Origin of the sequence: Megasphaera sp. An286 (genome assembly GCF_002163455.1) — a bacterium.
GTDB lineage: Bacteria > Bacillota > Negativicutes > Veillonellales > Megasphaeraceae > Megasphaera > Megasphaera stantonii.
In genome coordinates this window covers 1-55,140 of sequence record NZ_NFIY01000017.1, presented here as the reverse complement: position 1 = coordinate 55,140, position 55,140 = coordinate 1, and the positions used below count along the sequence as shown (strand labels likewise).

Here is a 55,140-nt window from a genome sequence, read left to right as displayed (position 1 = left end):
TGGGCTACCATACGCCGTCAGAGCTATTTGATGCATTCCTCGATGAAGTTTATGCTAGTGAGTGTGTTTCCTGATTATGGTTGTTCAAATTCAACTTGCAATTTACCATCAAAAAAGAACGGGACATTTCTATGATACCATAGGAACGTCCCGTTCTTTTTATATTTCTATATTATATAACCAGTCTTATTTCTGTTTCGTAATGACGTCGCAGTGCATGTACGGACGGAGGACTTCCGGTACGACGACGGAGCCGTCGGCCTGCTGGTAGTTTTCCAGGATGGCGGCGACGGTACGGCCTACGGCAAGGCCGGAGCCGTTGAGGGTATGGACGTATTCCGGTTTGTCCTTCGGCGTGCGGCGGAAGCGGATGTTGGCGCGGCGAGCCTGGAAATCTTCCGTATTGGAGCACGACGAGATTTCGCGGTATTTGCCCTGGGCCGGGAACCATACTTCGACGTCGAAGGTCTTCGCGGCGGAGAAGCCGATATCGCCGGTGCAGAGGCAGACGACGTGGTACGGCAGGCCGAGGGCTTTCAGGATGTCTTCGGCGTTGTTCGTCATCTTGTCCAGTTCTTCATAGCTCGTTTCAGGAGCGGAGAATTTGACCATTTCTACCTTGTGGAACTGGTGCTGGCGGATGAGACCGCGCGTGTCTCGGCCGGCCGAGCCTGCTTCGGCGCGGAAGCACGGCGTCATGGCCGTCAGGTAGATGGGCAGCTTGGAGCCGTCGATGATTTCGCCGCGGTAGTAGTTGGTCAGCGGTACTTCGGCCGTCGGAATCATGTACATTTCTTCGCCTTCGACGTTCAGGCGGTACATGTCTTCGTAGAATTTCGGCAGCTGGCCCGTACCGATCATGGTGTCGCGGTTGACGATGTACGGCGGGATGACTTCGGTGTAGCCGTCTTTATAAACGTGCTGGTCGAGCATGAAGTTGTATACGGCTCGTTCGAGGCGCGCGCCGAGGCCGATGTAGTAGTAGAACCGTGCGCCCGTAGCCTTCGCCGCCCGTTCGGAGTCGAGGATGCCGAGGTTTTCGCCTACGTCCCAGTGATTGAGGGGTTCAAAGTCGAATTTCGGCAGTTCGCCCCATTTGCGGACTTCCGGGTTGTCGCTGTCGTCTTCGCCGACGGGAACGGAGGGATTGCACATGTTCGGAATCATGAGCTGGATGTCGAGCATGTCTTTTTCTACGGCTTTAACTTCTTTATCGAGGACGTCGATGTCGTCGCCGAGCTTCTTCATTGCGGCGATCTGGGCGTCGGCGTTTTCTTTATTCCGTTTCAGCTTGCTGATTTCCTGCGTCACCGTGTTGCGTTCGCTCTTCATGGCTTCTACCTTCTGCAGGAGCTCGCGGCGCTTGGCGTCGAGTTCGACGAATTTGTCTACGTCGGCGCTGGCGTGACGCTTGGCAAGGTTGTCTTTGACTTCTTCAACGTGTTCACGGATAAATTTCGTATCTAACATTGGTATTCTTCCTTTCGTTATGCAAAACAGCGTAAATTTGTACTGTTATATTATACTCGTTACAGCCCTTTTTGTTCAATACCGCTGAACAAATACCCCATGTGATTTGTTGAATTCAGCAGGACGAGACGCCAGCGGCCATCCTGGCATTCGAGGACGTTGATGCAGGTGTTGTCCTGCTTGATCTGCCAGAAATGGCTCATGTCGAGGCCGAGGACGTCGCAGATAATCGCCTTGTTTACGGCGTCGTGGGCGGCGACGAGGACCGTCTTGCCGTCGTAGGCCGCAGCGTATTCGTCGAAGGCGGCGCGGACGCGGCGGCGCACGTCTTCCAGGGACTCGCCGCCCGGGCCGGGCATGGTGACCAGATGGGGCTCCGTGTGCCACTGGTGAAATTCCGTCGGGTACTGGGCTTCGATGTCGTCAGCCAGGCGGCCTTCCCAGTCGCCGTGGTTGATTTCCAGGAGCCGGTCGTCCTTCAGCACGTCGAGGCCGTGGAGCTTGGCGCAGAAGGCGCAGGTCATGTACGACCGTTCCAAGGGGCTGGAAATGGCTGCGTCGATGGGCGTATCCTTCAGGCCCTTGGCAACCATATGGCCCTGCCTGAGGCCCCGTTCGCTCAGGTGCGTGTCTTCCTGGCCCTGATAGCGGCCTTCTATATTCCATTGCGTTTCGCCGTGGCGAATCAGTATGATGCGTACCATAGTGTCCTCCTAGTGCTGCACGTCGCAGTGAATGAGCTTCATATCGAGAATGCCGTCGATGGAGCGGAGCTTGAGCATGATGTCGTTGGGAATGTCGTCCTGCACGGCAATGGCCATGATGTTGTTGCCGGCCTGGGTCATGCGGCCGACCTGCATGCCTGTGATGTTGATGCGGGCCTGGCCGAGGATCGTCGAAATCTGGCCGATCATGTTCGGCTGGTCGACGTGCGGCGCCAGGAGCAGGTAACCTTCGGGCGTAAAGTCGACGCGGTATTCGTCGATCTGGACGATTTTCGCTTCGTTTTTATTGAACAGCATGCCGACGACGGAGTGTTCGCCCTTGGCCGTCTTGATGCGCACCGTCACGGCGTCGAGGAAATAGCCGTTGTCGTGGGACTTGATTTCCTTGACGGCAATGTGGCGCATCTTGGCCACTTCCGGCGCGTTGACGAAATTGACCGAATCCTGCAATATGGGGTTCAGGGCTCCCTTGAGGACGGCCGTCGTGAGGAGCCGCGTTTCCGTGTCGGCCAGTTCGCCCGTGTATTCGACCTGGATTTCCTTCATCGGCCCTTCCGTGAGGTATACGCCGATAACGCCCATCCGTTCCATGAGATCGAAATAGGGGTGAATGACGTTGTACACGTTCATCGGTACGGGAGCCATGTTGACCGCCGTCGGCACGGGCTCGCCGTTGAGAGCAGCCATGACGCCTTCGGCGACGTCGACGGACACGCCGATCTGCGCTTCCACAGTCGATGCGCCCAGATGGGGCGTAATGACGACGTTGTCCAAGCCTTCAAAGGGATTGATATCCTGTCCCAGCGGTTCTTCCGGGAAGACGTCGACAGCCGCGCCAGCTACGTGGCCGCTCCGCAGGGCGTCTGCCAGGGCGTTGATATCCAGCACAGCGCCGCGCGATACGTTGATCACCCGCACGCCGTCTTTCATCTTGGCGATTTCTTCCGCGCCGATCATGCCCGTCGTCTCCTTCGTCAGAGGCGTGTGCATCGTAATGTAGTCGGATGTGCGCAGGAGCGTATCCAAGTCGACCGATTCGACGCCGAGCTGCTTAAAGCGGTCTTCGGGAATGTACGGGTCGTAGCCGATGGTCTTCATTTCCATGGCCTGCATGCGCTTGGCGATGCCCGAGCCAATGCGGCCGAGGCCGATGATGCCGATGGTCTTGTCCTTGAGCTGGATGCCCGTAAACCGTTCCCGGTCCCATTCGCCGGCCATCAGGGAATCGTGAGCCTGGGGGATGTGGCGGGTCATGGCCATGATCATGGCGCAGGTATGTTCCGTCGCGGCTACCGTATTGGACGTCGGCGCATTGACGACGATAATCCCCCGTTCCGTCGCCGTCTTGATATCGATGCTGTCGACGCCGACGCCGGCCCGGCCGATGACCTTCAATTTCGTGGCCGCGTCGATGACCTTTTCCGTTACGTGGGTCATGGAGCGGGTAATCAGGCCGTCGTACTCGCCGATGCACTCGATAAGTCCCGCTTCGTCTAAATTCGTTTTGACGTCTACCTCATAGCCGTGCTCCCTCAGCAGCTCTACCCCTTTGATAGAAACGTCGTCGCTGACTAATATTTTCATGTTCGTATCCTCCTGATCATCTACTGTACTGTGCGGGCTTCGCGCCCGCCGTAGGTTAATGGTTCTTTCTGAATTCTTCCATAAATTCGGCCAGAGCCCGACAGCCTTCCTCCGTCACGGCGTTGTAAATAGACGCCCGGCAACCGCCGAGGGACCGATGGCCCTTGAGGCCTACGAGGCCCCGTTCCGCCGCCTGGGCGACGAATGCCGCTTCCAGCTCCGCCGTCGGCAGGTTGAACGTCACGTTCATGAGGCTGCGCGAATCGGCAGCCGCATGGCCCCGGTAAAATCCGTCGCTGCCGTCGATGGCCGCGTATACGATGCCGGCCTTCTGCACATTGCGCCGGTACGCCCCTTCCAAGCCGCCGTTGTCTTCCAGCCAATGCATGACCTTGTTGATAAAATAAATGCCGAAGACCGGCGGCGTATTATACGTCGAGTCGTGTTCCACATAGGTCTTGTACTGGAGTACGACCGGCACGTCTTCCTTCGCCTGCGCCAGGAGAGAATCCTTGATGATGGCTACGACGACGCCGGCCGGGCCGATGTTTTTCTGGGCGCCGGCATAGATGAAATCGAACTTCGACACGTCTACAGGCTGGCTCATGAAGTCGCTGGACATGTCGCAGAACAAGGGCACGTCGAAGGACGGATAGCCGTGCCATTCCGTGCCGTGAATCGTGTTGTTCGACGTCATGTACACGTAGTCCGTATCGGGCTGGACGACAAAGGTATCGGCCTTGGGAATATAGGAAAACCCGTCGGCCTTGCTGGACGACACTTCATAGACATCGCCGAAGAAGGACGCCGCCTTCATGGCCTTGTCAGACCATACGCCCGTATTCAGATAGCCGCCGCGGCGCTTGAGAAAATTCATGGCGTGCATGGCGAACTGCAGGCTGCCGCCGCCTTGCATAAAGACGATATGATAGTCGTCCGGCACCTGAAGCAGACGGCGCATGAGCCCTACCGTTTCATCCTGCATGTCCTGATAGGCCGCGCTGCGGTGGCTGATTTCTACGATGCTCATCCCCGTATGATTAAAATCGAGAAATTCAGCCTGTACCGCTTTCAATACGTCCAGCGGCATCGCCGACGGTCCGGCGTTAAAATTATACACTCGTTTCATACCTCTCATGTCCCCTCGTGCAGAGAGCCGCAGGGAAACTCTCTCGCTTGTAATAATAAAAAAACTCCCGTCCCTAAAAAGGGACGAGAGTATACTCCCGCGTTGCCACCCAGCTTGCCTTTCGGCCATCTCGTCGCGCTGTATCGGGCGTACCCGTCAAATTCGTCATTTGATGCTCCGGAGCGGAATGCTTTGCTGCCCTGCTGCCTCGCACCGTTCCGGCAGCTCTCTGTAACAGACACGCCAAGCTTTTTTCTCTTTCATCGCGTTGGTTTCGTAAAATTAGGTCTATTATAAACACAAATGTATTATCTGTCAAGACACAGAAAGGTAAAAATCACGTATAGCGAACTATATGCCTGCCGCGCTATGGCGACGGGGCGCGTTCGTATGCTGTTTACGCAATAAAACATATATTCTATTTATCTGTGTCCTATGCTATACTAAACGTGTTGCTCTTTCTCCTATCCAGCAACGGAAAGGAGATGCGCCGTGGAAACCACATTACTTTCTTTTTTACTATCTGTTGCGGCAGGTATACTCGCTAATTATATCTGTCAGTGGCTGAACAGATATCGATAAGAGCAATCAGCCCATAGCAAGACACCCCGGAAAGTCGCTACCTTTCCGGGGTGTTCGTGCGCTGTGGCACATTACTTTCTTTTCTACAATTAGTATAACGATAGTTACAGGTTCTGTCAATGAAAACTGCCCGTATATTAGTTCACGCCCCGTTGGCTTAGCGTAATGCGGACGGGCTGATTTTCGATGTGATTCTGCATGACGATCATGTCCTGCGTATCGCGGCAGAAGGCCTGGTATGCCGGCGAAGCGACATACGCTTCATAGCCTTCTTCATCGGTAAAGATACCCATCGTATGGATTCGGGCCGGATTGTCCTTTTCAGCCGTCGCATAGAGTCCGACGACGTGCTCATCATCAGCGGCGGCCCGGCGGATTTCCTCGACCAATCGCTGCTCATAGGCTTCCAGGCATTCCGGCTTGACTTGGATCAAATCCATCTGTACGCTCGTCCCCACGCCGTTGTCTTTTTGTTCCAGGGCGATACCTGTGGCCTCCAAAATCTTCACGCCCTTCAAATAGGGACGACGTGCTTCGTCATAGGCGCGGAAGCCGTCGCTCGCCGCGTGGATGCGGTAGGCGTCGTCGTCTTTATAGAATTCCAATACGCGCATGATATTGGGATTCTTGACATCTACGGCTCCATACAAGGCGTAGGTGCCATCTTCCTTCGCAACTTCCGGAGCGACGTGCTTCGCCCCTAACTGCTGCAGGACGCTCATCTGTCCGTCAGCCGATTCGACGACAGCCCAGTGAATCAAGGGCATATTCCCGTCCGGCGTCTGCACGCTCGCCCCTTGGACAGATGCGGCGGCAAACAACGTACTCAGCGCGGCGGCAATACAAAGCAATTTTCTTTTCATCGATTTTTCACCTCCACAATCATACTGTTTGATATATACTCTTTTATGTTCCAAAAGGCCGCCTGATGCCGATAGCCTTCGTCGGGCAGGCGGACATACAAGCGCCGCAGCCGATGCATTCCCTGTCGCCTACGGAGCGGATATCCATCGGGCACGTCTGCACACAGGCGGAGCAATGAATGCACGCCTTGACGTCTACGGTCATTCCCACGGCGGAAAACCGGTTGAACAGGCCGTAAAACGCACCGAGGGGGCAGAGAAAGCGGCAGAACGGGCGGTATATCCACAGCATCGCCACGAGCAGTGCCATGACCCAGAAAAACTTGGCATTCTGCACGGCAATGACTAAATTGTCGACACTGCCCTGAAACAGCGTCGGCAGAAACAGGGCTTCCAGGAAATTCCCCGGGCAAATCCAGGCGCAGAAGGCCGTAATCCCACGCCCCGTCACCAGCCCCGTATACAAGGGAATGGCTAATACAAACAAAGCATTCACTGCATATTTTACATAGGACAAATAATAGGTCATTCGGTTCTTTTTCAGCTTCGGAAAGGGAACCTTGTGCAGCAGCTCCTGCAGCCAGCCCATGGGGCAGGCCCAGCCGCAAATCATACGGCCGAATAAGAGGCCAAACAATACCAGCATCCCCCAAAACTGCCAGGCCACGGCAGAAAAGGAGCCGCTCAGCGCCTGCTGGGTCACGCCTAGGGGACACCCGGCAATGGTATAGCGGCAATACTGGCAGTTCAACCCGGGCACGCAGGTCTTGTCATAGGGAAAATCGACGGCCCGGCCCGTCAGGGGCGTAAAGGCGTTGGCGTTGTATAACACAGCCGCGCAGAGCTGCACGGCATGGCGGCGAATCTGCAGCTTCATCGGTTCCGACCTCCTTGTATGGCATTTAGTCCCAGCGAATCTATCCAAGACGCGACGGCTTCTTTGCAATGTCCAGCCTGAGATGCATGAACGGCCAATCCCTTAGCAAGGACGGCGTCCGGCGCGGCAGCCCGAATATCGTCGATGCTGCTGCCCCAGCCGCTCAGGCCGTAGGTCACGAAGGGAACGATGGTCTTTCCCTTCCAGTCCGTCTGTTTCAAAAAAGTAAACACTCCTGCCGGCGGCGCATTATACCAATTTGGGAATCCTAAAAAGACGACGTCATAGCGGCTCATATTCGGCATCGGTTCGGCCAAGGACGGCCGGAGCCCTTCGTTGTATTCCGCCTTGGCCTGGCTCTGCATGGCCGGCGCATTCTTCGGATACGCAATGTTCGTCCGTATGCGGTACAAGTCGCCGCCCGTTTCTTGCTGAATCGCCTTGGCGACGGCCTCCGTATGGCCGCTCTGGGAATAATAGGCAATCAGTATACGTTCCGGTGCAGCGGCCTGCACGGATTCTGCCGGCTGCGGGTAGGAAGCAAAGGCCCAGCCGATGGTCACGGCCAGGGCCGCGGCGATGAGTATTCCTCCAAATTTCACGACGCACCTCCTGCAATGAATAAAACGATTTATTATAACTCAATGACGAAGGAGACTAGCTGCAGCCGTCGCCGGCTAAAAAAAGAAGGCGTCTCCTCGTCGAGACACCTTCATTATAAAGTGCGGCCTTGGCTGCGTCTAATGCTTATAGCGGATGATGAAACATTCATTTCCTGTATATCTTAGCCTATCCGATACGGCGATTGCCAATCTCTCGTTTCCATCTTGATTCGCCTCACGGCATCAGAAGCGATAGGCGACGTTCACGGCGGCGCTCAGGTCACGGCTCGTATGGGACCAGGCCTGCTCTACGGCTCCGCCGATTTCCCAGCGGTCGGACAGCTTGGCCGATGCGTAGGCCGACGCTATGACGTGATCCTTGCTGCGGTTCATAGATTGTACGCCGAATCCCAAGCCCGTTCCTCTGACATAGGAATATCCCGTATGCTGGACGTCGCCGTCGAAGACGCGCCGATAGGCTACGGTTAAGCCGTAGGTCTTGCCCTTTCGCTCCCGCTTCATATCGACGCCGATTTCGCCGGCCAGATAGTCGTCGCTGAACCCGTCGCTGCTAAGGGAATAGACGCTCCCGTCTTCTCTGAAGCTGTCCTGCTTGTAATGGGCGTAATCTATGCCGACATAGGGGCTGACGTGCCAGGCGTCTTCCCGGCCGTACTGCAAGTCATAGGCATAGGTCGCGCCGACGCCGAAGACCGTGCTGTCGTAGTCGCTCGTCGCCTTGCTTGCCGCGCCGTCATAACTGAAGGAGCTTCCCAAATACCGCGTCAGCTCGTTTTCCTGTCTGCCGTAGCTCATGTAAGCCGTCACCGTGCCGGGCCGGTTCTTCGTGCCGCCGTACAGGCCGACGCTGTAGTTCTTATACGTGCCGTCGGCGTCATAGCCGCTCAGGCTGTTGTCGCTGTAGGCGACCAGCGCGCCGGCATAGACGTCGCCGTCGTCATAGAAATCATAGCCGACTGTCGTGTTCCAGCTGTGCCGTTTCAAGCCGTCGTCCATATTGCCCCAGCCCTTGCCGGTAATCGCCCAGACTGATTCGTCGCGATTCGTCCGCTCCTGCTGCCGTACGGCCTGGCGGACGTCTCGGTTCTGCATGGCGTCGTAGGCCAGTTCCAGATGCATACTTTCGCTGCGGCTCAGGCCGTCTATCGCCGCGCGGACGTTTCCGCTGTCCAAGGCGTACAGGCGGTACATATCCTTCTGCTCGTCTTTATCCAGCGCGCTGTACAAGCCGTTTACAGCGGCAAAGCGGTCGGCAGCAATGCCGGCGTTGTTGTCAGCCTTCGTCGTCAAGTTGAGGCTGTCGCCGTCTTGTCTCACTTCACTGTCGAGCAAGCCGCTGAACGAACCGTTCAGGCTATTTGCTCCAGTTATTACGCCTACGCCGCCGCTCGTCAAAATCGTGCCCGTTACACCGGGGGCGGCATACTGCCCTGCTTGCAGGGTCATTTGGGAAAGGTCGGCGTCCTGTTGAACGTGGAGACGGGCATACGTCGTACCGTCTGTATTGGCGATAATCCTTCCCTTTCCACTAAACGTCCCTTTTACGTTCAAGGTCTGCGCCGTACCGTCGTCCTTTGTCACAGCGCCCCAGCTCCCAGCGGCGACGGCTCCATTATTATACAAGTTTCCATTAATGGTACCGCTACCGGCAATGGCGCCCGCATCCTCACTGTAGGCATCGCCGGCGACGGAGCCGTCGATCTGCAGGGTTCCGCCGGCGGCTATCGTCGCGCCTTTATAGGTATTTTTACCGTTCAGGGCCAGCGTCCCGTCTCCGGTCTTTTTCAGGCCGCCTTGGAGGCCTAAAAGGCCGTTGTCATCGACATATTTGTTATAGTCTTCTACATAGCGGTCGGCAAAGCTAACTGTGTCGTCTGTGCTGTCTAGGTCAAAGTCCTCCGTATAGTATACCCAGCGGTCATGCAGATCCTTAATATCGCCGTCTGCCCCGTCAAACGCCGTATTTTCGTCGCCCAAGGGATATTCGGCAATATGTCCGGCCCGTATTTCGCCGATGTCGTTGCTCCATACCGAGTCATAGCCCTGCGTATCGACAGTGTATAAAGCTTGGTCTTTCTGCTCTCCGCCGACGGTATAGGCGCCGCTCACATCGTCTTTCGTCAGGCGGCGCACGTTTATCGCCCCTAAGCCGTTCGTCGCCTTGTCGGCGTCGACGACGCCCTGGCCGAACAAGACGTCCATAGGCACGTCGGTATAGATATTAAGTTTTAGGGTTCCCTCATCGACGAGTTTCCGAATATAGTCGGCAAACTCCTGCCCGTTACTACAATCATAGGTATACCCATAAACATCCTTCATGTGCCAATCAAACTCATCTTTAAGCAATACCTTTAGACTCCCATCATCACTCTGATACTCTTGGTTATAGGCCTTACGAATTAAAGCATACGCTGCCTCCTGTTTTTGCGTTTCGCCTTCTGCGCCGTCGACAAGATATACGGAAAGGCCTTCTAACGAAGACCGGTTTGGTCCAAAGGACAGGGTGACAAACCCATTGTCTGAGTCTGACAGCTTAATGTTTTTATTGGCCGTACTCAGCAGGACGTCGCCGATTTGCTTGCCGCTCAAATAGGGATAGGCCTGCTGCACCAAGGCGCCGACGCCGGTCGCCATCGGGGTGGCAAAGGACGTCCCGTCTCTATAGATCGTCTCCCCTATCTCCAAGGCATCTGGTCCATATATTGTTGTACCGAAAGCGCTCAGGGAATAGTCTTCCGCATACGCAGACAGATTGGTAAACAGCGAAAGGGCGCCGACAGAAGCAAGTATAGAGCCGTCGTCTTGTTCCGCCAAATAGAAATGGCTCGCCGACGTGACGTTTACGATGTGATTCCGCAAGGCCTCGTCGCTGCCGGCATGAACTTGCAGGGAATCGCTTATTACCTGGCCGTCGTTCCCAGCGCTAAAAACAAGGAGTTTGTCCTGCCGCGCCGCTTCTGCCGCCTCGCCGTACCATACGCGCTCATCATTCCGTATCCTATCATAAAGAAACTCGTACTCTGCATCTTCTGTAAACTTGCTGCTGATAAAACCGCTCCAGGAATTATTGATAATTTTTATATTTTCATCGTCCAAAAATCCCGTATACCAATGATCGTTCGTAAAATTGCCGTACGCCGCAAAGGCAAGTCCGGCGTCGAAAGCTACGCCGTGCATGCCGAAATCGTTTTTATCGGCCATGATGATTCCCGACACCATCGTCCCATGTATTCGTAGATCCATATCACCGGGCAGCGCTTCGTCGTCTGTCGGCTGCACGATCTGGACATCCTGATCGATAAAATCGGGAATATACGGATTGATATTGTCATCTATGACGCCGACGGTAACGCCCTTGCCCGTATAGCCCTTGGCGTACGTATCGGACAGGTTCATAAAATCATAGGGGCTTTGAACCCACCACCTTCCGTTCACGCCGTAATACTCGTCGGTTACAAATTCATTAGCCTCTGCAGGAAGTACGCCGGCAGGCATCGCCCAGCCCAACGCCAGCGTGGCTATCAGTGTTAATGTGGTTTGTGGTTTTTATTCATCGGTATACCTCGCTTTGATTTGTACCTTTTGCAGGGGTGAGCTTCCCGTCATAGCGCCAGGGTACGTTCTTTTTATAGTATATCATACGATTCTGATTTCTTCCTATAGGCTGCCGACGAGATGTATCTTCTTCGTATCCCATCGGATGGCAAGGGGACATCCCGCCAACGGCAGAACCCTTGTGTTGTCCTTCCTGCATGAAGCCGCATAGACGAGTTCCCATCCCGGTACGTTATTTTAAAATGCTGAAACGATGTTTGCGTCTATATGCTATACGAAGACGCTTTCGTTACAGCGCACCGTAAACTGACTCAGAGTCCTCATAGTACAGCCCATACGCGACGTCATTACCAGGAGCCGCATCGTTCCGCCTGTTCCCATAGAAAAAGCAGGCCGTCTCCGACAGACAGCCTGCTTGCAGTATTGTCGTTATCCTATTAATTGCACTTGCTCCAGCCGCAGTTTTTGCAGGTGTTGCAGCCTCCTTCAAAGACTAAGGGCTCGCCGCACTGAGGGCAGAAGATGCTTTCGGCCGTGACTTTTTTATCGGCCTTCGGTTTGACCGGCGCTTTTTTGACCGGCACGTCGCCCTGGGTCACGGCGGCGGACTGGCGCAGGTCCTCCTGCACTTCGTCGTACATGTCGAGAAGGGCGTTGCCGACGGCCATGGGGCAGCAGGAGCCCTTGCTCGTATCGCCCCGCGTAGCCCGGCGGACCGAGTAGGACGGGCAGTTCCCCGTCGAGTTGAGCTGGTCGATGATGGTGTAGATGTCGATGCCGGCGCGGGCGCTGATGGAAATCATGCGGGACAGGCCAATCATGAAGTTGTTGCAGCCGCCTGTCGAGCCCTTGCTCAGGTACGTTTCCAAGAGGGCTCCCGTTTCGGGATCGAAGAAGGCCAGGCAGTGCAGGCTGCCGCAGCCCGTGACGAGCTTGCGTTTTTTGCCGATGACGTTGTCGTCGATGCTGACGATTTCGCCCCGTTCGAGGCCTGCGCCGGCGATGGGGGCGGCCTTCTTGTCGACGTGGGTCGTCAGGATGCCGGCCCGCTTGCAGCCGTCGCGGAACAAGGTCAGGCCCTTGCAGCCTTTTTCATAGGCCAGGAGGTAGAGGTTTTCCGTGTCTTCGACGGTGAAGCTGTTGGGCACGTTGACCGTCGAGCTGATGGAGGCGTCGATGTGCCGCTGCCATATGGCCTGCATGGCGACGCGCTGGTGGTAGTCCAGGGTCAGGGCAGTGACGAAGTATTCCGGCAGCTGGGAGTCGTCTTTAATGTTGTGAGCCTTCATGTACCGTTCGACGATAGGCGTGTAGACCTTATAGTAGACGTCCGTGCCGTGGAGGGACTCGGTTTTCCGTTCGTAGAAGTTGGCGTAAATGGGCTCGATGCCGCCGGAAATGCCCAGCATAGTCGACAGGGTGCCCGTCGGGGCGATGGTCAGGAGCTGGGAATTGCGCAGGCCCTTTTCCTTGACCAGGGCCGCCGTCTTTTTCGTCGTGTTGGCCTTAAAGAAGGGCGTTTCCATGATTTCGTCGATGTGGCACATGTCGAAGGCTCCCCGTTCGCCGGCCAGGTTCGCCGAGGCGGCGATGGCTGTATCGGTCATGGCGAAGCCGATTTCATCGCACAGGGCGACAGCTTCGTCGTTGCCATAGGTGATGCCCAGCTTAATGAGCATGTCGCCGAGGCCCATGATGCCCAGGCCGATCTGCCGCCACTGGCGCACGCTGTCCTGCTGTTCCTGCAGCGGATGGAGGGGCAGGCCTTCGTCGAGGACGTCGTTCAGGGCCCGCACGGCGATGGTCACGCAGCGGCGGAATTCGTTGAAATCAAAGAGTGACTTGTCCGAAAAGGGATCGCGGACGAAGTTCGCCAGGTTCAGGCTGCCCAAGAGACACGAGCCGCCGGCCGGCAAAGGTTCTTCGGCGCAAGGATTGACGCCGGCAAATTTAAATTCTTTCGTATTGGCCAGGAGATTCCACTGGCAGATGCGGTCCCAAAACAGGGCGCCCGGCTCGGCGTAGTCCCAGTTCGTTTCGGCAACGAGTCGGAAGATGTCGGCGGCGTTGACCATACTTTCAATGACCTGGCCCGTTTCCTTCCGCGTATAGTGAAGACGGAACTGCTTATGCTCTTTTACGGCTTCCATAAATTCGTCACTCAGACGGATGGAAATATTGGCCTTTGTCACCTTATTCAAATCGGTTTTCAGCTTGATAAATTCCAGGACGTCGGGATGGGCGCAGTCGATGGAAATCATGAGGGCGCCGCGGCGGCCGTTCTGGCCGATGAGCTCCGTCACGAGGGAATAGAGGGTCATAAAGGATATGGAACCGCTCGTTTCCTTCGCCGCGTTGTTGATGCGCGCGCCTTTGGGGCTGAGGCCGGAAATGTCGATGCCGCAGCCGCCGCCGTAGCTGTACGTGCGGGCCAGCTTTCCGGCGCGGTCGAAGATGCTTTCGATATTGTCTTCCGGCGGCGTCATGACGTAGCAGTTCGACAAGGTAATTTTCTTGCCTTCGTATTCCAATCCGCGGTTGGCCAAAATGCGGCCGCCGAAGAGGAATTTCTGCTCCTTCAGCAGCTGCGCCACGTCTTCGTCATGGCCGCTGACGCGGTCAATCCACTGCTCAAAGGTTTCGCCGTTGTTGCAGTACTTGTTTTTCCAAATATCCATGCCCAGCTGATTCTGTTCGCCCAGCCATTCCTGCTCGTTCATGAAACACCCTCCTATGCATTCTCATATATTATATATGGTATTGTATTATTATTACTTATACTGTATATAGTATTTGCAATGATTCCGTTTCCTATTATAGCAGTCTTGTACGGTCTTCGCAAGGAGATTCTTGCTTGCCCAGAGGCCGTTCATAGGTCCCGGCGGAGGTATATCATGTCGACGAGGCGCACGCCGCCTTCATAGATAGGATGGTCGTAGTGGTCTATGAAAAAATTTCTGACCCAGTGTGATTTCACAAATCCGCAGGCCTCATAAAAGGGTATCGTCAAGGGGCTGTCGCCAGTGCCGACCTGCAGCGTATGAAAGGCGCCCCGATAGCGCCGCCGGATATATTCGACGAAGGCTCGTCCGTATCCGCAGCGCTGCCACGGCGGAGCGACGGCCAGATTTTTAATTTCCAGCACGCCCTCTCCCTCGTCGGTCACGACGCAGACGGCGCGGACGACGCCGTCTTCCATGACGTACAGCCGTCCGCGCTCCAAATAGGCGTCGATAGCCGACTCCTGCTCGTCTGCTATCAGCAGCAGGGGCAGGTATTTCTTTTTGTTATCCATTATTTCTTTGTATTCTATCATGCTGTGGTTTCCGCGACCTTTCGTTACTGCGTGTCCAAGAGAAATTCCGTGACGAGCTGCCGGTATTCCCTTCGGTTTGTAGAAATGCCGACGGCGTGGGGTGAGCCTTCGAAGACATGGACGTATTTCTCTGCACTGGCACAGTTTTCATAGAGGCTCCAGACCGTCTTTACCGGCACGAGGCGGTCCTCCTGCCCGTGGAGGAACAAGACGGGACAGCGTATCGACCGTACGGCGTGGGCCGGCTCGATGTCTGATAAAAACTTGCCCGTGTGATACCACATGGCCCCTTGGAAAAAGGGCATGAGAATGTCGTATTCCCAGACGAGGCGGTCGTCTTTTGCCGCCGCCATGAGCTTTTCCCGTCCCAGGGACACGATGTTGCCGTACGAGCTGTCAGCGACGACGAAGGCCGCGTCCCGTCCGGCGTCGCTGCCGGCGTACAAGAGCGCCATAGCCGCGCCCAGGGATACGCCGTGGAGGCCAACGGTCATCGATGCATCTTTTTCCTTCAGCCACTGTACCCATCGGCCAATGTCGTCGGCTTCCTGGACGCCCCATTTGGTCTGGCCGCCGCTTTCGCCGTGGCCGCGCTGGTCTACGAGGAGGACGTTGTAGCCCAGATTGCGGTACATGCCGACGTAAGGCAGGCACATAGCCCGATTGTGATACAGGCCGTGCAGCAGGATTACCGTATGATGGGAGCCGCCCTGGTCTTCAATATATGTCCCCCGCAAGGGAACGCCGTCACGGCCCGTCGTCTCCGCTTCCTGCCAGTCGAACCGTTCCTCGCCGGCGGCGATTCGCTCTACGTCGCAGGACATGTTTTCAATGCCGAATATGACGTCCCACGGCGCAGAAGCAAAGCGCTCGAAGGCCAGATTGCCGATATACAGTCCCGCGCCGAAGGCCAGCACGGCGGCAAAACAGACCAGCGTGCAGAGGAATTTAAGTAAACGCCTTATCATAGTCTCCCGTCCTTACAGCTTGCGGTCCCGTCCGCCTTCGACCTTTTCCTGCATCTCGTCTATGGCCGTGCCGCCTTCTGCTTCGACGGCAGCGATGACTGCGCCTTCGACAAAGGGGCAGTCGAGAAGGACGACGCGCTTGTCGTCCAGGGCTTCGACGACCATCTCGGCCGTCATGACGGCGCTACCCATGTCCATGATGACGACGACGCCGTCTTCCGAATACACCGACTCGACGGCGGCGCAGATTTTTTCAAAACTCGTGCCCAGGCCGCCGTCCTCCATGCCGCCGGCTGCGGCGACGGGAGCCGCCGGAGCCATCATCTTCGCCAGCTCGGCTGCGCCTTCCGCCGCCTTTTGGCTGTGCGATACCAATACGATGCCTACCATATTTTTTCCTCCTTCACAGGTAAGGCCGGCAATACGCCGGCCCGTTTTTCTATCCTTATTCGTCTATGTGCTCCGCCATGGTCCGCAGCATGTACCACGACGACGTCGCTCCCGGGTCCTGATGGCCTAAGCTGCGTTCGCCGAGGTAGCTGGCCCGGCCCTTGGTGGCGATGATCGTCTTCGTATAAGCCACGCCCTGTTCGGCTGCCGCCGCGCCGTCCTGCAGGGCTTCCTTCAACGATTTGCCGTTTTCTACGGCTGCTTTCACTGCCCGCAGTGCCGGGCATAAGGCGTCGAGCATCGTCTTTTCGCCTTCCGTCGCCTTGCCACGCATCTTAATGCCTTCGACGGCTGCTTCCATGGCCGCGGCGAAGGCCGGCCCGTCCAGCTCGGTCATCCCCTTGCAGGCCATGCCGGCCTTCATGAACGCCGTGCCGTACAGGGGGCCCGACGCGCCGCCGACCGTCGATACGAGCTGCATGCCCACGCCTTTAAGAAGGGTGCCGATGTCCGTATTGGCCCAAGTCGGCAGCTTTTGTTCTACGGCGGCAAAGCCGCGGGCCAGGTTGATGCCGTGGTCGCCGTCGCCGATTTCATTATCGAGCTGCGTCAGGAATTCTTTATTTTCTTCTATGGTTTTTGCAATGGCCGCTATGACTTCGGCTAATTTCTGCGTATTCAATCGCCTGTCCCTCCTTATTTCTTCCAAGCCAGCGTATCGGCTTTGGCGTCGTAGAGCTTCTTCATTTCATCATCCAGCCGCAGCAGCGTCAGGGAGAAGCCGGCCATTTCGATGGACGTCATGTAGTTGCCGACCATCGTATCGTAGACGCGGATGCCTTTTTCCTTCAGGTAGTCCTGCACGAAGTTGTTGACGATGTACAGCTCCATGAGAGGCGTGCCGCCCATGCCGTTGACCAGGACGACGACGTCGCTGCCGGTATAATCCAAATCGGCGAGGATATTGTCGAGAAGCGTTTTCGCAATGGAATCAGCCGTGCCCAGGGCTTCGCGGTGCGTGCCCGGCTCGCCGTGGATGCCGATGCCGATTTCCATTTCCGTATCGGACAGCTCAAAGCCCGGCTTGCCTGCCGCCGGCACCGTGCAGGGCTCGATAGCCATGCCCATGGAGCGGACGTTGGCGATGACCTTTTCCGCCGTGGCCTTGACTTCTTCCAGGCTCGCGCCTTCGGCGGCCTTGGCCCCGGCGATTTTATGCACGAAAATCGTGCCGGCTACGCCGCGCCGTCCCGTCGTGTACAGGCTGTCCTTGACGGCTACGTCGTCGTTGACGACGACGTAATCGGCCTTAATGCCTTCGTCGGCAGCCATTTCGATGGCCATTTCAAAATTCATGACGTCGCCGGTATAGTTTTTGACGACGCACAGCACGCCTTTATCCGTCGCGACGGCCTTGATGCCTTCCAGCACCTGGTCCGGCGTCGGCGACGTAAAGACCGTACCGGCTACGGCGCAGTCCAGCATGCCTTCGCCGACGTAGCCGCCGTGAGCCGGTTCATGGCCGCTGCCGCCGCCGCTGACCAGGGCGACCTTGTCTTCCTGCTTCGGCTCCCGCACGACAATCGTCCCGTAGTCGAGCTTGCGCAGCTTCTGCGGCGCCGCCTTGACCAATCCCAGGATCATTTCCTCTTCAACGTTCGCCACGTCGTTTATAATTTTTTTCATTGCCTCTTCCTCTCCTTTTCCATAAAAAATAAATAGTGCCTGTCATTTGACTTTAGTATAGCAACATTTCAGAGAAATCACAATATATGCCTTCATCCCCGCTGTTTCTTCCGGCCTGCGACGTAATACTCCAAGTTCATGGCGATGAACCGCTTCATATTATCCTGAAAATCGACGGGCTCGACGGCGATGCCGGCCCTCTCCAAGGCCTGCTGCAGCAGGGGATTATCGCAGCACATACTGCATATGCCGACGGCGTGGAAATACACGGCCAAGATGCACTCATAGGCTTCTTCCCGCCGGATTTCCAAATTCTGCGCCAGCACGGCGGACAGCGCTCCGGCTTTCTCGAAATACAAGGCTTTAAACTCTGCCAGCCTGTCGACGGATACGTTCGTCTCGATAATGGACGACAAAATGTCGCCGTAGCGCAGGTAGTCCCGATGAGCCGACAGGATGCCGGCCCACACCTCGGCGTATACGCCTACGGCATAGCCGCAGCCAGGGGGAAAGGCCGCCAGCAGGGCGTCCATGTAGGCGCTCATCTTTTCGCCGCACAAGGCCAAAAAAATATCTTCCTTGCTGGTTACGTATTTATATAAATTAGCCCGGGTCCACGACAGCTCGGCGGCGATGGTCGTCAGCGTGATATCGTGATAGGGCTTGGCGGAAAACAGCCTGTCTGCCGCCCGTTTCACTTCTTCCATGCGCGCTTCCTTCTGTTCGGCGCTCCGCGCCCTGACAAATTCCGACATATAGCCCTCCTCGTACGCAATCCTTCATGATATAACTCCATTATAGCCCATGAGGCTATACATTGACAAGAATCATCGCGTATGCTATTATTTTATTAAGTTACGTTATGTTATTTATTTATTAATTACTATACAGTGCGTTTTTACAGGAGGAATCATATGAAAAAGAATATCGGCGCCTTTCCCGCTTTGTACCCGACGCCCCTCACCCTGGTCGGCGCGATGGTCGATGGCAAGACGAGCTGGATGACCGTCGCCCACGTCGGCGTTATCGGCCACGACCGCATCCTCATCAGCTGCGCGAAGATTCACTATACCAACAAAGGTATCCGCCAGCACGGCGTCGTCTCGGTCAGCCTCGTCGACGAAGCCATGCTGCCTAAAGCTGACTGCGCCGGCAGCGTCAGCGGCCACCGGGACGACAAATCGAGGCTGTTCGAGTGGACGGCCGGCGAAACGGGCGCGCCGATACCGACGGAATCGCCGCTGGTCATGGAATGCCGCGTCGTTGACAATTACGAAACGGAAACGTTTGATAATTTCATTTTGGAAATCAAGGCCGTATGGGCCGAAGAAGGCGTCCTGACAGCCGACGGCAAGCCGGACTACGAAAAAATCGCGCCGGTCCTGTTTGAATTTCCGACGTACACCTATCTCCGCACGGGCAAGCGCCTCGGAAAATGCCTTTCCTTCGCCGGAACGAAAAGATAAGATTCTATATATTTCATGACAAGGAGGATTTTATGATGAACAAACCCTTAGTAGCGTATTTTTCCGCCAGCGGCACGACGGCCAAAGCAGCGGCCGTATTAGCCCAGGCAACCAAAGCCGATATCTATGAAATCGTGCCGGAAACGCCGTACACCCCGGCCGACTTAGACTGGACCGACCGCAGCAGCCGCACGACAGAAGAAAAGAACGATCCCTCCTTCCGCCCGGCCATAGGCGGCAAATCCCTCGACGTCAGCCCTTACGACACCATTTATCTCGGCTTCCCTATCTGGTGGTACACGGCCCCGTCAATCATCAAGACCTTTTTGGAAAGCCACGATTTTTCCGGCAAGACGATCGTACTCTTCGCTACGTCCGGCGGCAGCGGCCTCGGCAGCACAGCCAAAGACCTGCAGCCGTCCTGTCCCGGTGCGACGATTAAATCGGGCAAGCTCCTCAACGGCCGCCAAACCGTCGAAAGCGCGACGAAATGGCTGAACAGCTTTAAATAATAGAATATCCCTACATATAAAACACACGAGTCCGATGGCCCTGTCCTAAAGGTGCCATCGGACTCGTGTGTTTTTACATAGTAACGAATAGGATGTCGTACTGCCGCCTTTCCGTCTGCGTATCTCAAAAACGCCTGCATATCCGGGCCCAGCGGTTTGCCATTGGTTTCTCAAAAAACGACTCCTATCTTACGACATAAGGCGTCCACTCTCACAGACGCCTTATACAGATTATAACAAATGATTCTTTTTCCCTAATTCCATGATATATTCTACCGAGGTTTGCGCACACTCTGCAATACTTTCTACGGAAAATCCCTTCCGCAGCATAGCCAATATCATCATGGTTTCTTTCTTTTTCTCGCCCGTTTTTTCACCTTCGGCAAAGCTCGCCAGCTCGCGCCGTTTGGTTTCCATTGCGTACGTCATATATTCTCGCCTCGTTTCCTTATGTTCCTTCACCCTCATGACTTCATCTTCTACGGCTTTCATAAATCTCCCCTCCGCCGCCTTTCCGTCTACGTATCTCAAAAACGCCCGTATGTCCGCCAACATCTCACTGTCGTCTTCGCAAAATCGAGAGCCTATCTTGCGAAATAAGACACCTGCTCCCGCAGATGCCTTAGTCAGACTACAATAAACAATTCTTTTTCCCTAATTCCGTAACATAGTCTGCCGATACACGCGCGCACTCAGCAACCTTACCGTCGACGTAACGCAAGAACGCTCGTATATCCGGGTCCAGAGCTTTGTCGTCGCCTTTACAGTTTAAAAATAGTTTTGTTCCTTCGTCTCCCAGTTCTATAGCTTCCTTTTCGATGCAGTGATTCCGAAAGGTATAGACGGGCAGGCCGTCGCCAAAAGCGTCGAAGGTGCAAATGAAGATAATGTACGACGGATTTAAGCAGTCGTAATCTTCGCCTGTCTCTAATATTTCCATATCAATCATGGCCTGATAATATCGCGTCCGCTTGGTCAGGCCACCGTTCGGTTCGTTTTCGCACTGCATTTCAATATCGAATACTCGTCCCGTATCATCTTTAACATATACGTCAAGACGGACGCTCTTGCTGTCCAATCGGATATCTATCGTTTTTTCCACATCTGGATAGGTAATGTCGGCGATTTTGATGTTTAAAATTTTTTCGATTAAATATTGACACAATCGTTTATTTCTCATTACTTTTCTTACTTGTAGTATATCAAACATCCGTACGTTTCGACAATATACCGGGCTATAACAAAACGGAAATGAAGGCTCCGCTGCATCTCGTATGATATAATACAGATAGATATTATAAAGGAGCTGAGGTCATGGAAATCCGCGTACTTCGATATTTTCTTACAGTAGTGCAGGAAGGCAGCATCACCCAGGCGGCAAAGGCCCTGCACGTCACGCAGCCGACCTTGTCGCGGCAGCTCATGGAGCTGGAAGAGGAACTAGGGCAGCAGCTGTTTATCCGCGGCAGCCGCCGCATCAGCCTGACCGAAGAGGGACTTCTCCTGCGCCAGCGGGCCGAAGAAATCCTCAGCCTCATCGACAAGACGACGACGGAGTTTTCCGCTATGGACGACGCCTCAATCCGCGGCGAAGTGCGCATCGGCTGCGGCGAAGGCGAGCCCATTCGCTTTATCGCCCGCACGCTGACGGCGATGCGGCGTTCCTATCCTTTCATCCAAACCCATTTCTACAGCGGCAACGCGCCCGACGTGCTGGACAAGCTGGATAAGGGGCTGACAGATTTCGCCGTCGTCTTCGGCCCCCTTGATTTGACTCCCTATCACTACCTGCGCCTGCCTGGAGCGCATCACTGGGGGCTGCTCATGCCCAAAGGCTGCCCCCTCAGCCAAAAGGGCACTATCAGCCCTGCCGATCTCTTGTCTTTACCACTCATTTGCTCAGCCCAGGCATTGGAACAAAATGAATTTGCCGGCTGGCTCGGCGTGCCCGTCGAGCAGCTTCATATCGTCGCCATATACAACCTCTTTTATAACGCATCCCTGCTGGTTCAGGAAGGGCTGGGCTATGCCACCTCCTTCGACAATCTCGCCCCAACCGGGCCGGCCAGCCCGCTGTGCCATCGCCCCTTCCATCCGCCCCTCCAGGCAATCCCGTACTTGCTTTGGAAAAAATCGCACCGCTTTTCCAAAGCCAGCCGCATCTTTCTGGAGCATATCCGCAAAGATTTAACGGCCATCTCATTAGACACGTAATATCAAACAGCAGCAAATCCTCCCTATGTCCTATCATCAGGACACAGGGAGGATTCTTTATATTATCAGAAAAATTATGGCTTTGTGTCTGAGACGACGACGTAGCCGCCGTCCTTATCCTTGCGGACTTTGCCGATTTGCGGGAAGTGCATGCCTGCAATCAGGCGATCTGTCCGGCTCAGTTCTGACAAAACGCGTTCCCGCGTCTGCGCAGCCAATGCGGGATCAACGTCGTAAACGCTGCAATACTCGGTATGGCGCATCTGAATGGGCGCAACGTGAATCATATCGCCGACGATGGTCAGCCCCTTATTGCCGGACGTAACGTCATAGCACGTATGGCCCATGGTGTGGCCGTTGGCGTTGCGGGCCGTAATCCCCGGCAGGATTTCTTCGTCATAGTCAAATAAGGCAATACGGCCTTCATAAGCCTTTGCCACCTTTCGTGCCAGAACAATGTATTCCGCTTCCCTGTCGGCGCCTTGGACAATCCAGCGGTCATATTCCTTCGCGGCAATATGGAGCACAGCGTTGGGATAAACGGCCTTACCGCCGTGAAGCAGGCCGGAAATATGGTCTACGTCCATATGGGTGAGCAAAATATCTGTTACGTCGTCCGCAGATACGCCGTATTTCGCCAAGTAGTCCACTGTCCTGCCGTCTACGCCGCTTTCCGTGCCCCAGCCGCCGTCGACAAGGACCCGTCTATCTCCCGTTTGACTCAAATAGGTACGGGTAATCGTATGGAACTGCCCCTTCGGCATGAGGGCCATGCGGTCCGGATACTGAGATAGGTCGGGAAAAATGCTGCTTTCTAAAGTCAATGGGCTTTCATCAAAGGCATAGACAGTAATATCATTTAAGACGACTTCCTGGGCCGGCGCAAGGTCGGCATACTGCTGTACGACGGCCGCCGGCTTTGCCGGAACCGTCTGTGGAGCCGCCAGCACGGACGGCATCATCATCGCGGCTATGGCCGCAGCGAACACGGCTTTCGACAGAGTACGCCGCGCAATAAAATGCAAATTCATATCTATTCCTCCTCATAAAATATCATGAAACCTGAGCTATCGTTTCTTCTTTGCCAGGGCGGTGAAACGCGAGCGACCGCAGCCGCAGGAACACGACGCTGACGGCGGCAAAGGCTGCGCCGCCCAGGAGAACCGCCGCCGTCCCCCACTGGGCGATGCACCAGCCGCAGAGGGCCGACGCGGCCATGGTACCGGCGTTGGCCGACGTGAGGAAGATGCCGCTGGCAAATTCCTTTGCTTCCGGCGCAGCCTGGGTGAGGATATACTGCTGCGTGCTGGCGTTGACGCCGCCGATGAAGCCCCAGACCACGACGAGGACGGCCATGACAGCCGCCGTCGCGCCGCCCAGCCATACCAAGGCGTACAGCGCCAGCAGAACCCAGGGAAAAGCCTGCACGGTCAGCCCCTCGTTCCAGCGGATAAGCCGCCCCGACAGGAAGCTGCCTGCGCTGTTGGATAGGCCGTAAACGAATAAAAACAGGCTCACAGCACCGCCGGACAAGGCCGTCACGACGCCCAGGTATTCGGCCAAATAGGTAAATACGCCGAATAAAGCGCCGTTCATGAAGACGATGGCAAAAATCGACATCCACACGGCAGGACGGCGCAGGATGCCGATTTGCTCGCCGTAGGTCCGTTTCGGGCCGGCCGGCATGGACGGAATACAAAACAGTGTCGCTGCAAAAGCCGCCGCTGTGACAGCCGTAAAGAAAGCAAAGGCTGCCTGCAGCGATACGGCGTCGGCCAGGAAGTTGCTGACGGGTACGCCGAGAACCATGCCGGCAGCTACGCCGACCATGACCTTGCCGACGGCATCGGGGGCGTACTCCTGCGGCACCGCTTCTGCCGCCGCCGAAAAGGCCAGGGCGCAGTACACGGGATGGAAAAAGGCCGGAATGACCCGGGCCGCCAAGAGGATGGCAAAGCTGTCCGTCACGGCCGATATGACGTTGCCGGCGATAAAGACGGCCAGCACGAAGAGCATCGCCTTTTTCCGCTCAAACCGCGACATGAGCAGGGGCATGACCGGCCCCGACACGGCGACGATGAGGGCAAACAAGCTGACCAACGCCCCCGCTTCGGAAATAGACACGCTGAAATACGCCGATACATACGGCAGAAGGCCGATAACCCCCATTTCCGTATTTAAAATGCCGAACACGCCGACGGCTAAAATAAAGATAAACAACCGATGTCCTTTCATCATGGCCTCCTATGGGCGGAACAGACGGCGGCGCTGCCGCATCCGCTATGGATTGCCGCAGCGCCTGCCGATTTCCATTAGTTCTTTAAATATTGATTGAAAAACTGCGTCAGCTTGCCGAAGGGGATGACGTCGGTCCTGTCGTACAAATCGACATGGCCTGCATTGGGGACGATGTACAGCTCCTTCGGTTCGCTCGCCAAACGATACGCGTCTTCGCTGAATTCACGGGAATGGGCGTTGGCTCCGGCGATGAACAGCATGGGCCGCGGCGAAATCAAATCCAAGTCGTTGAAGGGATAGAAATTCATGAACTTCACGTTTGTCGTCAGCGTCGGGTGGGTCGTGTGAGCCGGGTCTTCGCCGGGCGTCGTATACGAGCCGCGGGACGTGCGGTAGTAATCGTAGAATTCGCGCTGAATCGGGTCCGTATCCTCCGTCAGCTCGTGGGTCGTGCCGCTCGTATATTGTCGTTCGCCGCCTTCAAATTCGACATAGCGCTGCTGGGCCGCCTGGGCGATGATCGCCTTACGCTGCTCCAGCGACACGGAATGATGGAGGCCGTGGCGGTTGGCATCGCCCATATTATACATGCTGACCGTTGCGATAGCCTTGAGGCGCGGGTCGATTTTCGCCGCGCTGATGGCGAAGCTGCCACTGCCGCAGATGCCGATGACGCCCATGTTGTCCCGGTCTACGAAATCGCGGGTGCCGAGGTAGTCGGCGGCGGCGCTGAAGGCTTCGGCATAGGTGTCGGGATTGACGCTGTTGCGCGGCATCCCTTCGCTTTCGCCCCAGTAGGGCAGGTCGATAGCCAAGGTCACATAGTCCTGTTCAGCCATTTTCTGGGCGTACAGGCTGGCGCTCTGCTCCTTCACGGCTCCCATAGGATGGCCGACGATAATGGCCGGCAGCTTCTGTCCGGCTTTCAGCGTCTTAGGAACGAAGAGATTTCCGGCGACCTTCATATCGTATATATCGGTAAACGTCACGGTTTTGCCGTCCACCTTGTCGCTGACGTAGAAATTATCGGCTCCGCGGGACATATCGCCGGGCGGCAGGGTCGCATCGGCTATCAAACGCGGCGCGTGTTCCGCTATATCGGCCGCGGCGGCCAGCCCGCCGAATCCTAAAACGGATAGGCCTAACAAGGCCATGATAATATAGTTTCTGCTTCGTCCTTTCATAGGAATACCTCCTCCGATGTTCTGCTTCAAAAGTCCTTCTCTTGATAGCTAAAGTATATACTACAGGATGAGCAATAACAAATACTTAGAAAAAATGCCAATCCATGTTTTAAAAGCATGGATTGGCATATAAAAAAAACGGCAGCTCCCCTATAGAGCAGCTGCCGCCGCGCCATTACCGCAGGTATTTTGCGTACAGCATATACACGATAAAGGCGACGAGAGGGACGACGACGATTCCTACTAATTGACCTACCATAGTATCACTTCCTTAGAACGTACACGGTAAGGAGGCTGCGAAGCGTCCTATATCTCTTGTTATATATAGTATATCAGATTTGTTCCCGCAGGACGACCTGTTCCTGCCCGTCTACTTCGCGCAGCTGGACGGAAATGTCCTCGCGCCGCGACGTCGGCACGTTTTTCCCCACGTAATCGGCGCGGATCGGCAGCTCGCGGTGCCCCCTGTCGACGAGGACGGCCAGCTCGATGTAGCGGGGCCGGCCCAGCTCCATGATGGCATTCAGGGCCGAGCGGACCGTCCGTCCCGTAAAGAGGACGTCGTCGACTAAAATGACCGTCTTGCCGTCGGCGTCGAAGCGGGTCTGCCCTTTGGCGACCATGTTGATGGACGTCTTTTTGGCGTCGTCGCGATAGGCGGAAATATCCAGGTCATAGACCGGTACGGCCAGGCCTTCAATAGCCGACAGCTCCGCTGCCAGCCGTTTGGCCAGCGGTACGCCCCGGGTATGAATGCCGACGAGAACCGTATTGTCCAGCCCTTTGTTCCGTTCGATGATTTCGTGGGCAATGCGGCGAATCGCCCGGCCCATGGCTTTCTCATCCATGAGCAGATTTTTTTCTTTCCACATCGTACACACCTCGCTTATCTGTGCTGTTCGGCACGGTGCAGGCACGCTGCAAAATCGTCGGGCATAGGCGCTTCGAAGTGCATGGCCTCGCCCGTGACGGGATGGACCAGGTCCAGGCAATGGGAATGAAGGGCCTGCCCCTCAATGGGAAAATCATCTTTTTTATAGCCGTACAAGGGATCGTTGACGACGGGATGGCCGATGTAGGCCATATGGACGCGGATCTGGTGGGTCCGTCCCGTCTCCAGCTTGCATTCAATCCAGGTGTACTCGCCGTAGCGCTTGAGGACGCGGAAATGGGTCACGGCTTCGCGGCCGCCCTTAAAGGTGACGGCCATCTTGATCCGGTCCTTGGGATGGCGGCCGATGGGGCCGTCGACGATGCCCTTTTCTTCGGCAATGTTGCCGTGGACGAGGGCCCAATAGGTACGGCGGGCCGAATGGGCTTTGATCTGCGCGGCCAGTCCCTTATGAGCTTCGTCGTTTTTCGCAGCCACCATGACGCCCGACGTATCCTTGTCCAGGCGGTGGACGATGCCCGGGCGTATGACGCCGTTGATGCCGGACAGCTCGCCGCGGCAGTGGTACAGCAGGGCGTTGACCAGCGTGCCGTCGGGATTTCCCGCCGCCGGATGGACGACCATGCCCCGGGCCTTATTGACGACGATGATGTCCTTGTCTTCGTATACGATATTCAGGGGGATATCTTCCGGCACGGCCTGCAGCTCTGCCGGCTGCTCCATCGTCACGGCTACTTCGTCCCCTTCGCTCAGGCGGCGGTTGCTCTTGGCCGCCTTGCCGTTGACCAGCACATCGCCCGTTTCGACAAGCTGCTGGGCGAAGCTGCGGGATATATCCATCGTCTTGGCCATATAGACGTCCAGCCGCGTATCGGCCCATTCTTCCGTTACGGTTACTCGTACTTCATCCATATTGGTCTCCTCGCTTACTCAGAAATATGTGTCCAGCTGTACCACAGCAGCAGGCATACGCCGACGACGATGCCGATATCGGCGATGTTGAACACCGGCCAGATGCGGAAATCGAAAAAGTCGACGACAGCGCCGTGCAGAAAGCGGTCCAAGGCGTTGCCGAAGGCGCCTCCCAGGAGCATGCCCGCGCCGGCCTGCACCGCCCGATGCTCCGGCAGCTTCTTGCGAAATACAGCGTACAATACAAACAATAGTATTGCCATAATCAGAAAAAGCCAGCGTTGATTTTCTAAAATACCAAACGCCGCGCCTCTGTTTAAAATATATGTAATATGAAAAAATCCCGGAATGACCGGAATCGATTCATGAAGCGTCATTCCTTGCTGAATCAGCCATTTGCTTCCCTGGTCCAACGCAATGATTACCAGGGCGATATACCATACCTGCACCCAAAACCTCCTATGTGCGCATCTTTCCGTACGATATCGTACAGTGATTCTATCCTATCATATTGACCGGCAAAATTCAAATAAAAAAGGAGACATATACATGTCTCCTTTTTTATCTTATAGTCGGGGGTGCTATTATTCAGCAGAGATAGCACCAGTCGGACATACGGATTCGCAAGAACCGCAATCGATGCAAGCGTCAGTGATAACGTACTTCGTTTCGCCTTCTTCGATAGCACCAGTCGGGCAAGCGCCTGCGCAGGAACCGCATTTTACGCATTCGTCAGAAATTACATGCATGTTTTTCACCTCCAGACTCATGTCGTTCGGGGAACTAGTCCCTTGTTCTTTCTCATTATTGCACGAATAGTTGAAAATGTCAATGACCCCGCATCGGGCAAAAAAAGTATTTTCAGCCATGTCCCAAACCATTCTCCCTCAGATATACAGGCACAGTCTGCCTTCTCTCTCCTGGGCTGCCCTAAATGCTCCAAACCGCCCGCAGCAGCTCAGAATGAATATCGTTCATTATCAGCATGAAAGATAAACGTTTTACGTTTCTGCTGCCATATACAGCAAAAGAGCCGGCGAGGGGGGCCGGCTCTTTCTAAGTGTAAGATACTATCGGGGGAAGATAATATCTTAGCTTTGCTGAAGACATAAGATAGGGGTGTTCGAGGGGTATATGAACAACTTATATCTTCAACTCGTCGTAGATGATCTGTTCTACACTTATTATAATAGCAGGTTACGGCCAAAAGTAAATTAAATTTAGATTAAAATTCGATTAAATTTTTACCATATATGCTCATAGAGCATCGCTTTTTATGGGCTGCAGCATAAGCTCATACATGGAAAAAGCGGAAAGACAGCGCGTACGCCGCCCTTCCGCCTTTATGCAGGCCGTATATTAACCGTGATGATATTCTACGCCCATGGCGCCCTTCGGATGATTCCAGCTCTTGACGCCCTTGCCGCCGGAAATGACGCGGCACGTGCCGCATTCCAGGCAGCCTTCATGATTGAAGACCAATTTGCCGTCCGTGTATTTGTACAATTCAGCCGGACAAGCCATGACCAAGCGTTTGATTTCCGCTTCATCCTGATAATCTTCGTTGATTTCGATGTGGGATTCGTGTTCGTCCGTCACGAATTTAACTACGCCGAGTTTATCGTCTACGCTCATTTTTGCCATCTTACATCGCCTCCCAAGCTTTTTTGCCAAGATCAAAGAGTCCGTTCAAGCCGCCGTTGTTAGCCAAGACAGTCAAGGCGATCATCGGCAGGGCAACAGGCGCGCCGCCGTCTACTTTGTAGACCATGCCGGCAAATTCGTCGGCCATCTTCGGAACGTCGTTGAAGATGATGTGGTCTTCCAAGAGGCCCGGCAAGTTCTGATACTGTTTCATGAGCTTCATGATGAAGCTTTCGTCGAGGAGCTTCTTGTAGTACGACAGGCTTTCGGCCGAGAAGTCTTCTCTCGCTTTAGCCCGGACGACGGCTTCGCCGGCCAGACGACCCGATTCAATAGCCAGGTCCATGCCGCGGACCGTGTAGCCCAGGTTGACGACCATAGCAGCTGCGTCGCCGGCTACGATCACGCCGTCGCGTACGAGTTCGGGCATCATCTTGAGGCCGCCTTCCGTAACGAGGTGAGCCGAATATTCCGTCAGCTTGCCGCCTTTGACGAAGGGAGCGATAGACGGATGATTCTTCATGCGTTCTACCATATCGGGAACGCTGACGTCTACGCGGCCGATGTCGCTGATCGTCGTAACGATGCCCAGGGACAGGCTGTCCTTATTGGTGTAGATAAAGCCGCCGCCGAGGTTGCCGCCCGTCGGGTCGCCGGCGATCATCCAGGCAGCGCCTTCGTCGCCCTGGAGGCCGAAGCGTTCGTTAATGACGTCTTCGCCGAGGTAGATGACTTCTTTAACGCCTACAGCTACGTCTTTCGGGTCCAGTTCCTGTTTCATGCCCAGCTGCTGTGCCAGCAGGGAGTTTACGCCGTCGGCCAATACGATGACGTCGGCGTCGAATTCTTCGTCGCCGCAGACGACGCCCGTTGCCTTGCCGCTTTCATCGACGAGGACCTGATCTACGCGGAAGCCTTCGAGAAGCATGACGCCGGCTTCTTCCGCTTTTTCAGCCATCCATTTGTCGAATTTCGAACGGAGTACGGAATAGGACGGATATTTCAGGTTCTGCAGCTTGTCGGAATTGTACTGGAAGCTCAAGGCTCCGCCTTCCGTCATGAGGGACAGGCGTTCCTGGGTAATCTTGCGTTCGATCGGAGCTTCTTCGGCAAAGTTCGGAATCAGGCGTTCCAGGCTGTGACCGTAAATACGGCCGCCGCTGGAGTTTTTAGAGCCGCAGAATTTGCCGCGTTCAATCAACATAACGTCGAGTCCGGCTTTTGCCATAGTCAGGGCTGCCGCCGAACCGGCCAAGCCACCGCCAACAACGATAGCATCAAATTTTTCTTCACTACTCATGTTCTTACCCTCCTTAACCGTGCGGTTCCAATGCGTCGGCTCCGCCGGTTTATGTATGTAAACGTATAGTATTTCCTGTTCGTTCAGATGTATCGGGGTTTCTGCCCGCTGTGCAGCGCGCAGGTTCCAAAGAGATGGCTGTCAGCGCGGACCTTCTCCAGGCCGACGGCGGCAAAGAGGGCCGTCAGCTCACGCTTGCGGAGAAAGTCCCGCGTAGACTGCCACAACCACCGGTATTCCCTGCGATGGCGGAAGCCACCGCCCAATAGAGGCATGACGCCGCGGAAATACAGGTCGTAAAAGGGTCGAATCAACGGCGAGTCAGGTACAAAGGAATCGAGACAGTATACCCAGCCGCCGGGGCGAACGACGCGGGTCATTTCCGTCAGGACCGCGCCGTAATCAGGCGTGTTGCGAAGGCCGAAGGATATGGCCGCCGCCGAAAACGTATCGTCTCCAAAGGGAAGGGCCATGGCGTCGCCTTCCCGCCAGGTCAGGTTTTCCAGGGCCGCGCCCTTGCGGCGGGCCACGTCCAGCATGGCTGGCGAGAAATCAAGACCCGTAACGGCTGCGTCAGGCCGCCTCCTTGCTACGGCTACGGCAATATCACCCGTGCCGCAGCAGACGTCCAGCACGGCGCCGCCGCCCGGTACCTGCAAGGCTACAGCCTCGACGAGGCCCCGCTTCCACGATTGCTCCAGCCCCAGGCTGATGCGGCGGTTCGCGCCGTCGTAGGTCTGGGAAATGCCCTGGAAGATGCCGTACACGCGCCTGCGTTTTTCCATCGAATCCATCAGACCGCCCTCCCTGCCAGCACGGCCAGGGCCGCGCCGATCAAATACGCGCCGTTTCCCAGCACGTTGGCCATGGCGATGCATTTCATCTGCCGCACTCGCTCCTGCGGAATCAACGGCGATGTCAGCAAGAAGGCAAAGACCTTCCGGCCCGTCAAGGCCGCGAGAGCCGGCACGACGAGGCCTGAGAGGCCGCCGTACCAGACAGGGATGACGAGGAGGCTCACGATCCAGCAGACGACGGCCGCCCGGTACAGCCTTACGGCCTTCGGCCTTCCCACTACGACGGGAAGGGTCTTGCGCCGGGCCTGCCGGTCCTTTTCGATATCGCTGATATTATTGGTCATCATGACCAGGCCGATTCCGATGATGAAGGGAATGGCTAGTATCAGAGCCAAGCCATCGACGATGCCGTGTACGGCTGCCGCTACTCCTAGCGGAATGAGGCCGCCCATGACGCCGCCGGAGACGAGTTCGCCTACGGGCAGGTAGGATAAGGGCGTCTTGCCGCCTGAATAGGCCAGGACGACGAGGCCGCCGACAAGGCCGATGCACCAGGGCGCAGGGCCTGCGCCGACGATGACCGGCAGCGCCAGCAGGGCCGCCGCGGCCAGATAGGCGAGGCCTAAATACAGAGCCTGCTTCGGCGCAATGTCCTCGTATACCAATACGGCGTCGTGGACTTCGACGAAGTCGTCCGTCGTGTCCGTTCCCTTTACGAAATCGAAATAATCGTTCAGCGTATTGACCGACGACTGCATGAGGATGCACGCCCCCAGCAGGAGAACGGCCTGGAGCCACGATAGGTCGTAGCCGGCCAGCAGGCAGTACAACTCGCCGAAGACAGCCGGATAGACTGCCGCTACCCACGAATGGGGATTGGCCAGCCGGACGGCAGCCGTCACGGACATGGCCTGTCGTCCCGCCATTACACCGCCCCCAGCTTGCTGACGAGCTTGCGCAGGAGAGGCGCCGCGTCACACGGCGGCAGGAACGCCAGCAGTTCTTCTGCCCGGCGCTGGTAGCGGCGGATATACTTCCACGCTTCCTCCATGCCGCCGAATTCCGCTACAATGCGTTCCATCGTCCGAATATCTGCGGCCGTCAGCGTGCCGGCTGCGCTGCGCTCCATGTAGGGCGTCAATGCAGCCCGGCCGCCGGGCCGTTCCAAGGCGATGAGGACGGGCAGCGTGTAGATGCCTTCGCGGAAATCCTGATGAACGGTCTTGCCGTTCAGCGCCTTGTCGTCCGTAAAGTCCAGGAGGTCGTCCCGCAGCTGGAACATGTATCCCAGGCATTCGCCGAAGGATTCCAGTATGCCGGCGTGCTGTTCGCTGCAGCCGCTTTCCATCGCGCCGATGCGGCAGCAGGCCATGAACAGGGCCACGGTCTTGCCGTGGATGTTGCGCAGGTACTCGTCAATCGTCACCGTATCCTTGTACCGGCACATAGCCTGGCCGATTTCGCCGCTGCACATTTCCTCTACCGTCTTCGACAGGACCATGCCGGCCCGGTTCAAGCCCTCCTTCATGAGGTGATAGCTGATGCGGCTCATGAGGAAATCTCCAGCGTAGACGGCGGCGTTTTTTCCGTACCGGCTCTGGATGGACGGCTTGCCCCGTCGGAAAGGAGCGTCGTCGACGACATCATCGTGAATCAGCGAAGCCAAATGCGTCATTTCGACGATAGCCGCCAGCTTATACAGCGTTTCCTGCGCGTCGCCGCGTTTGGGGCCGTACTCCGAGGCCATCATCAACAGGCGGGGCCGTATCATCTTTCCTTCTGACGCCGTCGCGTCGGTAAGTACCGCGCCGGTCGGCGTTCCGGCAAAGGTATGGGCCGTAAAGGCCTGTATATAGTTCTTTATCTTCTCTATTTGCTCATCACTGACGTTGGCAAAATACTTCGGCATAAATTTCCGAACGCTGTTTTCTAATAATGTCTGTTTTATCATCGCCGTTCCAATACACCTTTCCGGCCGTGTTAGGAGTTACTGTTTTTCTCTCTTTTCTACGAGAATCTGGGCCGTATGTTTTACCTGGATGTTGTTCAGGCCGCGCGCGTCGAGACCGCCTTTGATCTGGAGCAGGCAGCCCGGGCAGTCGACAGCCACGGTGTCGGCGCCGGTAGCCACGATGTTGTCGATCTTTTCTTCGAGCATCGGAGCGGACATTTCAGGGAATTTAATCGAGTAGGAGCCGCCGAAGCCGCAGCATTTATCGCAGTTGTTCATTTCTACGATTTCTACGCCCTTCGTGCCTTCCAGGAGTTCGCGCTGTTCTTTATATACGCCCATGTAGCGTTTCATATGGCACGAATCGTGATACGTAACCTTCATGGGAACGCCGTCGCCGTTGTCCGGGAGACCGCCGAGCATGTGGAGCAGCTTGGAGAAGTCGTAAGACTTGTCGCTCAGTTCGGAAGCCTTCTTGTACATTTCCGGATCGTCCTTGAACATTTCCTTGTAATCGCGCAGGGCGTGCGTGCAGGTCGGGCAGGCCGATACGATGTAGTCGTATTTTTCCGCTTCCATAGCTTCGATATTGAGCGCTGCTTCTTTCTTAGCGTTTTCAGCGTCGCCCATGTACGTCGCCGGAGCGCCGCAGCAGGACTGGCCGAGAGGCATTTCTACGACGTAGCCGGCCATGTTGAGGGCTTTGACGACGGCCGTCGCGATGTCTACGTATACGAAATCGAGGAGGCAGCCCGTGAAGATGGCAATCTTGCCCTTCGGATTGGGAACGTCCTGTTTGATCGTCGGCAGTACGTCGCGGAACGGCTGCGGAGCGATGCTCGGCAGGCTGCGGCCCGACGTCAGGCCAGACAGGAACATCGGCATATGGCGAATCATCGGCTGGCCTTTGGTAATCGCGCCCTGAGCGACCGATGCGATGCGCAGCATGGAATGGAACAGATGGCGGTCGGCGACCGTGTCGAGGCAGAACTTATGAATCGGGTTGAGGCCGTCTTCCTGAGCGTACTTCGTGCGCAGCTTCAGGATCATGCCGGCGATGTCGAGTTTGCCGCCGCAGACGGTGTTGCACGTGCCGCACTGGAGACAGATATTCTGAATTTCTTTACCGCGTTCACGGCTGTTGAGGAAGGCCGTGAGCAGCGTGCCGATACCGCCGGTGTAGATGCTGCCGCCGTATACGTGGCCGCCGACGAGGCGGAAGGCCGGACATACGTTGAGGCAGGCTGCGCAGCGGATGCAGCAGAAAATGTCCTTGTAATCGGGATCGTTCATGATCTTGCGGCGTTCCGGCGTATCGAGGATGATGATATGGAAGCTCTTCTTCTGCTTCGTATCGTTTTCCGGATCCGTTACGACATCCGTCGCGCCCGTGTAGAAGGACAGGTACGTCGTCAGGTTCTGGGCCGTGCCGTTGCGGGGCAGGACCTTGAAGATATAGCGGACATCGCTCATCTTGGCGACGAATTTTTCAATGCCGAAGATGTACATGTGGCTGGCCGGCAAGGTGCCTACCATACGGCCGTTGCCTTCGTTGCTCATGGTGATGACCGTGCCCGTTTCGGCGACGGCGGCGTTGGCGCCGGATACGCCCATTTCAGCGGTCAGGAATTTTTCACGCATGACGCGGCGGGCCGTTTTAACTTCCTTGGAAATATCGGGAACTTCTTTTTCCTTCGTATAGGACGTAAACAGGTCGGCTACGTCTTCCTTGGAGTAGTGAATGGCGGGCATTACCATGTGGGACGGCGTGTCGCCGGCGATGGCGTTGATGAATTCGCCCAAGTCCGTTTCCTGCGCGTGAATGCCTGCGGCTTCAAAGCCCGGGTTGAAGTGGATTTCTTCCGATGCCATGGATTTCGATTTGACGACGAGTTTGACGTTCTGTTCTTTTGCTACCTTCAACGCGTAGTCGAAGGCTTCCTGCGGCGAATGGGCGCGGAATACGACGGCGCCGTTGGCCGTAGCGTTCTTTTCGAATTCGTCGAGCAGTTCGTCGATGTGGTCGCGGGCGTAGGATTTTACTTCGTGCACCTTTTCCCGCAGGGCTTCAAAGTCGTATCCTTTGTAAACGCGTTCGCGGTTGCCGGGATACGCAGTCGTAAAGTTTTTCAGCGCTTTCTGCAAAGGCGCGTTGTCCATTGCGCGCTCGATTTCTTGTTTCAACAAATCCATTTCAGTTGACATGTGTCATTCCCTCCTTTACTCATCTTCCACAACAATGACGGCATACTGGCGCGGTCCGTGGACGCCGACCGTGCTGACGCATTCGATGTCGGCCGTACGGCTCGGGCCCGTAATGATGCCGGCAAATTTCGGGAATGGCTTCGTTTCGGCCATAATGTCGATCATGGAATCGAAATCGTCGACGATCTTCGACAACTTGATAATGCCGACATATACGTCCGCTACGATTTCTACGATACGGTCGTCAATATCATCCTTCATTTGGACGAGGGAGCCCAGGTTGGCGACGCCGTAATCGGCTTCCGTTACGCCGCCTTTGTCATAGGGAGCGTTTTTGCGGAAGTGATCCGTGTCGGTCTTAATGCCTGCCGCCTTCAAGGCGTCGGCTGCGCCGGCTTCTTTCAGGAGCGGCGTTTCGACCAGAGCGACATCCTTTACATCCTTTTCCTGGAAAATCTTGACAAGAGTTGCTGCTACGTCGGCTTTTTTAGCCAAATAGCATTCCCCAGCGACGCTGGTTAATCCTTTTTGGAACGTTTCGTACAATTCTGCTTTTTCCATGTTCACACCTCTTTACGTCAAATATAAAATTTAAATGAATGCATGGCATACTATTAAAGTATTAATATAAGTATAGCATTTTATACAATTTATGCAACGAGTCTGACGCAAAGTCGCAATATATTTTGTGAAACGATACTCGCAAATCCATGCTTTATAGTCATATTTGCATATATGACATAGCAATACACTTGACAAGTTTATATTACTTAAATTAATACCTCTGTAGTATAATATTCGCTATCTCACTAGGTTTTATCAGGTATTTTGCATGCCGCTATGTCTTTTTATCATGACTTTTTCAGCATTTTACTATGATTAAAAATTATTATTTATAAGGTTAATCCCGCACGTTTTTCCAACAAAGCTCCTTCCATGTTCCACTTTGACTATTCATATTTATAGTATTAATTTTCATTTTTATTTGTTTTAAAATTCATTTATTTTACATTATAATTCTATTTTGTATACATTATCCGTTATTTTATGACGCAATGTTATGTTCTATTTCCACTGCATCACCTGTCCTGCAATGTGCATCTGAACATTACAATAATTCATTTCAACTTGACGCGCATCGCATTCCAAATAGCCCGTTTTAGAATACGGAAAAATGTAAATTTTTTATAACCTTGCAAAAAATACCTTGACAAACGTTCAAACAAACGGTATTATGTTCCCAACGAAAAATGCAATGACCAAAACAAGTACACGTACGAAAGCTATACAGAGAACGGGAGTCACCGGCTGAGAGCTCCTGCCGCCGCCTAGTACGATGGAATGCCTTTGGGAGCAGGGCAGCTGAACATATAGTAGGTTGTCACGGTTTGCCGCCGTTATGGGCCTTGAGGTGCAACGCATCGCTGAGATGCCTGCAAATCAGAGTGGAACCGCGGGCCGCCGTCTCTGTTTAGGGACTGCGGCTTTTTTGTATTTCAGCATTTATTCGTACGACACAAGGAGGCACCATTCATGTTTAACACCCTGAGAAAGGACATTCACGTCATTAAGGAACGAGACCCGGCCGTAAAAAATACCCTGGAAGTCCTGCTGTGCTACTCGGGACTGCACGCTATCTGGGCATACCGCCTGGCTCATTTCTTCTACCTGCACAAATGGTTTGTCACAGCCCGCATCATTTCGACCATCGCCCGCTTCTTCACGGGAATTGAAATCCATCCGGGCGCACAGATCGGCGAAGGGCTGTTCATCGACCACGGCATGGGCATCGTCATCGGCGAGACGACCATTATCGGCAACAACGTATCCCTCTATCAGGGCGTGACCCTCGGCGGCACGGGCAAGGAAAAAGGCAAACGCCACCCGACAATCGGCGATTACGTCGTCGTCGCCTGCGGAGCGAAGGTACTCGGCTCCTTCACAGTCGGTGAAGGCTCGAAAATCGGCGCCGGCTCCGTCGTCTTAAAAGAAGTGCCGCCCTATTCGACAGTCGTCGGCATTCCTGGCCGCGTCGTCCTCCAGCAGGGCAAAAAGATAAGCCATTCGGAACAGGACGTCGATTTGGATCACAACCGCCTGCCCGACCCCATCGAAGACCAGATTGCCGCCTTGCAGCAGCAAGTCGCCATCCTCCAGTCGCGTGTAAACGCCATGGACAACGCCGAGCCGCATCTGCGCAGCCTCAGCCGCTAAGAACCTCTCCTCCCCCGTAAACGGCGCGGAGCCCGTTACCTTTGTATAGCTAAAATATACTTATCTAGTATATTTTATGGTATAGTTTCACCATTTTATTTTCAAATCATACTACATACAGTATAAAGGAGTGATTTTCATGAAAAAGATATATACGTCCATCCTCGATTTGATCGGCCGCACGCCGCTGCTGGAACCGGCCCGTTTCAACGCCGCCCAAGGCGTCGGCGCCCGCCTGCTCGTCAAATTGGAAGCCTTTAATCCCGGCGGCTCAGCCAAGGACCGCATCGCCAAGGCTATGATTGAAGACGCCGAAGCGAAGGGCCTGCTCAAGCCGGGAACGGTCATCATCGAGCCGACGAGCGGCAATACGGGCATCGGCCTGGCCGCCGTCGCCGCCGCCAAAGGCTATAAAGCCATCTTCACCATGCCGGAAACCATGTCGGTCGAACGGCGCAAGCTCATCGCAGCCTACGGCGCAGACATCGTCCTGACGGAAGGAGCCAAGGGCATGCAGGGAGCCGTCGACAAGGCCGAAGAATTGGCCAAAGAACTGCACGGCTTCATCCCCGGCCAGTTTAGCAATCCGGCCAACCCGGCCATCCACAAGGCCACGACAGGCCCGGAAATCTACGACGATACGGACGGAGCCGTCGATATCCTCGTCGCCGGCGTCGGCACGGGCGGTACCCTGAGCGGCACGGGACAATATCTGAAGGAACAAAAGCCGTCCGTTCAGGTCGTAGCCGTCGAACCAGCCGATTCGCCGCTCCTGTCCGAAGGCCACGCCGGCCCCCATAAGCTGCAGGGCATCGGCGCGAATTTCGTCCCCGAAACGCTCGATAAGACGATTTACGATGAAGTATTTACCGTCACGACAGACGAAGCCTATACGGCAGCCCAAGCTTTCACCAAAGCCGAAGGCCTCCTCATCGGCATTTCCGGCGGCGCAGCCCTCCATGCCGCGGCAGAAATCGCCAAGCGGCCGGAAAACGCCGGCAAGACCATCGTAGCCGTCCTGCCGGACAACGGCGACCGCTATCTCTCGACGCCGGGATTCATCAAGCTGTAATATACATATATAATATAATAACGCAAGGATAGGCAGTATCATATATCCTGCGAACCATACAAAAACAAGACGTTCCCTAACAGGCCGCATTGCGGCAGCCGTCATGGGAACGTCTTGTTTTATATTATAGATTTATTATACGCCGCGTTTCAAGGCATCCAGTTCCGCTTCGCTCAGCTCCGTAATACTGGCGACTTGACGGATATCCATGCCGACAGCCAGCATGTTGGCTGCCACCTGCATAATCCCCAATTTTATACCTTTCTTAATCGCTTCATTTATACCTTTTTCAAAACCTTCTCGCAGCCCTTCACGTCTTGCTTCCTCCATATCGGAAATATACTCTCTCTCGGCCTTTTCGCGCTGCAAGCGGCGCCACCGCTGTATCTGCTCTTCCGTAAAAGGCTCTGCCGCCGGTATCGTCGTATCCTTATGCATCACAGCCTCCTGCCGCAGCCGTTTTCAAAGCTGCGAGTTCCTGTTCGCTCAACCCGGTGATGGCAGCTACGGTATGCCGGTCGATTCCGTTTTCCAACATCTTTACCGCCATCTGCACGATTCCCTCTTGCAGTCCTTCATTTCTCGCCTCATCCATAGCAGAAATATAGTCTCTCACGGCTTTTTCGCGCTGCGAATATTTTCTCCGCATGATTTCGTCTTCTGTAAAGGCCGTTTCAGCCTGTACGACTTCTTTCATTACCGGATCGCTCATGGCTAATTCCTCCGTTTCCCTGTCTCCGCAGTTGGAAAAGTACGCCGTCCAGCGCCCCAGCCGATGGAGGGCCTTTACGTCGCTGTACGTAAACTTCTTCAATTCAATAAAGTGCATGGCAAAATGATCGGTCAGCCGCCTGCGGGATACGTCGTTGCAGATAGAGTACGCATTGTGCCAGCTTGCTTCCGGCAGATGGTCAAACTCCGTCAGAATGATGGACACCGACGGCTTCAGCGCGTTGTAGCCGTCGCCCCGCTTCATCTGGCTGCCGTACATTTCCGCCCAATAGAATAAAAACCGCTCGGCCAAATGAGCCTGCCGCCGCACCTGCACCTCGACGTTGATCAGCATCCCCTGATCGGTTTTCGCCAGTATATCGAGCTTGGCCGGCTTTCCGTCCGCCCGCTCCGGGTCCAAATCCTTGTCGAGAAAGAACACGTCGGCAATCTGCGGCGCATCGTCGCCGTACAGGACGGCGTTCAAAAAGTGGATCGTCAAATGCTTGCGCTTCTCGCTTCCCAATAAATACTTGACATAAAAATCGTTGAGCCGGTTAATCGTCGTAGGCATTCGGCTGTCTTCCTTTCCTATATTATATCACAAGCAGGCCCTTCATTTCGCCTGCAAACAGGGCAAAAGAAAAGGACCGCCATGATCTTATCATGACAGTCCTTTGATGAAGGTTGCATTATATTGGCATATACTGCGTCTTCCTTGCGTGTTCCTTAAATCTTATCCATATCGCGGCTGGCTACGATGTCCACGCCGAGGCCCAGGATATCGGCTACGATGACGTCGCCGGTCTTAACGGGGGCTTCGATGGAAACGGCCCGCAGCGCCTGAGCGCATTCGAGGATTTTGCCCTTCGGCAGGGTCGATTTCGATACGACCGGCAGGAGAGGCAGCTCGCCGCCGGAAATGCGTACCGTCGAGGTCAGCATGCGCTGGGGATTGGTCAATTCCTGATGGGCGTACGTTTCGCCGCGGGGGCAGGTATTGCCCGTTACGTCCGTAATCGCGCCGTCCGTCAAGGTAACGGTCAGCAGGCAGCCCATGGGGCAGTTGATGCAGTTCAGTTGTTTCGTTTCTACACTCATGTTACGCTTCCTCCTTTACGGAAACAGTCCAGTCGGCATGATGGCCTTTCGCTTTGTCAGCCGGCACGTTGACGGCAATCATTTCGCTCGGTTTAGCGACAGGGAGGACTCTGCTCACTAAGACGTCGTCGCCGCTCGTAACCGTCAGGCGGCATTTCTTGAGAGGACGGCGGACGCGCATGAACAAGCGGACCGTTTCGCCTTCGGCTGCGGCGCGGATGTGCTGGGGCACGCAGGTGCGTACTTCGTCGGCCGGTTCGACCTTGACGTCGGCGACTTCGCCTTCCATTTGGCCCAGAGCCTTCAGGGCAGCGAACTTGCCGGCGATTTCTGCTTCTTCCGATACGAAGTCGACGAGGTCGTGAACGTGAACGACGTTGCCGGCGGCAAAGATGCCGGGCATGCTCGTTTCACGGTGCTGGTCGACGATGGGGCCGCTCGTCAGCGGATGCATGGCGAGGCCTAAGCCGCGGGACAATTCGTTTTCCGGAATGAGGCCGACAGACAGGAGCAGCGTGTCGCAGTCGATATCGAATTCCGTACCCGGAATGGGCTGCATATGGTCGTCGACTTTAGCCGCTGTAATGCCCGTCACGCGGTCTTTGCCGTGAATAGCCGTAATCGTATGGGACAGGTACAAGGGAATGTCGTAGTCGTACAAGCACTGTACCATGTTACGGGTCAGGCCGTTGGAGAAGGGGCAGATTTCGAGAACAGCCTGCACCTTGCAGCCTTCGAGGGACATGCGGCGGGCCATGATGAGGCCGATGTCGCCGCTGCCGAGGATGACGATCTTCTTGCCCGGCAGGTAGCCTTCCATGTTGACCATGCGCTGCGCTGCGCCGGCAGTGAATACGCCGGCCGGACGGTAGCCCGGCGTGCGGATGGCGCCGCGGGTACGTTCGCGGCAGCCCATGGTGAGGATGATCGTCTTGCCCTGTACGGTGATGAGGCCGTGTTTCGGACTGACAGCCGTGACGGTTTTATCTTCATGGACGTCGAGAACCATCGTATCGACGAGGATTTCGATTTCCGGTTTATCTTTTACCAGGTCGTAGCAGCGCTGCGCGTAGCCCGGGCCGGTCAGTTCTTCCTTGAAGTGATGCAGGCCGAAGCCGTTGTGGATGCACTGCTGGAGAATGCCGCCCGCTTCGCGGTCGCGTTCGAGGACGAGGATTTTCTTCGCGCCGTTTTCCCAAGCGCTGTATGCGGCCGAAAGACCTGCCGGGCCGCCGCCGACGATGATAATATCATACAGTTGTTCAGCCATTATGCCTTACCTCCGCTCTGAGTTTCTTTATCGTAGAACATATAGGATTTTCTCATTTCCTTGCGAACTTCCGTTACGGGAATGTTCAGTTCGCGAGCCAAAATCTGCGTGACGCGGGGACCGCAGAAGCCGCCTTGGCAGCGGCCCATGCCGGCGCGGGTGCGGCGTTTTACGCCGTCGACAGTACGCGCGCCTACAGGGCGGCGGATAGCGTCGATGATTTCGCCTTCCGTAATCGTTTCGCAGCGGCAGATGACGCGGCCGTATGCGGCGTCCTTCGCGATGAGGGCTTTCTTGTCGTCATCGCTGAGGGTGCGGAAGCAGGGCTGGGCCGGACGGCCTTTCTTGTAGTCTTCCTTCTGCGCCGCGCCCGTTTCGGCGACGATTTCGCCTACGATAGCCTTGGCGATAGCCGGGGCCGACGTCAGGCCCGGAGACTGGATGCCGGCTGCCTGGAAGAGGCCCTTGGTCTTTTCAGACTGGCCGATGATGAAATCGCCCGTGCTGGATACGGCGCGGACGCCGGCAAATTCCGTAATCGCTGCGCCGGCCGGAATGTTCGGTACGAGCTTGCGGGCTTTTTCGAGGATTTCGTTCATGCCCGGAATCGTGACGGCCGTGTCGTCTTTTTCACTGCCGTCCAGGTCGTGGGCGTTCGGGCCTACGAATACGTTGCCGTGAGTCGTCGCGCAGACGAGGATGCCCTTGCCCATTTTCGTCGGCGTCGGGAAAATCGGCGAGTATACGAGGTCTTTCTGCGCCGTCTTGTCAAAGAGGATGTATTCGCCACGGCGCGGCGTGATGGTAAAGGAATCGTCGCCGGCCATACGGCTTACGTCGTCGGCATGGACGCCGGCGGCATTGATGACATATTTCGTTTCAATCGTGCCCTGGTCCGTTTCGACGGCTTTCACTGCGCCGTTTTCTACGGTAATGCCCGTTACCTGGCATTCGCGGAGCACTTCGGCACCGTTGATGACGGCGTTTTCAGCAAAGGCCAAGGCCATGCCGAAGGGCCAGCAGATGCCGGCAGTCGGAGCCCAAAGAGCACCTTTGATATCCTTGCTGACGTTCGGTTCCTTTTCGCGGACCTTGTCGCCGTCCCAGATTTCAAGGCCGGGAACGCCGTTGGCCTGGCCCCGTTCGAGGAGTTCCTGCAGGACGCTCATTTCTTCGTCGTCTACGGCGGCGACGAAGGAGCCTGTCCATTCGATTTCCAAATCCAGTTCGTCCTTCAGCTCATGGTACATGGCGTTGCCTTCTACGTTCATGCGGGCCTTCATGCTGCCAGTGGGAGCATCGAAGCCGGCGTGGAGAATCGCGCTGTTGGCCTTTGTCGTGCCGGCAGCCAGTTCCGGTTCCTGTTCTACCAAGACTGCACGAAGGTTATATTTTGCCAATTCATACAGTATGGCAGCGCCGGTAATACCGCCGCCGATGACGACGACATCTGCTTGTTTTGTCATGTTTACAACCTCTTTCTTTGCGGAATCCAATACAATAGTGTTTACCTGATGGTTTCATTATATCTGTTTGTGAAAATAATTGCAATAGCAATTTTACAAAATTCCATTTTTGCATTGTGCGGAATTTAGCTATGAGAAAATCGCCGTCTGCGCAAGCCCTTCCGATAAAACAGGGACTCCTGTCATCATCAGAAGTCCCTGCGCGTAACCGCTTATAGAATTATTAGAAAATGCTGAGAGCCGAAGCTACGCCGTAGGCTACCAGCGCGCCGATGATTGGAGCGACGACGGGAACCCAGGCATATCCCCAGTCGGAGCCGCCTTTGCCGGCAATGGGCAAAATCGCATGAGCCAGGCGAGGACCGAGGTCTCGGGCCGGGTTGATGGCATACCCCGTCGGACCGCCGAGGCTGAGGCCGATAGCCCAGATCAGGACGCCGACGATGTACGGGCCTACGCCGGGAGGAATCGCGCCGACCTGCTTGGAGAAAATCATCCAGATGACAAATACCAGGAAGAACGTGCCGATGATTTCGCACAGGATGTTGGCCGGGTAGTTGCGGATGGCCGGAGCCGTGCAGAAAATACCCAATTTAGCCGCCTTGTCTTCCGTTTCCGCCCAGTGGGGCAGGTATGCCAGCCAGACGATGGCCGCGCCGGCCATGGCGCCGAGAATCTGGACGACCGACGTCGCCAGGAACTGTTCAAAGGTGTAAATGCCGATCATCGTCTTCGCCAGCGTGACGGCAGGGTTCAAGTCGCCCTGCGGCGCGCCGAGAGTCGTCGCCGTAAATACGCCGAGGGTTACGGCAAAGCCCCATCCGACGGTAATGCAGATCCAGCCGCCGTTCTGGCCTTTCGATTTGGTCAGCGTGTTGCAGGCGCAGACGCCGGCCCCGAACACGATAAGCACCATGGTACCAAAAAATTCACCGATTAAGTTATCCATATACAGACACCCGCTTTCTGAACGCTACGCCATTAGTCTTCGTCGTCGAGCCAGTGCATGGCATGTTTGACAGCCTTGCGCCAGCCTTTGTAATATGCCGCCGATTTGCCGGCGTCCATCGTCGGTTCGAAACGATTCTGGAGCTTCCAGCTATGGCGCAGTTCGTCCTTTGATTCCCATACACCGACAGCCAGACCGGCCAGGTATGCCGCGCCGAGAGCCGTCGTTTCGATGACCTGGGGACGGTCGACAGGCACGCGGAGAATATCGGCCTGGAACTGCATGAGCATGTTGTTGGCGCAGGCGCCGCCGTCTACCTTGAGCGCCGCCAATTTGATGCCCGAATCGGCTTCCATCGCACTGAGGACATCCATCGTCTGATACGCCATGGAGTCAAGCGTTGCCCGGACGATATGGGCTTTCGTCGTGCCGCGGGTAATGCCGATAATCGTGCCGCGGGCGTTCATATCCCAGTACGGCGCGCCGAGGCCGACGAAAGCCGGCACGACGTATACGCCGTCCGAGTCGGGGACGCGTTTGGCTACCCATTCCGAGTCGGGAGCCGTGTCGATGAGGCGCAGGCCGTCGCGGAGCCATTGGATAGCCGAGCCGGCGACGAAAATCGAGCCTTCGAGCGCATATTCTACCTTGCCGTCGAGGCCCCAGGCAATCGTCGTGACGAGGCCGTTTTTCGATGTGATCGGTTCCGTGCCCGTATTCATGAGGAGGAAGCAGCCCGTACCGTAGGTGTTCTTCGCCATGCCCGGATCGAAACAGGTCTGGCCGAAGAGAGCCGCCTGCTGGTCGCCTGCCGCGCCGGCAATCTTGACGGGAGCGCCGAGAATGGCCGGGTCCGTGCAGCCGTACACGTCGCTGGACGGACGGACTTCCGGCAGCATGCTCTTCGGCACGTCGAGATACGAAAGGAGCTGGTCGTCCCATTCGAGGGTCTTGATATTGAACATCAGCGTACGGGACGCATTGGAATAATCCGTTACATGTACCGTGCCGCCGCTGAGCTTCCAGATGAGCCACGAATCAATGGTACCAAAGAGGAGCTCGCCCTTTTCGGCCTTTTCTCTCGCCCCTTCGACAGTATCCAAAATCCATTTGACCTTCGTGCCGGAGAAATAAGCGTCGATGACCAGGCCCGTCTTTTCCTTGAATTCGTCGACCAGGCCCTGTTTGATCAAATCTTCACAAATAGCCGCAGTCTGGCGGGACTGCCAGACGATGGCGTTGTAAATGGGACAGCCCGTCGTCTTATCCCATACGACAGCCGTTTCGCGCTGGTTCGTAATGCCGATAGCCGAAATGTCGGCCGCCGTCAGGCCGCTCTGTTCCAAGGCGCCCTTCATGACTTCCACCATCGTATGGAGGATTTCGTTCGCGTCATGTTCTACCCACCCAGGCTGGGGGAAATACTGGGTAAATTCTTTCTGGCTGACGCTGACGATGCGGGATTCTTCGTCAAAAATAATCGCACGGTTACTCGTCGTCCCCGCATCCAACGCCATAACATACTTCTTCTGCATAATACCAGACTCCTTTCAACACATCTCTTTTCTCTTCTCTTCTTTCAGGTTCAGCATATGGGTTATGCGTTGTCTTAATTATATTAGCATATGAAAATAATTGCAATATTTATTTTACATTTTTTCTTAGTATTGCATATCATATATAACCAGTCAATTCATTATGTCTTTTTCGCATTTTATAAGCAGAGTATGCTATTTATAGAATATTTGTCATTAAAAGATAGCCTCTATTTTAGGTTTATTTTTGACAATACATATCCTTGCTGCCTCATCCTGTGATATAATAAGATAATACAAACAGCTATGAACTACATTGCCATTTTCTCAGATAAGGCGGATTACCATGCAAAACAATAAAAACAAAATAGCCATCAGCGCTGCCAAACTATACTACCAATCGGGATACAGCCAGACCGAAATAGCCAAAGAGCTCAGCCTGTCCCGCCCGTCCGTGTCGCGCATCCTCCAGTACGCGAAGGACATGGGCTTCGTCCGCATCGAAATCTTCGACCCCATCGAAGACCAGAGCCTCCTGGCCAAAAAAATCATTTCCGCCTTCGGCCTCAAGGACGCCTGCATCGCCAACGCGCCCATTGAAGACGAAGAAGACATCAAAAAATATATCGGCCAGGTAGGCGCTGAATACCTCAGCAAAATCGTCCAGGACGGCGACATCATCGGCGTCGGCTGGGGCACGACCATGCACTGCCTGTCCCACGCCCTTCTGCCCCACCCCCTGCGGGGCGCGCAGATCGTCCAGCTCGAAGGGGGGATTACCCTGGCCGCCGGCGAAACCTATGCCAACGAAATTCTCGAACGCTTCGCCAAAAACTACGAAACCATCGCCCAATATCTGCCCCTGCCCGTACTGTTCGATTCCAAAACCGTAAAAGATATGGTCTATAAGGACCGCCACATCAAGCGCGTCCTGGAGCTGGGCCGCAACGTCAACATCGCCTTGTTCAGCGTCGGCACCGTCCGCGACAACGCCCTCTTTTTCCGTCTGGGCTACGCCGACGAAGAAGAAAAGGAATTTCTCAAGACCCACGCCGTCGGCGATATCTGCTCCCGCTTCTTCGACAAGGACGGCAATATTTCCAGCCCCGAGCTGAACAACCGCACCGTCGGCATCGACCTCGACTGCCTGCGGACCAAGGAATACAGTATCCTCCTGTCAGGCGGCGCAGCCAAGGTCGCCAGCATACGCGCAGCCCTAAAAGGCGGCTACGCCAACGTCCTCATTACGGACCAGTTCACGGCTAAACGCCTGCTGCAGGAAGAAACCTAATTCCATATGCTAAAAAAATCGCAGCCCCGGCGAAAGAATGGCTCTCATTCTTCCGCTGGGGCTGCGTCTGTTTATGTACGACCTATGTCTTCCAGATATTGCCGAACGGCCTCTATAAATTCCCTCGCATGAGTTAACTGCTCATGCGCATCGTCTTCGCTGACTAAAAAGAAATCGGCATAATCGCAGTTGTTTCGAATTTGGAAGGCAATACTAATATACTTTGAATACTTTTTTTCAAATATACCCGTTTTAATATATGTTTTCTAAAAATACGAAATAACACCGGCATGCTTTGCATAATCTATTCCATCCAAGGCCAGCACTGCCCGCATAGCTGAAAAAATGGCGTAATACGAGCGATGTATCGCATCTTTATAACACCCGATGCGATACAACATGTCGGCAGCTTTAAGTTTTTCCGAAGCATTCTCCAAGCGATATGCCATAAGGGCGGTTTTCGCGTCAGGCACTGATTTCGACCCCTTCCTTAGCAATGTTGGCATAATACGGCAGCGCACCATCATATGCGGCAAACTCTGCCGCCGGAATCACCGTAGGCGAAATAATAACGTCATATTCTAACTCCAGCTCTGCCGAAATATTCCATATATCTTTTAATTTCCGCTGCAATTCGCCGCGTTCCCCCTCAACGATGGCAACTAAATCAATATCCGAATCCGTTTCAAAATCGCCGCGGGCGTACGAACCATATAAATATATATGGCGCAGCGCCGTTCCGTATGCAGTGCGATAGGCCCGGGCAATTTCCGCAATAATGGCATGTAAAACAGCATCAGAGCACATATAGGTTCCTCCCTTCGCATGGCTTTCTGTATATATTATATATGATTTTTACGCGCTGCAACAGACAGGATATCCGTATAGACAAAAAAGGCTGCCCCTCAGGCAGCCTTTTCCTGTCAGATATGCGATTTATGGGTTCAGCGCTTCGTCCAGTACGCGGACGTATTCGTCGATAGCCCGCTTTGAATAGTCCGTTCCCTTGGCGATGGCCTCGAAGGCGTGATAGGCCCGGGGATAGAGGTGAAATTCCACCGGCACGCCGGCCTGGGCCAGGCGCTGGGCGTAGCGTATCGTATCGTCCCGGAAGGGATCCAGCGTGCTGACGCAGGTATACGTCGGCGGCAGTCCTGACAAATCGTCGGCCCTCGCCGGAGCCATATAGGCCGTCGCCCGATCCGTCCCGACGGCATCGCCGATATAGGCCTTCCATGCAAAGACATTAGACACGTTGTTCCACACCCTCATGTCCATGACTTCACGGCTGGCCGGCGAGGCCATGCGGTCGTCCAGCATGGGGTACAGGGGCATTTGAAAAGCCGGCCGTATTTCGCCTTTGTCACGAGCCATCAAGACCACGGCGGCGCAGAGATTCCCGCCGGCGCTGGCACCGGCAACGGCGATGCGCGTATCGTCGACGCCTAAGGACGCGGCGTTGTCAAAAAACCATTTCAGCCCTGCATAGGTATCGTCGATGGCCGCCGGATAGGGATATTTCGGAGCCAGCCGATAATCGACAGATACGACGACGGCCCCTACCTCCTTGGCAAACCGCAGGCTCTGGGCCTCGTCCTGCTCGGGCACGCCAAACAAGAATCCGCCGCCGTGAATCCAATAAATCCCCGGCAGTTCCGCCTCGGCCTGTACGGGCTTGTACACCCGCAGGCGCAGCTTGTCCGAGCCGTCGCCATTGGGAATATACACGTCGTACACCTGTACAGCCTCGTCCTTCGGCAAATTCGGCGAACCGACTAAGGCTCCGGCCCTCCGGTTAATATCCTCCAGCGCGCCGGGCTGATTGAAATCCAGAGAAGAGCTCTGTTCCAGCGCCGGCCGCAGCTGCGGGTCCACCTGTTCCAAATACGACGACTCCCCGGCAAAGGCCGTCATAGACGACGCGGCAATCACAGCGCAGACGACGGCGCTGCGCAGCATATGTTTCCATGAGTACACGATTTACCTCTCCCTTATATATAGAATATGATGATTTATTTTATCATATCAAATGACGCAGCCTTCTTTCAACATAGTTTGCGCGCTAAGGGTTGTAAAAGCAAAAAAACTGCGCTTCATGAAACCCGTATCTCCCGGTTCCATGAAACACAGTCTTTCCCTAAGCGCTATGCCAATCGAACATACAATCGCTTTCCTTATTGACATACGCCCCTTCGTCCTGTACCATAGGACGCAAGAGGCGTTTGTGCACATCAAACGGCAGGCGGTCAAATCCAGCCCCCGAAACGGGGTGATGCGTATGGATTCTATCAATGCGACCTTAGTATTACTCATCGTGTTGTTTTATCTCATTTCGCACAAACAAAAATAGCCGTCTGCAGCCTACCAATTCTGTTGACGACTATTTCTGTTAACACATAAAGGGGGCTGACCGTTTGTCGGCACAGCGCCTCGTTTTTCATCTCTATCTTAGCATAGCTCTACAGGCTCGTCAAGCTATACGCCAAACGAAGACAATATCAAGTTGTTGCAGGTATGTATTTGACAGAACCATCTTGGCATGTAAATCTGCCTTTACTATTTAATTGTATGGCGGGCGACGCCCCGCTGATTTGCATTTGCAACGTTCTCCTTTTTCCGTTAAAACAAATAATCCGAACTCATCTCCTACTGGAAACAAGTTCGGATTATATCGGTTTGGTGCCGGAGAAGGGACTTGAACCCCCACGGTGTTACCCGCCTGATTTTGAGTCAGGTGCGTCTGCCATTCCGCCACTCCGGCAAGCTGTGTTTGATTCCTTAGCACAAGAGTAATTATATCACAAAAATCCTTTCCGTCAAGTACTTTTTTTACAATCTCAGCAAAAAAGTCTTTGCTGAGATTGTCTTTTCCCTTCACCGCCGCGCAGTACGCCGTATATTATACGTATTCTAATTCGCCGACGCCCTCGCACGACAGCAACACTAAATACACGTCCATCTCATGAACGGCCAAAAAATCTTCGATGGCTTCCTCGCAGACTTGAAGGGCCTCTTCCCGAGGATAGCCGAAGATGCCCGATGAAATCAGCGGAAAGGCAATAGACCGAAGGCCGTAGGATTCGGCAAGGGCCAGCGATTTGGCATAACATTGGTACAGCAATTCCCGTTCACCATGGTCGCCGCCTTCCCACACAGGCCCTACGGTATGAATGACGTACTGCGCCGGCAGATGAAAGGCCGGCGTGATGACAGCGTCGCCCGTCGGGCAATGCCCGATATCCTGACAAGCTTCGGTCAGCTCGGCATATCCGGCTGCCCGGAATATAGCGCCGCATACGCCGCCGCCCATCAACAGCCGCTCATTAGCCGCGTTTACGATGGCATCGGCCTGTACCTTTGTAATGTCTCCGCAAATAATTTTAAACGGCATCGCCCGTTACCTCCTGCATAGATTGTATAGTATTACTATACTAAAGATAGAATCATTCTGCAAGAGAGGCTCCCCATACACAAACATACGAACGCTTTTCTCTTGCCAAAGCACCCGTTTGCCCTGTACCATAAGACACAAGAAGCACTGCATACTTCAAACGGCAGACGGTAATCGTGCCCATCCATCCTGACACAAAACAAACAAAAATAGCCGCCTTCCTTTTCCCCGAGGTTGCGACTATTTTTGTTAGTAACACTATTGGGGGGAACCGTTTGTCGGTGCAGCGCCTCGTTTTTCATCTCTATCTTAGCATAGCTCCATCAGCCCGTCAAGGCGTATACCAATCGAACATACAGACGGTTTTCTCTTGACAAAGCGCCTGCCTGTCCTGTACCATATGACACAAGAGGCGCTGCATACTCCAAACGGCAGGCGGTAATCGGGCCCCGGAATCGGGGTGATGTGTATGGGATTTGACCAGATAAACGTAACGCTGTTACTCCTTATCGTGTTGACCATCCTGACACAGAATAAACAAAAATAGCCGCCCAATCCCCATTGTTGCGACTATTTTTGTGCGTAATATAATTGGGGCGAACCGTTTGTCGGTGCAGCGCCTCGTTTTTCACCTCTATCTTAGCATAGCCCTACAGGCTCGTCAAGGCGTATACCAATCGAACATACGGACGATTTTCCCTTGACAGCACGTCCTGTTATCCTGTACCATAAAAGGCAAGAGATGCTATGCATTCCAAACGGCAGCGCGGTTAAATTATGCCCCTAGAAACGGGGTGTTGCATATGGATATAGCCCAAGTAAACGTAACGTTGTTGCTTTTAATGGTGTTAATCATCGTATTGCAGCACACGCAAAAATAGCCGCCACCCAGAGCTCCAATTCTGATTGCGGCTATTTTGCAATATAGTATTGGGCTAACCGTTTGTCGGCTAGCATCTCTTTTTTCATGTTTATCCTAGCATACCCTCGCCGCCTCGTCAAGGCGCCGATCGCTTCTATATATTACATTATTATATATACAAAAAGAGTCAGAACGCAGTTCGTCTGTTCTGACTCTTTTCTTATCATATCTACCTACGGTGTCCGCTTCCGATGCGCGGAAAACCACTGTATGCGGCAGTCGGCGCTGCAGAAGGCGGTTCGCCGGTCCTTTGCTTCCGTGACGGTCACCGTCCGGCCGCACTGCCGGCAGGAAAAGGTACGCACCACGGCCTGGCACGCGGCGTGCTCCGAGTGCTTCCAATACAGCCGCTCGCAGCGGGGCGAGCAGAATTTTACCCGTTTGTCGGCGCGGTTCGTCACGGAGACGAGCGTCCCGCAGCGCAGGCAGCGGAAGGAGCGCACCGTCTTTCCGCAGGCTCGCTGCGCCGGCGGTGCTTCGTCCCGATGGCGATAGGCGTACCGGCGGCAGAGGTCGCTGCAGTACCGCTGCGTAGACCGATCGGCTGTAAACTCCTTGCCGCACACGGGGCATATCGCTTGCCGTTTCACCAGCAATCAGACCTTCCAGTTCATGCCGACGTTAAACTGATATGTGTCTTCGTTGTCATTGCCGAAGGTCTTTTCCACGTCGAGGAACATGTACGTCCCCTTGCTGAACTGATGGGAGAAACCGAGGCCCACGTCGTACCAGGTGCCTTCGTTTTCGTAGGTCGTATCAAGGCGGCCCGTAGCGTCGAAGGCGCTGATATCCTGATCGCCCAGGAATTCATGAAGCACGTCGGCCTTGACATAGAAGGTATTGTTTTCGCCCATATCTTTGCCGAGGCGGAAGCCGACGCGGCCGATGAGGCTGTCGATAGCGTCCAGTTCGACGCTCGTGCCCTGGCTCGTCGTGTAGTCGGCGTCGGTGACGTGAGCATACTGGAGCTGAACCTGGGGTTCAAAATACCAATCCTTGCCGATGTCCTTCTTGCGGCCATATTCAGCGCTGGCCGAGTAGACGAAGTTGCTGTAGTCGCCGGTAATCTTTTCGCCCAATTCACTGTAGATGTCGAAATCATTGGACAATCTGCCGAATTTCAGGACGTAATCGGAATAATGGCCCTTATTGCCGAGCCACGTATCGTAGAACCATACGCCGCCGCGCCGTACGTCGCCGTCACCGGCTACGTTATGATACTCGGCCGTGCCACGCATGTAGTCGATGGCAAAGCCGCGGCGGTGTTCGCCGTCTTCCCGGTCGTCGACGCGCTTGTCATAGCCCAGTTCCATCATGGTATTCTTGCTGCGGAAGGCATCAGACTTGCCGATGCGGTCGTGGCGGATGCGTACCCACAGGCCTTCGTCGCCGTCGATGTACCGCGCTTCACCCATGCGCTTGTTCAGGCGGTCCATGTAGATGGCGTTGGAATAGTTGACCTTGGACATGTCGATGATGGTCTTGCCGGCATTGGATAATTCCGTCGATTTGACGTCGATAAGCTTAAAGTTCGTCGTATCGCTTAATACCTCACCGTTCATACCCGTATTCGTGCCCATATCTTCCGTTGTATCGGACGAATCCGTCGCCTCTGGCGAATCCACAGCCGCTAAGGTCATGACGCCGTATGCCGCGGCTCCCTGCGGTTCATCCTTAAAGAGATTATCTACCAAAGCATTCCCCGGTTTCGCCGCATCCATCTGGCCGTCGTTGGCCGTGCTGTTATACGCCTTATTTTCCGTGCTGGTAGCATAATCGTCCGTGCCGACTTCGTATTCGACGTTATACACACCGTTGCCATATGTACCGGCGCTGAAGGTAGCATGAGAACCCTTGCCGACCGTTGCAAAGCGCAAACCGTCAAATCCGTTATACATATCTTCTACAGTCACGGCGTTTTTCAAATTGATGAAATACTCGCCGTTTGCTTTTTTCATGTACAGCATATCGCTGACCTTTCTATCGCCGTCGAGCTGCATCGTAAACATGGCGTTGCCCTTCATTTCGCCGATCGTTAAAGCCTGTACCGTTTTATTCAATGCCGAGTCCGTCGCACTGAGGTCAATCTCGACGTGTTCGCTATTTCCCGTATCCACGCTCGTAACCCAGCTCTGGCCCGTAACCGTCCACTTCGAGTCTTCGCCCATCTTCAAGTTCACTTCGCCGCCTTGATAAATCGTGCTGCTGAATGTTGGGTTGAAAAACGTCTCTCCCTCTCCATTCGCCGTGCCGTGACCGCTGTTTTCGACAGAACCGGCATCGCCGTAATCGTCAATGCGGCCGGACAGTGTGCCGCCGTTACCAAGGTCTACCGTCATGATCCCATTATTACCAGCAAGGAGATTACCTGTAATATGCATATTGGCATTCGTCGCGCCGTCTCTCGCCGCAATGGTTACATTACCTGTATAAGCCGAAAGGATATCGCCCTCAATATAGCTGTCTTTATCGTATGTAATGTTGACTTTCGTTTTATCTACATTATCGGGAGAACTAATATCTTCTGGCTTTAAATTGGTTCCCGTGCCAGCAGCGATGGCCACATCCAAATTATTGGGACTGGTTTTATACCGGTTCGTACGAATAACCGTCTTACCAGCAATATTGATCGTCGCGCCGTCGTATGCCCAGACCGTTCTTTCTAACATATCCTTGTCCGTATTATCCGCATAGGACAAGAACATGTTATCCTTACCGGACCAGTCAACCGTTGCGCCATGTTCAGCATATAATGCTGATACAACTTGCTTACCATAAAACTTTTCTTCGTCCTGCAAGCCGCCTGCGCCGCCAATAATTGCCGCCGAGTATACGCCACTTTGGGCTCCTTTTGCATTGCGTATGGTAACGTTCGTACTATTACCTATTGCATATACAGCGCCAAAAAGAGCATTATCGCCATTATTAGCCTTTAAGTTTACCGTTCTCGCATAAGTAGCAGTCCCTTTGCTGTTTTCACTGCCAGCATGAATAGCTAAATCTTTACCATACGTATAGATAATATTATTTTCTTTATAATAAACCCTATCCCCAGCAATAATGGTGTTGTTTTTACCAGTCACATCGACCGTGCCTTCTTCAGCATAGATACCCTGCTGAGCCGACGTAATGGTATTACTCCCCTTTGTATTTAAAGAAACTGTCCCCGAAGTATTATGGATGCCGTTTCCTGTTACATCCATTTTAATACTATTAAAATTTAAAGTCGTAGTACCTGTGCTGTTAGTAATACCATCACCGTACCCTTTGTCAGCTTTATCTGTTTGCAGTCTAATAGAACCGCCGGTCATACTAATCTCGCCTTTATCCGCCGAATTATTAATGGCCGCCTGATTAGAGTTCTTACCGCTTTTATTTGAGGAATGAATATAAAACTGGCTGTCATCGGTGCCGTAAATGTAAACATTGCCTTTTTTATTATCAATACCCTGACCGCCAGCGTTAATGGTTAAGCTTTCGATTTTTCTGTCTTCCGAGCCTATTATAACTGTACTTTTATATCCGCCTTCTGTTGTTGTAAAAATACCATTATCTCCGGCATTGATTTCAATATTATTTGCCAAAATTTGTACTTTAGCATTTTCTATATAGCCGCTTTGAATCGCATTAGAAACTGATTCAACGGTTAACTTATCGCCGAGTACATTTACCGTACCATTATAGCCTATGCCTATATTTCCATGACCATCTTTTCCATCAGCAACAATTTTTAAATCATTTCCTTCTTGGGTCGTATAATTTGCATCAGTCCATAATCCACCTCTTACTTCTTCAGCTGCCCATGCCGCTCCATACATGCCAGTGCTTAACAGTAAGCCCAGAACGACAGCTTTTCCTAAGTTTCGTTTGCCTATCATATGATTTCCTCCTTGCCCATGGCCATACGGCCTCGCCCTCACGATCAACCAGCTCCAGCTTTTTTATCGGACGAATAACCTATACTGCCATGCTATATTTCAATACATGCAATGTATAATAACTAAAAGGGGATATGCATACGAGCCGGTTCCTATCGGCTGTATACACATACTCTTTATCAGTATAACGCATGGCGGGGGGGGGGGGGGGGGGGGGGGGGGGGGGGGGGGGGGGGGGGGGGGGGGGGGGGGGGGGG

The 55,140-nt window shown here is 54.6% G+C and carries 49 protein-coding genes, 1 tRNA gene and 1 pseudogene; 6 read left to right on the top strand and 45 right to left on the bottom strand.

Annotated elements, in window-relative coordinates; genetic code table 11:
* Positions 1-186 precede the first annotated feature (186 nt).
* The 15 genes from serS to B5F80_RS08460 form a co-directional block, all read right to left on the bottom strand.
* Positions 187-1,470 carry a serine--tRNA ligase gene (gene serS, locus B5F80_RS08530; protein ID WP_087478405.1) on the bottom strand — a complete coding sequence of 428 codons (1,284 nt, stop codon included), beginning with the start codon at positions 1,468-1,470 and terminating at the stop codon, positions 187-189.
* A gap of 59 nt (positions 1,471-1,529) precedes the next feature.
* Positions 1,530-2,174 carry a histidine phosphatase family protein gene (locus tag B5F80_RS08525; RefSeq protein ID WP_087478404.1) on the bottom strand — a complete coding sequence of 215 codons (645 nt, stop codon included), beginning with the start codon at positions 2,172-2,174 and terminating at the stop codon, positions 1,530-1,532.
* 9 nt (positions 2,175-2,183) lie between these two features.
* Positions 2,184-3,779, bottom strand: coding sequence for a phosphoglycerate dehydrogenase (gene serA / locus B5F80_RS08520; protein ID WP_087478403.1), 1,596 nt, complete (start codon positions 3,777-3,779; stop codon positions 2,184-2,186).
* Positions 3,780-3,834: 55 nt separating this feature from the next.
* Positions 3,835-4,908, bottom strand: coding sequence for a 3-phosphoserine/phosphohydroxythreonine transaminase (serC, locus tag B5F80_RS08515; RefSeq protein WP_087478402.1), 1,074 nt, complete (start codon positions 4,906-4,908; stop codon positions 3,835-3,837).
* A 719-nt stretch (positions 4,909-5,627) separates the two neighbouring features.
* Entirely contained in the window at positions 5,628-6,353 is a 726-nt protein-coding gene (locus B5F80_RS08510; RefSeq protein ID WP_087478401.1) for an antibiotic biosynthesis monooxygenase, read from the bottom strand.
* A 43-nt stretch (positions 6,354-6,396) separates the two neighbouring features.
* Positions 6,397-7,230 (bottom strand): 4Fe-4S binding protein, encoded by an 834-nt coding sequence (locus B5F80_RS08505; RefSeq protein ID WP_087478400.1) that lies wholly within the window; start codon positions 7,228-7,230, stop codon positions 6,397-6,399.
* Positions 7,227-7,832, bottom strand: coding sequence for a flavodoxin (locus B5F80_RS08500; protein WP_158099971.1), 606 nt, complete (start codon positions 7,830-7,832; stop codon positions 7,227-7,229). Before B5F80_RS08500 ends, B5F80_RS08505 begins: the two co-directional genes overlap by 4 nt.
* A 243-nt stretch (positions 7,833-8,075) precedes the next feature.
* Complete coding sequence (locus B5F80_RS08495; protein WP_158099970.1) at positions 8,076-11,288, bottom strand: S8 family serine peptidase; 3,213 nt, start codon at positions 11,286-11,288, stop codon at positions 8,076-8,078.
* A gap of 557 nt (positions 11,289-11,845) precedes the next feature.
* A complete protein-coding gene (locus B5F80_RS08490; RefSeq protein ID WP_087478397.1) occupies positions 11,846-14,128 on the bottom strand; it encodes an adenosylcobalamin-dependent ribonucleoside-diphosphate reductase in 2,283 nt (760 codons plus the stop codon).
* A gap of 149 nt (positions 14,129-14,277) precedes the next feature.
* Entirely contained in the window at positions 14,278-14,724 is a 447-nt protein-coding gene (locus tag B5F80_RS08485) for a GNAT family N-acetyltransferase (RefSeq protein ID WP_087478396.1), read from the bottom strand.
* Positions 14,725-14,747: 23 nt separating this feature from the next.
* A complete protein-coding gene (locus B5F80_RS08480; RefSeq protein ID WP_087478395.1) occupies positions 14,748-15,692 on the bottom strand; it encodes an alpha/beta hydrolase in 945 nt (314 codons plus the stop codon).
* A gap of 12 nt (positions 15,693-15,704) precedes the next feature.
* The gene (gene dhaM / locus B5F80_RS08475; protein ID WP_087478394.1) at positions 15,705-16,082 is read right to left on the bottom strand and encodes a dihydroxyacetone kinase phosphoryl donor subunit DhaM; all 378 of its coding nucleotides are present in this window, start codon (positions 16,080-16,082) and stop codon (positions 15,705-15,707) included.
* A 55-nt stretch (positions 16,083-16,137) separates the two neighbouring features.
* A complete protein-coding gene (gene dhaL, locus B5F80_RS08470) occupies positions 16,138-16,764 on the bottom strand; it encodes a dihydroxyacetone kinase subunit DhaL (RefSeq protein ID WP_087478393.1) in 627 nt (208 codons plus the stop codon).
* A 14-nt stretch (positions 16,765-16,778) separates the two neighbouring features.
* Positions 16,779-17,768: a dihydroxyacetone kinase subunit DhaK gene (gene dhaK / locus B5F80_RS08465; RefSeq protein WP_087478392.1), complete on the bottom strand. Its 990-nt coding sequence runs from the start codon at positions 17,766-17,768 to the stop codon at positions 16,779-16,781.
* Positions 17,769-17,860: 92 nt separating this feature from the next.
* Positions 17,861-18,523 carry a TetR family transcriptional regulator gene (locus B5F80_RS08460; protein ID WP_087478391.1) on the bottom strand — a complete coding sequence of 221 codons (663 nt, stop codon included), beginning with the start codon at positions 18,521-18,523 and terminating at the stop codon, positions 17,861-17,863.
* Between the two features lie 159 nt (positions 18,524-18,682).
* On the opposite strand from B5F80_RS08460, the gene B5F80_RS08455 reads away from it, so the two are divergent.
* Together B5F80_RS08455 and B5F80_RS08450 are read left to right on the top strand one after the other, a co-directional pair.
* The gene (locus B5F80_RS08455; RefSeq protein WP_087478390.1) at positions 18,683-19,234 is read left to right on the top strand and encodes a flavin reductase family protein; all 552 of its coding nucleotides are present in this window, start codon (positions 18,683-18,685) and stop codon (positions 19,232-19,234) included.
* Positions 19,235-19,266: 32 nt separating this feature from the next.
* A complete protein-coding gene (locus B5F80_RS08450; protein ID WP_239386335.1) occupies positions 19,267-19,746 on the top strand; it encodes a flavodoxin in 480 nt (159 codons plus the stop codon).
* A 231-nt stretch (positions 19,747-19,977) separates the two neighbouring features.
* Here B5F80_RS08450 and B5F80_RS08445 read toward each other — a convergent pair whose 3' ends face one another.
* Positions 19,978-20,238: a hypothetical protein gene (locus B5F80_RS08445; RefSeq protein ID WP_087478388.1), complete on the bottom strand. Its 261-nt coding sequence runs from the start codon at positions 20,236-20,238 to the stop codon at positions 19,978-19,980.
* A 139-nt stretch (positions 20,239-20,377) separates the two neighbouring features.
* Complete coding sequence (locus B5F80_RS08440; RefSeq protein WP_198643441.1) at positions 20,378-20,926, bottom strand: Rpn family recombination-promoting nuclease/putative transposase; 549 nt, start codon at positions 20,924-20,926, stop codon at positions 20,378-20,380.
* Between the two features lie 134 nt (positions 20,927-21,060).
* Between B5F80_RS08440 and B5F80_RS08435 the strand changes: the two genes are divergently transcribed.
* The gene (locus B5F80_RS08435; RefSeq protein ID WP_087478386.1) at positions 21,061-21,960 is read left to right on the top strand and encodes a LysR family transcriptional regulator; all 900 of its coding nucleotides are present in this window, start codon (positions 21,061-21,063) and stop codon (positions 21,958-21,960) included.
* Positions 21,961-22,034: 74 nt separating this feature from the next.
* Here the strand turns inward: B5F80_RS08435 and B5F80_RS08430 are convergent, their stop codons facing one another.
* The 14 genes from B5F80_RS08430 to B5F80_RS08365 form a co-directional block, all read right to left on the bottom strand.
* Positions 22,035-22,991, bottom strand: a complete 957-nt coding sequence (locus tag B5F80_RS08430) for an MBL fold metallo-hydrolase (protein ID WP_087478385.1) — start codon at positions 22,989-22,991, stop codon at positions 22,035-22,037.
* Positions 22,992-23,013: 22 nt separating this feature from the next.
* On the bottom strand, positions 23,014-24,198 hold the full coding sequence (locus tag B5F80_RS08425) for an MFS transporter (protein ID WP_087478384.1): 1,185 nt from the start codon (positions 24,196-24,198) through the stop codon (positions 23,014-23,016).
* A 74-nt stretch (positions 24,199-24,272) separates the two neighbouring features.
* Positions 24,273-25,382 (bottom strand): alpha/beta hydrolase, encoded by a 1,110-nt coding sequence (locus B5F80_RS08420; RefSeq protein WP_204246376.1) that lies wholly within the window; start codon positions 25,380-25,382, stop codon positions 24,273-24,275.
* Between the two features lie 332 nt (positions 25,383-25,714).
* Entirely contained in the window at positions 25,715-26,254 is a 540-nt protein-coding gene (pyrR, locus tag B5F80_RS08415) for a bifunctional pyr operon transcriptional regulator/uracil phosphoribosyltransferase PyrR (RefSeq protein WP_087478383.1), read from the bottom strand.
* A 14-nt stretch (positions 26,255-26,268) separates the two neighbouring features.
* Positions 26,269-27,186, bottom strand: coding sequence for an RluA family pseudouridine synthase (locus tag B5F80_RS08410; protein ID WP_087478382.1), 918 nt, complete (start codon positions 27,184-27,186; stop codon positions 26,269-26,271).
* A 14-nt stretch (positions 27,187-27,200) separates the two neighbouring features.
* Complete coding sequence (gene lspA / locus B5F80_RS08405; RefSeq protein WP_087478381.1) at positions 27,201-27,635, bottom strand: signal peptidase II; 435 nt, start codon at positions 27,633-27,635, stop codon at positions 27,201-27,203.
* Between the two features lie 135 nt (positions 27,636-27,770).
* Positions 27,771-27,935, bottom strand: a complete 165-nt coding sequence (locus tag B5F80_RS08400; protein ID WP_087478406.1) for a 4Fe-4S binding protein — start codon at positions 27,933-27,935, stop codon at positions 27,771-27,773.
* A 610-nt stretch (positions 27,936-28,545) separates the two neighbouring features.
* Entirely contained in the window at positions 28,546-28,830 is a 285-nt protein-coding gene (locus B5F80_RS08395; protein ID WP_087478380.1) for a 4Fe-4S dicluster domain-containing protein, read from the bottom strand.
* Between the two features lies 1 nt (position 28,831).
* Positions 28,832-30,130 (bottom strand): FAD-dependent oxidoreductase, encoded by a 1,299-nt coding sequence (locus tag B5F80_RS08390; protein WP_087478379.1) that lies wholly within the window; start codon positions 30,128-30,130, stop codon positions 28,832-28,834.
* A gap of 83 nt (positions 30,131-30,213) precedes the next feature.
* A complete protein-coding gene (locus B5F80_RS08385) occupies positions 30,214-30,924 on the bottom strand; it encodes a ubiquinone/menaquinone biosynthesis methyltransferase (protein WP_087478378.1) in 711 nt (236 codons plus the stop codon).
* Positions 30,924-31,853, bottom strand: coding sequence for a UbiA family prenyltransferase (locus B5F80_RS08380; RefSeq protein WP_087478377.1), 930 nt, complete (start codon positions 31,851-31,853; stop codon positions 30,924-30,926). The genes B5F80_RS08385 and B5F80_RS08380 overlap by 1 nt, the downstream gene beginning before the upstream one ends.
* Positions 31,853-32,878 (bottom strand): polyprenyl synthetase family protein, encoded by a 1,026-nt coding sequence (locus B5F80_RS08375; RefSeq protein ID WP_087478376.1) that lies wholly within the window; start codon positions 32,876-32,878, stop codon positions 31,853-31,855. Before B5F80_RS08375 ends, B5F80_RS08380 begins: the two co-directional genes overlap by 1 nt.
* A 36-nt stretch (positions 32,879-32,914) precedes the next feature.
* Positions 32,915-35,083, bottom strand: a complete 2,169-nt coding sequence (ldhH, locus tag B5F80_RS08370) for an L-lactate dehydrogenase (quinone) large subunit LdhH (protein ID WP_087478375.1) — start codon at positions 35,081-35,083, stop codon at positions 32,915-32,917.
* Positions 35,084-35,098: 15 nt separating this feature from the next.
* Entirely contained in the window at positions 35,099-35,644 is a 546-nt protein-coding gene (locus B5F80_RS08365) for an LUD domain-containing protein (protein WP_087478374.1), read from the bottom strand.
* 906 nt (positions 35,645-36,550) lie between these two features.
* Between B5F80_RS08365 and cysE the strand changes: the two genes are divergently transcribed.
* Positions 36,551-37,297 carry a serine O-acetyltransferase gene (cysE, locus tag B5F80_RS08360; protein ID WP_255376426.1) on the top strand — a complete coding sequence of 249 codons (747 nt, stop codon included), beginning with the start codon at positions 36,551-36,553 and terminating at the stop codon, positions 37,295-37,297.
* A 139-nt stretch (positions 37,298-37,436) separates the two neighbouring features.
* The gene (gene cysK / locus B5F80_RS08355) at positions 37,437-38,369 is read left to right on the top strand and encodes a cysteine synthase A (protein WP_087478372.1); all 933 of its coding nucleotides are present in this window, start codon (positions 37,437-37,439) and stop codon (positions 38,367-38,369) included.
* 135 nt (positions 38,370-38,504) lie between these two features.
* On the opposite strand, the gene B5F80_RS08350 is transcribed toward cysK, so the two are convergent.
* The 7 genes from B5F80_RS08350 to glpK form a co-directional block, all read right to left on the bottom strand.
* Positions 38,505-38,807, bottom strand: a complete 303-nt coding sequence (locus B5F80_RS08350) for a hypothetical protein (RefSeq protein WP_087478371.1) — start codon at positions 38,805-38,807, stop codon at positions 38,505-38,507.
* The gene (locus tag B5F80_RS08345; protein WP_087478370.1) at positions 38,800-39,654 is read right to left on the bottom strand and encodes an Rpn family recombination-promoting nuclease/putative transposase; all 855 of its coding nucleotides are present in this window, start codon (positions 39,652-39,654) and stop codon (positions 38,800-38,802) included. Before B5F80_RS08345 ends, B5F80_RS08350 begins: the two co-directional genes overlap by 8 nt.
* Positions 39,655-39,809: 155 nt before the next feature.
* Positions 39,810-40,181, bottom strand: coding sequence for a DUF1667 domain-containing protein (locus B5F80_RS08340; RefSeq protein ID WP_087478369.1), 372 nt, complete (start codon positions 40,179-40,181; stop codon positions 39,810-39,812).
* Between the two features lies 1 nt (position 40,182).
* Positions 40,183-41,451 (bottom strand): NAD(P)/FAD-dependent oxidoreductase, encoded by a 1,269-nt coding sequence (locus tag B5F80_RS08335; RefSeq protein WP_087478368.1) that lies wholly within the window; start codon positions 41,449-41,451, stop codon positions 40,183-40,185.
* Positions 41,451-42,917: an NAD(P)/FAD-dependent oxidoreductase gene (locus tag B5F80_RS08330; RefSeq protein ID WP_087478367.1), complete on the bottom strand. Its 1,467-nt coding sequence runs from the start codon at positions 42,915-42,917 to the stop codon at positions 41,451-41,453. Before B5F80_RS08330 ends, B5F80_RS08335 begins: the two co-directional genes overlap by 1 nt.
* A 223-nt stretch (positions 42,918-43,140) precedes the next feature.
* Positions 43,141-43,866 carry an MIP/aquaporin family protein gene (locus tag B5F80_RS08325; RefSeq protein WP_087478366.1) on the bottom strand — a complete coding sequence of 242 codons (726 nt, stop codon included), beginning with the start codon at positions 43,864-43,866 and terminating at the stop codon, positions 43,141-43,143.
* A 32-nt stretch (positions 43,867-43,898) separates the two neighbouring features.
* Positions 43,899-45,401, bottom strand: a complete 1,503-nt coding sequence (gene glpK, locus B5F80_RS08320; RefSeq protein WP_087478365.1) for a glycerol kinase GlpK — start codon at positions 45,399-45,401, stop codon at positions 43,899-43,901.
* 346 nt (positions 45,402-45,747) lie between these two features.
* Here glpK and B5F80_RS08315 point away from each other — a divergent pair, with 346 nt between their 5' ends.
* Positions 45,748-46,692 carry a sugar-binding transcriptional regulator gene (locus tag B5F80_RS08315; protein WP_087478364.1) on the top strand — a complete coding sequence of 315 codons (945 nt, stop codon included), beginning with the start codon at positions 45,748-45,750 and terminating at the stop codon, positions 46,690-46,692.
* Positions 46,693-46,763: 71 nt separating this feature from the next.
* Here the strand turns inward: B5F80_RS08315 and B5F80_RS11430 are convergent.
* From B5F80_RS11430 to B5F80_RS08275, 7 genes and pseudogenes are all read right to left on the bottom strand, one after another.
* Positions 46,764-47,141, bottom strand: a pseudogene (locus tag B5F80_RS11430) (HEPN domain-containing protein).
* A gap of 16 nt (positions 47,142-47,157) precedes the next feature.
* Entirely contained in the window at positions 47,158-47,499 is a 342-nt protein-coding gene (locus tag B5F80_RS08305) for a nucleotidyltransferase domain-containing protein (protein WP_087478363.1), read from the bottom strand.
* A 129-nt stretch (positions 47,500-47,628) separates the two neighbouring features.
* On the bottom strand, positions 47,629-48,669 hold the full coding sequence (locus B5F80_RS08300) for an alpha/beta hydrolase (RefSeq protein ID WP_204246375.1): 1,041 nt from the start codon (positions 48,667-48,669) through the stop codon (positions 47,629-47,631).
* Between the two features lie 700 nt (positions 48,670-49,369).
* A tRNA-Leu gene (locus B5F80_RS08290) sits at positions 49,370-49,453 on the bottom strand.
* A 138-nt stretch (positions 49,454-49,591) separates the two neighbouring features.
* Positions 49,592-50,083 carry a macro domain-containing protein gene (locus tag B5F80_RS08285; protein ID WP_087478360.1) on the bottom strand — a complete coding sequence of 164 codons (492 nt, stop codon included), beginning with the start codon at positions 50,081-50,083 and terminating at the stop codon, positions 49,592-49,594.
* Between the two features lie 1,095 nt (positions 50,084-51,178).
* Entirely contained in the window at positions 51,179-51,595 is a 417-nt protein-coding gene (locus tag B5F80_RS08280; protein WP_143747171.1) for a hypothetical protein, read from the bottom strand.
* A gap of 6 nt (positions 51,596-51,601) precedes the next feature.
* Positions 51,602-54,883, bottom strand: coding sequence for an autotransporter outer membrane beta-barrel domain-containing protein (locus B5F80_RS08275; RefSeq protein ID WP_087478358.1), 3,282 nt, complete (start codon positions 54,881-54,883; stop codon positions 51,602-51,604).
* Positions 54,884-55,140: the final 257 nt, after the last annotated feature.

What these genes read in the sequence shown, in the direction of transcription:
- B5F80_RS08395 (WP_087478380.1), bottom strand. Translation starts at nt 28,830, where the DNA reads ATGGCAAAAATGAGCGTAGACGATAAACTCGGCGTAGTTAAATTCGTG.
- B5F80_RS08285 (WP_087478360.1), bottom strand. Translation starts at nt 50,083, where the DNA reads ATGCCGTTTAAAATTATTTGCGGAGACATTACAAAGGTACAGGCCGAT.
- B5F80_RS08445 (WP_087478388.1), bottom strand. Translation starts at nt 20,238, where the DNA reads ATGAAAGCCGTAGAAGATGAAGTCATGAGGGTGAAGGAACATAAGGAA.
- B5F80_RS08525 (WP_087478404.1), bottom strand. Translation starts at nt 2,174, where the DNA reads ATGGTACGCATCATACTGATTCGCCACGGCGAAACGCAATGGAATATA.
- B5F80_RS08450 (WP_239386335.1), top strand. Translation starts at nt 19,267, where the DNA reads ATGATGAACAAACCCTTAGTAGCGTATTTTTCCGCCAGCGGCACGACG.
- B5F80_RS08375 (WP_087478376.1), bottom strand. Translation starts at nt 32,878, where the DNA reads ATGATAAAACAGACATTATTAGAAAACAGCGTTCGGAAATTTATGCCG.
- B5F80_RS08400 (WP_087478406.1), bottom strand. Translation starts at nt 27,935, where the DNA reads ATGCATGTAATTTCTGACGAATGCGTAAAATGCGGTTCCTGCGCAGGC.
- B5F80_RS08440 (WP_198643441.1), bottom strand. Translation starts at nt 20,926, where the DNA reads ATGAGAAATAAACGATTGTGTCAATATTTAATCGAAAAAATTTTAAAC.
- B5F80_RS08340 (WP_087478369.1), bottom strand. Translation starts at nt 40,181, where the DNA reads ATGAGTGTAGAAACGAAACAACTGAACTGCATCAACTGCCCCATGGGC.
- B5F80_RS08420 (WP_204246376.1), bottom strand. Translation starts at nt 25,382, where the DNA reads ATGAAAGGACGAAGCAGAAACTATATTATCATGGCCTTGTTAGGCCTA.
- serC (WP_087478402.1), bottom strand. Translation starts at nt 4,908, where the DNA reads ATGAAACGAGTGTATAATTTTAACGCCGGACCGTCGGCGATGCCGCTG.
- B5F80_RS08335 (WP_087478368.1), bottom strand. Translation starts at nt 41,451, where the DNA reads ATGGCTGAACAACTGTATGATATTATCATCGTCGGCGGCGGCCCGGCA.
- B5F80_RS08345 (WP_087478370.1), bottom strand. Translation starts at nt 39,654, where the DNA reads ATGCCTACGACGATTAACCGGCTCAACGATTTTTATGTCAAGTATTTA.
- B5F80_RS08430 (WP_087478385.1), bottom strand. Translation starts at nt 22,991, where the DNA reads ATGAATTTGCATTTTATTGCGCGGCGTACTCTGTCGAAAGCCGTGTTC.
- B5F80_RS08380 (WP_087478377.1), bottom strand. Translation starts at nt 31,853, where the DNA reads ATGGCGGGACGACAGGCCATGTCCGTGACGGCTGCCGTCCGGCTGGCC.
- B5F80_RS08350 (WP_087478371.1), bottom strand. Translation starts at nt 38,807, where the DNA reads ATGCATAAGGATACGACGATACCGGCGGCAGAGCCTTTTACGGAAGAG.
- cysK (WP_087478372.1), top strand. Translation starts at nt 37,437, where the DNA reads ATGAAAAAGATATATACGTCCATCCTCGATTTGATCGGCCGCACGCCG.
- B5F80_RS08330 (WP_087478367.1), bottom strand. Translation starts at nt 42,917, where the DNA reads ATGACAAAACAAGCAGATGTCGTCGTCATCGGCGGCGGTATTACCGGC.
- B5F80_RS08390 (WP_087478379.1), bottom strand. Translation starts at nt 30,130, where the DNA reads ATGAGTAGTGAAGAAAAATTTGATGCTATCGTTGTTGGCGGTGGCTTG.
- B5F80_RS08425 (WP_087478384.1), bottom strand. Translation starts at nt 24,198, where the DNA reads ATGATGAAAGGACATCGGTTGTTTATCTTTATTTTAGCCGTCGGCGTG.
- B5F80_RS08510 (WP_087478401.1), bottom strand. Translation starts at nt 6,353, where the DNA reads ATGAAAAGAAAATTGCTTTGTATTGCCGCCGCGCTGAGTACGTTGTTT.
- dhaK (WP_087478392.1), bottom strand. Translation starts at nt 17,768, where the DNA reads ATGAAAAAAATTATAAACGACGTGGCGAACGTTGAAGAGGAAATGATC.
- serS (WP_087478405.1), bottom strand. Translation starts at nt 1,470, where the DNA reads ATGTTAGATACGAAATTTATCCGTGAACACGTTGAAGAAGTCAAAGAC.
- B5F80_RS08490 (WP_087478397.1), bottom strand. Translation starts at nt 14,128, where the DNA reads ATGAACGAGCAGGAATGGCTGGGCGAACAGAATCAGCTGGGCATGGAT.
- B5F80_RS08435 (WP_087478386.1), top strand. Translation starts at nt 21,061, where the DNA reads ATGGAAATCCGCGTACTTCGATATTTTCTTACAGTAGTGCAGGAAGGC.
- B5F80_RS08480 (WP_087478395.1), bottom strand. Translation starts at nt 15,692, where the DNA reads ATGATAAGGCGTTTACTTAAATTCCTCTGCACGCTGGTCTGTTTTGCC.
- B5F80_RS08315 (WP_087478364.1), top strand. Translation starts at nt 45,748, where the DNA reads ATGCAAAACAATAAAAACAAAATAGCCATCAGCGCTGCCAAACTATAC.
- B5F80_RS08455 (WP_087478390.1), top strand. Translation starts at nt 18,683, where the DNA reads ATGAAAAAGAATATCGGCGCCTTTCCCGCTTTGTACCCGACGCCCCTC.
- glpK (WP_087478365.1), bottom strand. Translation starts at nt 45,401, where the DNA reads ATGCAGAAGAAGTATGTTATGGCGTTGGATGCGGGGACGACGAGTAAC.
- B5F80_RS08385 (WP_087478378.1), bottom strand. Translation starts at nt 30,924, where the DNA reads ATGGATTCGATGGAAAAACGCAGGCGCGTGTACGGCATCTTCCAGGGC.
- B5F80_RS08365 (WP_087478374.1), bottom strand. Translation starts at nt 35,644, where the DNA reads ATGGAAAAAGCAGAATTGTACGAAACGTTCCAAAAAGGATTAACCAGC.
- ldhH (WP_087478375.1), bottom strand. Translation starts at nt 35,083, where the DNA reads ATGTCAACTGAAATGGATTTGTTGAAACAAGAAATCGAGCGCGCAATG.
- B5F80_RS08410 (WP_087478382.1), bottom strand. Translation starts at nt 27,186, where the DNA reads ATGGATGAAGTACGAGTAACCGTAACGGAAGAATGGGCCGATACGCGG.
- B5F80_RS08325 (WP_087478366.1), bottom strand. Translation starts at nt 43,866, where the DNA reads ATGGATAACTTAATCGGTGAATTTTTTGGTACCATGGTGCTTATCGTG.
- dhaM (WP_087478394.1), bottom strand. Translation starts at nt 16,082, where the DNA reads ATGGTAGGCATCGTATTGGTATCGCACAGCCAAAAGGCGGCGGAAGGC.
- B5F80_RS08275 (WP_087478358.1), bottom strand. Translation starts at nt 54,883, where the DNA reads ATGATAGGCAAACGAAACTTAGGAAAAGCTGTCGTTCTGGGCTTACTG.
- B5F80_RS08305 (WP_087478363.1), bottom strand. Translation starts at nt 47,499, where the DNA reads ATGTGCTCTGATGCTGTTTTACATGCCATTATTGCGGAAATTGCCCGG.
- B5F80_RS08505 (WP_087478400.1), bottom strand. Translation starts at nt 7,230, where the DNA reads ATGAAGCTGCAGATTCGCCGCCATGCCGTGCAGCTCTGCGCGGCTGTG.
- pyrR (WP_087478383.1), bottom strand. Translation starts at nt 26,254, where the DNA reads ATGTGGAAAGAAAAAAATCTGCTCATGGATGAGAAAGCCATGGGCCGG.
- B5F80_RS08460 (WP_087478391.1), bottom strand. Translation starts at nt 18,523, where the DNA reads ATGTCGGAATTTGTCAGGGCGCGGAGCGCCGAACAGAAGGAAGCGCGC.
- serA (WP_087478403.1), bottom strand. Translation starts at nt 3,779, where the DNA reads ATGAAAATATTAGTCAGCGACGACGTTTCTATCAAAGGGGTAGAGCTG.
- B5F80_RS08485 (WP_087478396.1), bottom strand. Translation starts at nt 14,724, where the DNA reads ATGATAGAATACAAAGAAATAATGGATAACAAAAAGAAATACCTGCCC.